The organism is Streptomyces sp. NPDC088194, assembly GCF_040702025.1.
Classification (GTDB): domain Bacteria; phylum Actinomycetota; class Actinomycetes; order Streptomycetales; family Streptomycetaceae; genus Actinacidiphila.
On sequence record NZ_JBFBIV010000001.1, the window covers coordinates 173,015 to 230,685 of the forward strand.

At 72.4% G+C, this 57,671-nt stretch carries 41 protein-coding genes and 4 pseudogenes (2 of these 45 running past the window's edge); 32 read left to right on the forward strand and 13 right to left on the reverse strand.

The annotated features are described in order from the left end of the window. Nucleotides 1–2,061: the 3' portion of a hypothetical protein gene (locus AB0399_RS00700; protein ID WP_366409786.1), read on the forward strand. The gene continues 9 nt to the left of window position 1, outside the view; only the last 2,061 of its 2,070 coding nucleotides appear in the window; its start codon lies beyond the left edge, outside the window; it ends in the stop codon at nt 2,059–2,061. A gap of 6 nt (nt 2,062–2,067) precedes the next feature. Here AB0399_RS00700 and AB0399_RS00705 read toward each other — a convergent pair whose 3' ends face one another. Then, on the reverse strand, nt 2,068–2,358 hold the full coding sequence (locus AB0399_RS00705) for a hypothetical protein (protein ID WP_329366386.1): 291 nt from the start codon (nt 2,356–2,358) through the stop codon (nt 2,068–2,070). A 428-nt stretch (nt 2,359–2,786) separates the two neighbouring features. On the opposite strand from AB0399_RS00705, the gene AB0399_RS00710 reads away from it, so the two are divergent. The 9 genes and pseudogenes from AB0399_RS00710 (at nt 2,787) to AB0399_RS00750 (ending at nt 11,059) form a co-directional block, all read left to right on the forward strand. Then, nucleotides 2,787–3,674, forward strand: a complete 888-nt coding sequence (locus tag AB0399_RS00710) for a carbon monoxide dehydrogenase subunit G (protein WP_366409787.1) — start codon at nt 2,787–2,789, stop codon at nt 3,672–3,674. 75 nt (nt 3,675–3,749) lie between these two features. Beyond that, nucleotides 3,750–4,547, forward strand: coding sequence for an aldose 1-epimerase (locus AB0399_RS00715; RefSeq protein WP_329366382.1), 798 nt, complete (start codon nt 3,750–3,752; stop codon nt 4,545–4,547). Nucleotides 4,548–4,679: 132 nt separating this feature from the next. After that, nucleotides 4,680–5,219 (forward strand): orotate phosphoribosyltransferase, encoded by a 540-nt coding sequence (pyrE, locus tag AB0399_RS00720; RefSeq protein WP_329366380.1) that lies wholly within the window; start codon nt 4,680–4,682, stop codon nt 5,217–5,219. A 272-nt stretch (nt 5,220–5,491) separates the two neighbouring features. Next, nucleotides 5,492–6,514: a class II fructose-bisphosphate aldolase gene (gene fbaA / locus AB0399_RS00725; protein ID WP_329366379.1), complete on the forward strand. Its 1,023-nt coding sequence runs from the start codon at nt 5,492–5,494 to the stop codon at nt 6,512–6,514. Nucleotides 6,515–6,626: 112 nt separating this feature from the next. Further along, nucleotides 6,627–7,040 carry a DUF3151 domain-containing protein gene (locus tag AB0399_RS00730; RefSeq protein ID WP_329366377.1) on the forward strand — a complete coding sequence of 138 codons (414 nt, stop codon included), beginning with the start codon at nt 6,627–6,629 and terminating at the stop codon, nt 7,038–7,040. A gap of 440 nt (nt 7,041–7,480) precedes the next feature. Further along, nucleotides 7,481–7,738: pseudogene (locus AB0399_RS00735) on the forward strand (DUF3152 domain-containing protein); the annotation flags it as partial. A 137-nt stretch (nt 7,739–7,875) separates the two neighbouring features. Then, a complete protein-coding gene (locus AB0399_RS00740; protein WP_328467357.1) occupies nt 7,876–8,712 on the forward strand; it encodes a tryptophan 2,3-dioxygenase family protein in 837 nt (278 codons plus the stop codon). Continuing rightward, nucleotides 8,705–10,042, forward strand: a complete 1,338-nt coding sequence (gene kynU / locus AB0399_RS00745; protein WP_366409788.1) for a kynureninase — start codon at nt 8,705–8,707, stop codon at nt 10,040–10,042. The genes AB0399_RS00740 and kynU overlap by 8 nt, the downstream gene beginning before the upstream one ends. 3 nt (nt 10,043–10,045) lie before the next feature. After that, on the forward strand, nt 10,046–11,059 hold the full coding sequence (locus tag AB0399_RS00750) for an alpha/beta hydrolase (RefSeq protein ID WP_329366369.1): 1,014 nt from the start codon (nt 10,046–10,048) through the stop codon (nt 11,057–11,059). 172 nt (nt 11,060–11,231) lie between these two features. Here the strand turns inward: AB0399_RS00750 and AB0399_RS00755 are convergent, their stop codons facing one another. After that, a complete protein-coding gene (locus tag AB0399_RS00755) occupies nt 11,232–11,906 on the reverse strand; it encodes a Crp/Fnr family transcriptional regulator (protein WP_103890795.1) in 675 nt (224 codons plus the stop codon). 293 nt (nt 11,907–12,199) lie between these two features. On the opposite strand from AB0399_RS00755, the gene nth reads away from it, so the two are divergent. From nth to AB0399_RS00770, 3 genes are all read left to right on the forward strand, one after another. After that, nucleotides 12,200–12,997, forward strand: a complete 798-nt coding sequence (gene nth / locus AB0399_RS00760) for an endonuclease III (RefSeq protein WP_328467364.1) — start codon at nt 12,200–12,202, stop codon at nt 12,995–12,997. Beyond that, nucleotides 12,994–13,677, forward strand: coding sequence for a CoA pyrophosphatase (locus tag AB0399_RS00765; protein WP_329366366.1), 684 nt, complete (start codon nt 12,994–12,996; stop codon nt 13,675–13,677). Before nth ends, AB0399_RS00765 begins: the two co-directional genes overlap by 4 nt. Before the next feature lie 111 nt (nt 13,678–13,788). Continuing rightward, nucleotides 13,789–14,988, forward strand: a complete 1,200-nt coding sequence (locus AB0399_RS00770) for a MarP family serine protease (RefSeq protein ID WP_328467368.1) — start codon at nt 13,789–13,791, stop codon at nt 14,986–14,988. A 318-nt stretch (nt 14,989–15,306) separates the two neighbouring features. On the opposite strand, the gene AB0399_RS00775 is transcribed toward AB0399_RS00770, so the two are convergent. The 6 genes from AB0399_RS00775 to AB0399_RS00800 all read right to left on the reverse strand — a co-directional run bounded on the left by AB0399_RS00775 (nt 15,307) and on the right by AB0399_RS00800 (nt 24,072). Next, on the reverse strand, nt 15,307–16,314 hold the full coding sequence (locus AB0399_RS00775; protein WP_329366364.1) for an alpha/beta hydrolase: 1,008 nt from the start codon (nt 16,312–16,314) through the stop codon (nt 15,307–15,309). Nucleotides 16,315–16,327: 13 nt separating this feature from the next. Further along, nucleotides 16,328–16,804: a phage holin family protein gene (locus AB0399_RS00780; protein ID WP_329366362.1), complete on the reverse strand. Its 477-nt coding sequence runs from the start codon at nt 16,802–16,804 to the stop codon at nt 16,328–16,330. Between the two features lie 80 nt (nt 16,805–16,884). Further along, the gene (nhaA, locus tag AB0399_RS00785; protein ID WP_366409789.1) at nt 16,885–18,282 is read right to left on the reverse strand and encodes a Na+/H+ antiporter NhaA; all 1,398 of its coding nucleotides are present in this window, start codon (nt 18,280–18,282) and stop codon (nt 16,885–16,887) included. A gap of 255 nt (nt 18,283–18,537) precedes the next feature. Beyond that, nucleotides 18,538–20,496, reverse strand: coding sequence for an acetate--CoA ligase (acs, locus tag AB0399_RS00790; RefSeq protein ID WP_366409790.1), 1,959 nt, complete (start codon nt 20,494–20,496; stop codon nt 18,538–18,540). 87 nt (nt 20,497–20,583) lie between these two features. Continuing rightward, the gene (locus AB0399_RS00795; RefSeq protein WP_366409791.1) at nt 20,584–22,863 is read right to left on the reverse strand and encodes a SulP family inorganic anion transporter; all 2,280 of its coding nucleotides are present in this window, start codon (nt 22,861–22,863) and stop codon (nt 20,584–20,586) included. A 207-nt stretch (nt 22,864–23,070) separates the two neighbouring features. Further along, entirely contained in the window at nt 23,071–24,072 is a 1,002-nt protein-coding gene (locus tag AB0399_RS00800) for an ATP-binding protein (protein WP_329366355.1), read from the reverse strand. Between the two features lie 105 nt (nt 24,073–24,177). On the opposite strand from AB0399_RS00800, the gene AB0399_RS00805 reads away from it, so the two are divergent. Next, complete coding sequence (locus tag AB0399_RS00805) at nt 24,178–25,035, forward strand: oxidoreductase (protein ID WP_329366353.1); 858 nt, start codon at nt 24,178–24,180, stop codon at nt 25,033–25,035. Between the two features lie 362 nt (nt 25,036–25,397). Here the strand turns inward: AB0399_RS00805 and AB0399_RS00810 are convergent, their stop codons facing one another. Further along, the gene (locus tag AB0399_RS00810) at nt 25,398–26,243 is read right to left on the reverse strand and encodes an HAD family hydrolase (RefSeq protein ID WP_329366351.1); all 846 of its coding nucleotides are present in this window, start codon (nt 26,241–26,243) and stop codon (nt 25,398–25,400) included. 449 nt (nt 26,244–26,692) lie between these two features. Between AB0399_RS00810 and ssd the strand changes: the two genes are divergently transcribed. The 7 genes and pseudogenes from ssd to AB0399_RS00845 all read left to right on the forward strand — a co-directional run. After that, on the forward strand, nt 26,693–27,811 hold the full coding sequence (gene ssd / locus AB0399_RS00815; protein WP_366409792.1) for a septum site-determining protein Ssd: 1,119 nt from the start codon (nt 26,693–26,695) through the stop codon (nt 27,809–27,811). Further along, nucleotides 27,808–28,962, forward strand: a complete 1,155-nt coding sequence (locus tag AB0399_RS00820; protein ID WP_366409793.1) for a TadA family conjugal transfer-associated ATPase — start codon at nt 27,808–27,810, stop codon at nt 28,960–28,962. Before ssd ends, AB0399_RS00820 begins: the two co-directional genes overlap by 4 nt. Before the next feature lie 194 nt (nt 28,963–29,156). Continuing rightward, a pseudogene (locus AB0399_RS00825) lies at nt 29,157–30,017 on the forward strand (type II secretion system F family protein); the annotation flags it as partial. 236 nt (nt 30,018–30,253) lie between these two features. Beyond that, nucleotides 30,254–30,928 (forward strand): type II secretion system F family protein, encoded by a 675-nt coding sequence (locus AB0399_RS00830; protein ID WP_366409794.1) that lies wholly within the window; start codon nt 30,254–30,256, stop codon nt 30,926–30,928. A 229-nt stretch (nt 30,929–31,157) separates the two neighbouring features. Then, nucleotides 31,158–31,379, forward strand: coding sequence for a DUF4244 domain-containing protein (locus tag AB0399_RS00835; RefSeq protein WP_366409795.1), 222 nt, complete (start codon nt 31,158–31,160; stop codon nt 31,377–31,379). 82 nt (nt 31,380–31,461) lie between these two features. After that, nucleotides 31,462–31,767: a TadE family type IV pilus minor pilin gene (locus AB0399_RS00840; RefSeq protein ID WP_366409796.1), complete on the forward strand. Its 306-nt coding sequence runs from the start codon at nt 31,462–31,464 to the stop codon at nt 31,765–31,767. Between the two features lie 23 nt (nt 31,768–31,790). Continuing rightward, nucleotides 31,791–32,030: pseudogene (locus tag AB0399_RS00845) on the forward strand (Rv3654c family TadE-like protein); the annotation flags it as partial. Between the two features lie 104 nt (nt 32,031–32,134). Here AB0399_RS00845 and AB0399_RS00850 read toward each other — a convergent pair. After that, nucleotides 32,135–34,666, reverse strand: a complete 2,532-nt coding sequence (locus AB0399_RS00850; RefSeq protein ID WP_366409797.1) for a DEAD/DEAH box helicase — start codon at nt 34,664–34,666, stop codon at nt 32,135–32,137. A gap of 191 nt (nt 34,667–34,857) precedes the next feature. On the opposite strand from AB0399_RS00850, the gene bldG reads away from it, so the two are divergent. The 5 genes from bldG to AB0399_RS00875 all read left to right on the forward strand — a co-directional run bounded on the left by bldG (nt 34,858) and on the right by AB0399_RS00875 (nt 41,035). Further along, nucleotides 34,858–35,199 (forward strand): anti-sigma factor antagonist BldG, encoded by a 342-nt coding sequence (bldG, locus tag AB0399_RS00855; RefSeq protein ID WP_031520166.1) that lies wholly within the window; start codon nt 34,858–34,860, stop codon nt 35,197–35,199. Between the two features lie 80 nt (nt 35,200–35,279). Next, nucleotides 35,280–35,699 carry an ATP-binding protein gene (locus AB0399_RS00860; protein WP_328467399.1) on the forward strand — a complete coding sequence of 140 codons (420 nt, stop codon included), beginning with the start codon at nt 35,280–35,282 and terminating at the stop codon, nt 35,697–35,699. 268 nt (nt 35,700–35,967) lie between these two features. Next, on the forward strand, nt 35,968–38,448 hold the full coding sequence (locus AB0399_RS00865) for a sodium-translocating pyrophosphatase (protein ID WP_366409798.1): 2,481 nt from the start codon (nt 35,968–35,970) through the stop codon (nt 38,446–38,448). 212 nt (nt 38,449–38,660) lie between these two features. Continuing rightward, a complete protein-coding gene (locus AB0399_RS00870; protein ID WP_329366336.1) occupies nt 38,661–39,245 on the forward strand; it encodes a small secreted protein in 585 nt (194 codons plus the stop codon). A gap of 176 nt (nt 39,246–39,421) precedes the next feature. Next, nucleotides 39,422–41,035 carry a methyltransferase gene (locus AB0399_RS00875; RefSeq protein WP_329366334.1) on the forward strand — a complete coding sequence of 538 codons (1,614 nt, stop codon included), beginning with the start codon at nt 39,422–39,424 and terminating at the stop codon, nt 41,033–41,035. Nucleotides 41,036–41,045: 10 nt separating this feature from the next. Here the strand turns inward: AB0399_RS00875 and AB0399_RS00880 are convergent, their stop codons facing one another. After that, nucleotides 41,046–41,561, reverse strand: coding sequence for a DUF2752 domain-containing protein (locus AB0399_RS00880; RefSeq protein WP_366409799.1), 516 nt, complete (start codon nt 41,559–41,561; stop codon nt 41,046–41,048). A gap of 544 nt (nt 41,562–42,105) precedes the next feature. Between AB0399_RS00880 and topA the strand changes: the two genes are divergently transcribed. The 4 genes from topA to AB0399_RS00900 all read left to right on the forward strand — a co-directional run bounded on the left by topA (nt 42,106) and on the right by AB0399_RS00900 (nt 52,750). Continuing rightward, nucleotides 42,106–44,928, forward strand: a complete 2,823-nt coding sequence (topA, locus tag AB0399_RS00885; protein ID WP_366409800.1) for a type I DNA topoisomerase — start codon at nt 42,106–42,108, stop codon at nt 44,926–44,928. Between the two features lie 91 nt (nt 44,929–45,019). After that, nucleotides 45,020–48,310: a dTMP kinase gene (gene tmk, locus AB0399_RS00890; protein WP_366409802.1), complete on the forward strand. Its 3,291-nt coding sequence runs from the start codon at nt 45,020–45,022 to the stop codon at nt 48,308–48,310. A 138-nt stretch (nt 48,311–48,448) separates the two neighbouring features. After that, nucleotides 48,449–51,937, forward strand: coding sequence for a BTAD domain-containing putative transcriptional regulator (locus AB0399_RS00895; RefSeq protein ID WP_366409803.1), 3,489 nt, complete (start codon nt 48,449–48,451; stop codon nt 51,935–51,937). An 84-nt stretch (nt 51,938–52,021) separates the two neighbouring features. After that, nucleotides 52,022–52,750: a DsbA family oxidoreductase gene (locus AB0399_RS00900; RefSeq protein ID WP_329366325.1), complete on the forward strand. Its 729-nt coding sequence runs from the start codon at nt 52,022–52,024 to the stop codon at nt 52,748–52,750. 24 nt (nt 52,751–52,774) lie between these two features. On the opposite strand, the gene AB0399_RS00905 is transcribed toward AB0399_RS00900, so the two are convergent. Continuing rightward, nucleotides 52,775–54,646 carry a sigma-70 family RNA polymerase sigma factor gene (locus tag AB0399_RS00905; protein ID WP_366409810.1) on the reverse strand — a complete coding sequence of 624 codons (1,872 nt, stop codon included), beginning with the start codon at nt 54,644–54,646 and terminating at the stop codon, nt 52,775–52,777. Between the two features lie 433 nt (nt 54,647–55,079). Next, a pseudogene (locus AB0399_RS00910) lies at nt 55,080–55,877 on the reverse strand (helix-turn-helix domain-containing protein); the annotation flags it as partial. A gap of 320 nt (nt 55,878–56,197) precedes the next feature. On the opposite strand from AB0399_RS00910, the gene AB0399_RS00915 reads away from it, so the two are divergent. Both AB0399_RS00915 and AB0399_RS00920 read left to right on the forward strand, forming a co-directional pair. Then, complete coding sequence (locus AB0399_RS00915; RefSeq protein WP_329366323.1) at nt 56,198–57,547, forward strand: NAD(P)/FAD-dependent oxidoreductase; 1,350 nt, start codon at nt 56,198–56,200, stop codon at nt 57,545–57,547. 113 nt (nt 57,548–57,660) lie between these two features. Continuing rightward, nucleotides 57,661–57,671, forward strand: the start of a protein-coding gene (locus tag AB0399_RS00920; protein ID WP_366409804.1) for a SpoIIE family protein phosphatase. It continues 1,726 nt past the right edge of the window; only the first 11 of its 1,737 coding nucleotides appear in the window; its start codon is at nt 57,661–57,663; its stop codon lies off the right edge, out of view.

The following is a 57,671-nucleotide window of genomic DNA, read 5'->3' on the forward strand; positions in this document are numbered from 1 at the left end:
CCCGAGCACCAGCCGACCTTCTCCGGCATCGACCCGGACAAGCTGCCCGGCACCATCAACTCCCTTGAGCGCGACAAGAACCGGCTGCACGACAGCGCCACGCGCTTCCGTACCCGCTTCACCCGCTACGGCCTCGACACCCGGCCGCTGGACCGGCTGATCGCCATCTCCCGCTGGGCCGACGGCGAACTCCCCCTGCTCCGCCGCCGGCAGCGCCTCGCGGTGGCCATCGGCGAACACGGCTCCCAGCGCACGCTGACCTATCTCCCCGACAGTGCGGTCACGCCGGGCGCCGCCGCCCGCGCCACCGCCCAGGGGCGCGCCCTCGCCCAGCGCTTCGACCGGCAGATGGCCGACCACGACGGCGCCGTACCCGAAGCCCTCTTCACCGCACTCGCCGCGGGCGGCGACGACGGCGACTTCCTCTGCGGCTTCTACTCCTCCCTCGGCCCCCGCCGCCTCTCCCAACTCTCCAACTCCATGTCCGGCAACCCCTACGACCGTCGCTACCCCGACCACCCCGACCAACTCGCCCACGACCGCGACGTCCTGGCCCGCACCTTCGGCGGCTTCACCCGCATCGCCGCCGACACCCGCCCCCGGCCCGGCCAACGCGCCTTCTGGTCCACCTGGTTCGACCGCTTCGACGACCCCGGCCAGGGGTTCCGCCCCGACCTCCTCCTCCCGCTCGTCGACAGCGGCACCTACGACCCCGACTTCCTCGTGGCCCTCGCCGACCGTGCCTTCACCACCGACCCGAACCGCAGCGTCACCCCGCGCATGCCCGGTTCCCCCGGCGCCGACGACCCCTGGCACGCCGACCACTACGTCCAGCTCTTCAACGCCCTCACCAAGAACCCACTCGCCGCAGGCCAGTTCATCGCCCTCCGGCCCGATATCGCCGTCAACGCCCTCTACCCGGGTGGCGGCAGCACCACCCCCGACCGCATCGCCGCCTTCACCGCCACCCTCAAAGCCGCGACGATCACCCTCCGCGCCTCCCACCCCACCCTCTCCGACCGCAACACCGCGTGGCTCCTCACCACCAACCTCGCCCACACCCAGGACCCCGCCCTCCAGACCACCCACCCCTACCCCGCGGTCTCCCTCCTCTTCTCCGAGATCCTCGCCCAGCACTGGGACGACCTCCAATACGCGATCACCTCCCCGGCCCAGGACGCCTTCTGGCCCGCCCCCACCTGGAACCCCACCGCCTTCACGAATTCCCAGGACCCCACCCGCGACGGCCTCGAACTCCACCCCACCGTATGGAAAGCCTTCATGGAAGAGGCCATCCGCGACCCCCACGCAGCAGCAAGCATGAGCGCACTCTTCGAGACTTACAGCAACAAACTTGCCGCGCTTACGTCCACTGCTATCCGTAGTACCGATGAGTCGATCGACTTCATCAGCTTCAAGATGGGCCTGAGCGAGAACTTCTACAGCAGCGCGTTCGGTGAGACCGAGAAGAACTTGGGAGATGAGGCGCAAGCGTGGGCTGACGACATGTCCAAGATCCGAAAGGACCTTGTTCTCACAGTGGTGGGGCTTGCGGCTGGCGGTGAGGAGGGTGCCGTGGAGTTCGCCAAGGAGCAGGGCAAAGGCTATGCGACCAGTCTGCTGGAGGGCTGGGTCGGTCGGCAGGTACAGGTTCCGCCGGAGCGGGCTCCGACAGACCTCATCGAGGGGATCAAGGGCCTCAAGAACACCCGTCTGGAGTCGACTTGGAGGTCCGCGTTTGCCACAAGTGTGGGTGCGCTGGTTGGCGCGAATTTCACGAATATTCCTAAGGTGAAATTCGTCGTCCCAGGAGAAGTCGACAAGTGCCACTCCTTTTCGGGAAAACCATATTCTGCTGGCGCGCCTGATGATGGGCCGCGCTACATCACCGGACCGGCGGACGACTTCGTCGCGGCGATCAGAAGAAACCACGGGCAAGTGGACACAAGCAAGATGACGCCACAACAGCAGGGTGCGTACTCAAGTTGGCTGGAGGACCCCGCCGTGGTCGCCAAACTCGGCGATGACCGGGTCTACTTGCACATCATGGGGCAAGGCTGAACCGAGTCACTCTGCGACCGAGATAACCTGCCAGGCGAGGACTGCTGAGGCGGGCATGTACGTCTGGAAGGCGAAGGAGATGAGATCGCCTCCGGTGAAGGCGTATCGCAGCACATGGCGATTGCAGGTCACTGTTGGGTTGCCGCTGTGCGGGACTGCGGTGACCCGGGAGAAGCCCAGGCTCCCCACCCCAGCGCACGCCGCCTCCACGACGTAGGACCCACCGTCTTCGAGATCGACCGCCGTCCGCGGAAGGGCGGTCGGACCCTTCACCGGGCCGACCCAGTGCAGCTTCACCTGTGAGGACCGGGTGAGACTTGCCTCGGCTTCGTGCCGCAGGTCGTCTTCACTGCGGGCCGGGTTCCTGCTGTGGACGGGTGACGTGGTCGGTGTCGGTTGGACCGGGTGTCCTTGGGGCGAGCTGCATCCCGTGAGAGATAGGCCCGTCAGGACGAAAGTGACGGCGAAGGCGGGGGCGAGAGGCACAGCTCTTCCGGCTGCTGACCCCAGCCACATATTTCCCATACTGCTCTTTATATAGTTAATCGGGCAGAACCGAAGATAGTGCACCCCCGTTCGTGGGGGTGGGCCGGCGCGGTTGACGGGGACCGTGGGGGAGGGGAAAGCAGCCGGGCGGAGTAGCGGCGGGTGGGGAGGGGCGGGCGGGCGGAGGAAAACCGCACAGGGAGCCGTCATCACGGCCGCACGTGGGTAGGCTCCGCCGCATGGAGCACGAGTCTTTCGTCCCGACCCCGTCCGCCCGGGTGGCGGAAACGTTCCGTACCCCGGGCGCAGTGGCGTCCGCGCTGCCGGGATGGCAGCCGGACCCGGACGCGACGGAGGGCGAGCGCGTGGCGCGGGGGAGGCTGCGACTGCGCATCGCCGGCTCCACCATCACGTACCGCGGATTCGTCACCGTCAAGGGTGACGCCCCGCCGTTCACGCTGGAGGCCCGCGGCACGGAGGTGCGCGGCGACGGCGTGGTCGAGGTCAGCGCGCGGATCACGCTGACGGACACGGAACTGCCCCAACCGGGCACGACCGTGGAGTACCGAGGCGAGGCGACCGCGAACGGCCGGCTCGCGTCCTACGACCCGGCGGTGGCCGACGCCGCGGTCCGGCGTCTGCTTGACCGCTTCTCCGCGGGCATCGCCGAACTGGCCGCGGCGGCCGACCCCACCGAGACCGCCGACTCCGGGAGCCCCGCGCCCGCCGCCGCGGACCGTACCGCCGAAGACCCCACCGCCGACCCCGCACCGGCCGACCCCGACCCCGATGAGCCGGCCTCCGAGGAGCCCGACGTCGTGGACGACCTCGGTGACCCGAGCCCCGAACTGGAGGAGTTCGAACTCGTCGAGGTCGAGGTGGACGTCCCGGAGAGCGCCGCCGCGTTGGACGACCTGGTGCCGCCCGCCGAGGCCGCGCACGCCCGGCGGACGATGATCGGGCGCAGCGCGGAGGAGGTCGACCACGCGCCGCCGCGCGGCCGGTACGCGCCGGTGCCCGCGCCGGACGCCACCTCGGCGGCGACGCTGCGGTGGGCGGCGCCGGCGGCCGCGGCACTGCTGGCGTCGGCGGTCGTGGTGGGCAGGGTGCTGCGCCGCCGCAGGTGATACGGGGTCGCTCCGACGGCGAACCCGGGCGAGCGCGCGTGAGTCGACGGCATCACGGCCGCTACGCTCGCTTCCGTGGAGACTGAAACGAAACTGACGGCGGGCGACGCCGAACTGACCTTGCAGCCCGAGCACGGTTGCCGGATCGCCTCGCTGAAGGTCGGCGGGACCGAACTCCTGCGCCAGGGCGAGAAATTCGGCGCCTTCCTGATGGTGCCGTGGTGCGGCCGCACCGAGAACGGCGTGTTCCGCAACGGCGGGGTGACCCACCAGCTCCCGATCGACGCGCCGCCGCACGCGATCCACGGCACCGGACGGCACTCCGCCTGGCACGAGGCGTCCCCGGCGACGCAGACCACCGCGGCCTACTACTACGACCTCGCCGACCCGTGGCCGTATCCCGGCCGCGTCACGCACACCATCGAGCTCGCCCCGCACTCCGTGAAGCTGTCGCTGAGCGTGGAGGCACGCGGCGACTCCTTCCCGGCGCAGGCCGGCTGGCACCCGTGGTGGCTGCGCAACCTCGGTCAGGGCGGCCAGGACGTCGAGTTGGCGTTCAGCGCCGCATGGCAGGAGGAGCGCGGCGACAACCACCTGCCCAACGGCAACCGCATCGACCCCAAGCCCGGCCCGTGGGACGACTGCTTCGGGATGCCGGACGGTGTGGACGTCACCCTGAACTGGCCCGGGGAGATGACGGTGCGGGTCAGCAGCCCGAGCGAGTGGGTCGTCGTCTACACCGAGCAGCCCGAAGCGGTGTGCGTGGAGCCGCAGTCAGGCCCGCCCAACGGCCTGAACACGCGACCCCGCCTGGTCACCCCGATCGACCCGCTGGAGATCAGCACGGTGTGGAGCTGGCAGAAGGTCGGCTGACGGGACCGGGGTAATGGCCGGTCGGAGCGTCGGCCCGGCGACTGGACCGGCGGTTCGCCCGGCTCCCGGGACCCGCTTCCGCCCTTCTGCTCGGAACATACCCATGCCTGTCGCTCGGCTAATCTCATCCGTATGAGCGACGTACGCACCGCCCTCCTGCGGCAGATCAAGGACAAGGCCGTCGTGCACGGCAAGGTGACCCTCTCCTCGGGCCTCGAAGCCGACTTCTACATCGACCTGCGCCGGATCACCCTGGACGGACAGGCCGCCCCGCTCGCCGGCCAGGTGATGCTCGACCTGACCGCGGACCTGGAGTTCGACGCGGTGGGCGGACTCACCCTGGGCGCCGACCCGGTGGCCACGTCGATGCTGCACGCGGCCGCCGCCCGCGGGCAGCGGCTGGACGCGTTCGTGGTGCGCAAGGCCACCAAGACCCACGGGCTCCAGCGCCGCATCGAGGGCACCGACGTCAAGGGCCGCCGGGTGCTGGTGGTGGAGGACACCTCCACCACCGGTGGTTCACCGCTCACCGCGGTCGAGGCGGTCCGCGAGGCCGGCGGCGAGGTCGTGGCCGTCGCGGTGATCGTCGACCGGGGCGCCGCCGCGAAGGTCGCCGAGGCGGGCCTGCCCTACCTGGCGGCGTACTCGCTCGCGGACCTCGAGCTGTCCTGACCGCCCGAGACCTGAGCGTGCGAGACGCGAGCGCCCGCTGAGGCCGGAGCACCCGCTGAGACCGGAGCACCCGTCCTGACCTGGGATTTCATGGCTCCTGGGATGTTTCACGTGAAACATCCCAGGAGCCTTCGCGTGTGCGTGGCCCGCCCACCGCGGGCCCCGGGTACGGCGAGGTGGTGTATTCGTTCGAGTCTGGGAAGATAAGGGCGACGATGACGTCGCCACGCATGCCAGCAGTACCACCCGCACAGTCATGAGGAGCGGAAACGATGCCCATCGCAACCCCCGAGGTCTACGGCGAGATGCTCGACCGGGCGAAGGCCGGCAACTTCGCCTACCCGGCCATCAACGTCACGTCGTCGCAGACCCTGCACGCGGCCCTGCGCGGCCTCGCCGAGGCGGAGAGCGACGGCATCATCCAGATCTCCACGGGCGGCGCGGAGTTCCTCGGTGGCCAGTACAGCAAGGACATGGTGACCGGCGCGGTCGCGCTCGCCGAGTTCGCGCACATCGTCGCGGAGAAGTACCCGGTCACGGTCGCGCTGCACACCGACCACTGTCCCAAGGACAAGCTCGACGGGTACGTCCGCCCGCTGCTGAAGATCTCCCAGGAGCGGGTGGCCGCCGGCCGCAACCCGCTCTTCCAGTCGCACATGTGGGACGGCTCCGCCGAGACCCTGGACGACAACCTCGCCATCGCCAAGGAGCTGCTGGCCGAGGCGGTCAAGGCGAAGATCATCCTGGAGATGGAGATCACCCCGACCGGCGGTGAAGAGGACGGCATCTCCCACGAGATCAACGACTCCCTCTACACCACCGTCGACGACGCCTTCCGCACCGTGGAGGCCGTCGGCCTCGGCGAGAACGGCCGCTACCTGCTGGCCGCTTCCTTCGGCAACGTGCACGGCGTCTACAAGCCGGGCAACGTGGTGCTGCGCCCGGGCATCCTCCGGGAACTCCAGGACGCCGTGGCGCAGAAGTACGGCAAGGCCAACGCGTTCGACTTCGTCTTCCACGGCGGCTCCGGCTCGACGACCGACGAGATCAACGAGGCGCTGGAGAACGGCGTGGTCAAGATGAACATCGACACCGACCTCCAGTACGCGTTCACCCGTCCCGTCGCCGGCCACATGTTCAGCAACTACGACGGTGTGCTGAAGGTCGACGGCGAGGTCGGCAACAAGAAGGCGTACGACCCGCGGGTGTGGGGCAAGGCCGCCGAGGCCGGGATGGCCGCGCGCGTCGTCGTCGCCGCCCAGGACCTGCGTTCGGCGGGCAACCGCCGCAAGTAACAGTCGGGCGCGCCTGGTTCGGCGCTCGCGACGCGGCGGGAGCCGTGCGGAATCGAGGCCCCCGGCAGCTGCCGGGGGCCTTCTGCCTGCCCACTCGGGCAGACTGGAACCCATGGCCAATCACGAGAACCTGCTCGGGGGTCCCGCCCCCACCCACCTGCCCGACGACCCGGAGCCGCGTGAACTGCTCGCCTCCGGTGCCGCGCCCGCCGAGGTGGCGGCGAAGTACCCGTCCTCCTCGCTCGCCTGGGCGCAGCTCGCCGACGACGCGTTCGAAGGCGGCCGGGTGGTGGAGTCCTACGCCTACGCGCGGACCGGCTACCACCGCGGTCTGGACGCGTTGCGCAGGGCCGGATGGCGTGGCCACGGCCCCGTACCGTTCGAGCACGAGCCGAACCGCGGCTTCCTGCGCGCCCTGCACGCGCTGGCCCGGGCCGCTCAGGGCATCGGCGAGCAGGAGGAGTACGACCGCTGCACCACCTTCCTGCGGGACAGCTCGCCGACCGCCGCGGACACGCTGGGCTGACCCACCGGTCCGCCCCTCACACCGGTATGCCCGGTGCCAGGGCGGTGTTGGGAGGTGCCGGGAGGGTGCCGGGGTGGCTCACCCCGGCACCGCCCGGAGCGGCCCCAGCAGGGCGGTCCAGCGCCCCCCGTTTTCTCCCCTCGTCTCCCGACGCCCCTCCCCTCCCGTCACGATTACCGCCGCTGACCTGCCCAAATGTCGCGGTTCGGCAACAGTCGGTTGACTCGTGGCATATTCACGTATCCATGTGCGATCGTGTCCATGCCGTCCTCACCGCAGGGCGGCATCACTACGTCCGGGACAGCCCGAGCGTAGGCATGACGCCGACACGCAGCTCGGAAGCGCCACGGGGGGCCGGGGCCGCGGTTCCGGCTGCCGACGCCTTCAGGGGGAGCCTTGGCAGCAAAGGGCCGCCACGGCCGACATCAGCACAGCCGCCCGGCGCGACCGTCGTGGTCAACCTCAAGCGCTGGATGCTCGGCTCGCCGGAGTTCAGCGGCCCGATCCACGACTACCGCGCCCTGATCATCAACCACGAGGTCGGCCACCGCATCGGCCACGGCCACGAGGGCTGCCCCGGCCCCGGCAAACTCGCCCCCGTGATGATGCAGCAGATCAAGGGCCTGCACGGCTGCAAGGCCAACGCCTGGCCGTACGACACGGACGGCCACTACATCCAGGGCCCGCCCACCACCTGAACGGTCCGCCGCATCGGCCACCCCGCCGCGCGGCGCCACACCTCCGCCCATCGCCGTCGGCTCTTGCCGGATCTGTCCGCACCGCAGATGATCGCGGCACAGGCCCGGTGACCCCGGGACACGATGGAGGTAGAACCATGTCCGACGCACCGACCGACGAGGCGGCGACCCCGAACCTGTCGTTCGAAGGCAGCACGCCCTACGAGGACTACGTGCAGGCGTCCGTCCTCACCCACCTGCAGCACCCGCTCTCCGACGAACCCGGAGAGATGGCCTTCCTGGTCACCACCCAGGTGATGGAGTTGTGGTTCACCCTCCTGGTACACGAGTGGACCACCGCGGCCGCGGCTCTGCGTCAGGACGACCTGCCGACGGCCAGGGCCGCGCTGCTCCGCAGCCTGCCGGAGCTGGAGTCGCTCAACGCCTCCTGGAAACCGATCGCCCACCTCACCCCCGCCCAGTTCAACGCCTACCGGTCCGCCCTCGGCGAGGGCTCCGGCTTCCAGTCCGCGATGTACCGCCGCCTGGAGTTCCTGCTCGGCGACAAGTCCGCGTCCATGATCGTCCCGCACCGCGGTACCCCCAGCGCGCACGCCGAACTGGAGAAGGCCCTCACCGAGCCGAGCCTCTACGACGAGGTGCTGCGGCTGCTGGCCCGCCGCGGCTACGACCTGCCCGCCGCGGTGCTCGACCGCGATCCGGCGCTGCGCTACGAGCCGCACCCGGAGGTCGAGGCCGCCTGGCAGGCCGTCTATGCGGACGACGACCAGGACTCCGACCTGATCCGACTCGGTGAACTCCTCACCGACGTCGCCGAACTCGTCTGGCGCTGGCGCAACGACCACCTCGTGGCGACCCGGCGCGCGATGGGCGCCAAGGCCGGCACCGGCGGCTCGGCGGGGGTGGCCTGGCTGGAGAAACGCGCCACGAAGAACGTCTTCCCCGAGCTGTGGACGGCGCGCAGCCATGTCTGACGTCCCTGCCGTCCCCGCCGCCCTCGCCCTGGACGCGCTCGCCGACCGCGCCGCCGCCCTTGACGCCGCCGACCCGCTCGCGCCTGTCAGGGACCGCTTCTTCCTCGGCTCCCCTGCCGAAGGCCGTGGGGGAGGCACCGTCTACCTCGACGGCAACTCGCTGGGCGCGCTGCCCACCACGGTGCTGCCGCGGCTGACCGAGGTGATCGGCCGTGAGTGGGGCGAACTGCGCATCCGCTCCTGGGAGGAGAGCGGCTGGTGGACGGCGCCCGAGCGGATCGGCGACCGGATCGCTCCGCTGATCGGCGCCGCGCCGGGGCAGGTCGTGGTCGGCGACTCCACCAGCGTCAACGTCTTCAAGGCGCTGGTCGCCGCCGTCCGCATGGCCCCCCAGGACCGCGATGAGATCCTGGTCGACGCCGCCACCTTCCCCACCGACGGCTACATCGCGCAGTCCGCGGCCCGTCTCACCGGCCGGACCGTGCGGGCCGTGCCCGCGGGCGGGATCGCCGAGGCGGCCGGCGCCCGCACCGCCGTCGCTCTCGTCAACCACGTGGACTACCGCACCGGCCGGCTGCACGACCTGCCCGCCGTCACCGCCGCCCTGCACGCGGCCGGGGCACTGGCCGTATGGGACCTGTGCCACAGCGCCGGGGCCCTGCCGGTCGCTCTGGACACCGACGGAGTGGACCTCGCGGTCGGCTGCACCTACAAGTACCTCAACGGCGGCCCGGGCGCGCCGGCCTACCTCTACGTGCGAGCCGAGCACCAGCCCCGCTTCGACTCCCCGCTGCCCGGCTGGAACTCGCATGCCGACCCCTTCGGCATGGCCCGCGAGTACGTGGCCGCCGAGGGCGCGCCGCGCGGACGCGTGGGCACGCCGGAGATCCTGTCGCTGCTCGCGCTGGACGCGGCCCTCGACGTCTGGGAAGGCGTCGCGCTCGCCGATGTGCGCGCCAAGAGCCTCGCCCTGACCGACTTCTTCCTCGACTGCGTGGCCGCGGCCGCCCCCGCCGGACAGCTGCGGGCCATGACGCCCGGGGAACACACGGAACGGGGCAGCCAGGTGTCGCTGCGCTGCGCGGACGCCGGCGAGGTGATGCGCGAGCTGATCGCACGCGGCGTCGTGGGCGACTTCCGGCCGCCCGATGTGCTGCGCTTCGGCTTCACCCCGCTCTACACCCGCTACGTGGACGCCTGGCGCGCCGCCCGTGTGCTGGCCGACATCCTTGAGGAACGCGACTCCACCCACGCTGGTGCCCGCCCGGGCGCCGGCACCGATATCCGACCCGACGGCCACCCCGACGGCGACCGCGAAGGGAACCCGTAACCGATGACCGCTGCCGCGCCCCGCCCACCCTCGCCCCAGCCCGCCGACCGGGCGGCGGCCGAGGAGGCATCGGCGTTCGGCCACGACCCCGTGCCCCCGGACGCCACCGCGTCCTACGGCGCCCACCCCGACCAGGTGGTCGACTTCTACCGGCCCGCCGGGGCCGGTACCGCCCGCCCGGCACCCCTGGTGGCGCTGCTGCACGGCGGCGCCTGGCGGGAGGCCCACGACCGCACCCACGTCTCCCCGCTCGCCGCGCATCTCGCGGCGCGCGGGCTGGCGGTGGCGTCGGTCGAATACCGCCGCGGCGGTACGGGCGGCGCGGCGGGCGGCGCACCAGGTGGTGCAACGGGTGGTCCGGAGGCACCCGGCGTCCCGCCGGGCAACGGCAGGCAACTGCCCCGGCAGGCGGAGGTCCAGGCGGAGACCGCCGAGCCTGCGCTTCCGCCCGCCGGCCGCTGGCCCGACACCTTCGACGACGTCGCCGCCGCGATGGACGCCCTGCCCGCGCTCGCCCGCGACGCCCTCGGCGAGGACACCGTCGACCCCCGCCGCATCGTGCTCACCGGGCACAGCGCGGGCGGCCACCTCGCGCTGTGGGCCGCCGCCCGTCACCTGCTGCCCGCCGACTCCCCTTGGCACCGCCCCGCACCTCCAGCCCTCCGCGGTGTCGTGGCCCTCGCCCCGATCGCCGACTTCACCTCGGCGATCCGGCTGCGCGTCTGCTCCGGTGCGGTGCTGGACCTCCTCGGCGGACCGGACCACGCCACCGACCGCCTGCCCCACGCCGACCCGGCCGCGCTGCTTCCCACCGGCATCGCCACCACCATCGTGCACGGCACCACTGACAATGAGGTTCCGCCGCAGGTCAGCGCGGCTTTCGCCCGTGCCGCCGGAGCGGCGGGGGAGGAGCCCACCGTGGCGTGGCTGCCGGCCACCGGCCACTTCCCGCTGATCGACCCGTCGAGCGACGCGTGTACGGCCGTGGCGGACGAGATCGGCCAACTCGCCTGGTGACTCCGCCCGAGGGCAAACCAAAGCGCCGGTGCCCATCCATCGATGGGCACCGGCGCGAACGGTAAGGGCGACCTCACCGGGGACGGCCGCGGGCCGCGTTCCGGCTCGGATACGACGGCCCCACCGGGGGCCTGCTGCTGCCGCAGACCGGCTACCGGAAGCCAGCCACCGGCTACCGGCTGCGCTTCGCGAGCCGCTCCACGTCGAGGAGGATGACCGCGCGAGCCTCCAGCCGCAGCCAGCCGCGGCCGGCGAAGTCGGCGAGCGCCTTGTTCACGGTCTCGCGGGAGGCGCCGACGAGCTGCGCCAACTCCTCCTGGGTGAGGTCGTGCACGACGTGGATGCCCTCTTCGGACTGCACGCCGAAGCGGCGGGACAGGTCCAGCAGGGCCTTGGCGACACGGCCGGGCACGTCGGAGAAGACCAGGTCGGACATGACGTCGTTGGTGCGGCGCAGGCGCCGGGCGACCGCGCGCAGCAGCGCGGTGGAGACCTCGGGCCGTACGTTCAGCCAGGGCTGGAGGTCGCCGTGGCCCAGGCCGAGCAGCTTCACCTCGGTGAGCGCGGTGCCCGTGGCGGTGCGCGGACCGGGGTCGAAGAGCGACAGCTCGCCGATCAACTCGCCGGGGCCCACCACGGCCAGCATGTTCTCCCGGCCGTCGGGCGAGGTGCGGTGCAGTTTCACCTTGCCCTCGGTCACGACGTACAGCCGGTCCCCGGGGTCACCCTCGTGGAACAGCGCGTCGCCACGCGCCAGCGTGACCTCGGTCATGGAGGCACGCAGTTCAGCGGCCTGCTCGTCGTCGAGCGCCGCGAAAAGCGGGGCACGGCGCAGAACGTCGTCCACGAGCTCTCTCCTTGTCGACTGTCGACATCACCGGGTTGTCCGCCGGGCTGTCCCCATGATGCATGACACGAGAAACAGTGCGATCAATCACAAGTTTGTCTTATGTGTGCGCGGCGCCGTGCCGCGGGGGTCCGATTGGCGGTCGGAATTCCGTGGTTAGGGGCGGCGCTGCCGCCGAACGAGTGGCCACCACGGGGTGTTCCGCTGTCAGCGAACACGCTACCGGAGCCGACCTCGGAAGGCACCGGTGTGACCGGTCCCACGCTGTCGGACCTTCGGCGTAGCCTTCGTACATGGCAGAGAGCAAGGTCGGCAAGGCCCCCAAGACGGAGTCCCAGGTAGCGAAGGTCCGCAGGGCCCGCCGGATCAACCGCGAACTCGCCGAGGTGTATCCGTACGCACATCCGGAGCTGGACTTCGAGAACCCGTTCCAGCTCCTGATCGCCACGGTGCTGTCCGCGCAGACCACCGACCTGCGGGTCAATCAGACGACGCCCGCGCTGTTCGCGAAGTACCCGACGGCGGCGGACATGGCGGCGGCCGACCCGGCGGACCTGGAGCAGATCCTGCGGCCGACCGGCTTCTTCCGGGCCAAGACGAGGTCCGTGCTGGGCCTGTCCGCCGCGCTGCGGGACGAGTTCGGCGGCGAGGTGCCCGGCCGCCTGGCCGACCTGGTGAAGCTGCCCGGCGTCGGCCGCAAGACCGCGAACGTGGTGCTGGGCAACGCGTTCGGGGTGCCCGGCATCACCGTGGACACCCACTTCGGCCGGCTCTCGCGCCGCTTCGGCTGGACCACCTCGCAGGACCCCGAGGAGGTCGAGCGGGATGTGGCCGCGCTCTTCCCCAAGTCGGACTGGACGATGCTGTCGCACCGCGTCGTCTTCCACGGCCGCCGGATGTGCCACGCCCGCAAGCCCGCCTGCGGGGTGTGCCCGATCGCCGCGCTCTGCCCGTCGTACGGCGAGGGCGAGATGGACCCGGAGAAGGCGAAGAAGCTGCTGAAGTACGAGAAGGGCGGCTTCCCCGGGCAGCGGCTGAACCCGCCGCCGGACTACCCGGGGCAGCCCGCGCCCCCGCTGGGCGCCTCATGACGCGGTCCTGGGAGGCCGGCGCGTCGAAGGTGGACGTCAGCGCCGGCGGGCTGCCGCAGTGGCTGGAGCCGGTGGTCGAGGCCGTCGACACCGTGCGGCCCGAGCAGCTCAGCAGTTTCCTGCCGCCCGACGGAGGGGGGCGGCAGTCGGCCGTGCTCGTGCTGTTCGGCGAGGGCGATCAGGGGCCTGACCTGCTGCTCATCGAGCGTTCCGCGGCGCTTCGTTCGCACGCGGGTCAGCCGTCCTTCCCGGGCGGCGCGCTCGACCCCGAGGACGGCGACCCGGACGGCGAGGGCCCGCTGCGGGCGGCGCTGCGCGAGGCCGAGGAGGAGACCGGCCTCGACCCGGCGGGCGTGCAGCTCTTCGGCGTCCTGCCGCGGCTCTACATCCCGGTGAGCGGTTTCGTGGTCACTCCGGTGCTGGGCTGGTGGCGCGAGCCGAGCCCGATCCGCGCGGTCGACCCCGCGGAGACCGCTCGCGCCTTCCGGGTTCCCGTGACGGATCTCACCGATCCGGCCAACCGTGCGACTCTCGTGCACCCCAGCGGTTTCCGCGGCCCGGCCTTCCTCGTCCAGGGCGCCCTGGTGTGGGGCTTCACCGCCGGCCTGATCGACAAGTTGCTGCACTACGCGGGCTGGGAGCGGCCCTGGGACCGGGAGCGCACCGTGCCGCTGGCCTAGCGGCGGACCGTATCCGCACCGCATGGCCGCCGGGCCCGTCCGTGTGCGCGGACCGGACCGGCGGGGCCGTACCGCCCCACGCGCTCAGGCCGACGTGAGACCGTGTTCCCCGTGAACGTGCTGGACATCCTGCTCATCCTCGCCGCTGTGTGGTTCGCCGTGATCGGCTACCGGCAGGGCTTCGTCGTCGGCGTCATGTCGGTGATCGGCTTCCTCGGCGGCGGCCTGGCCGCCGTCTACCTGCTGCCGCTGCTGTGGGACAAGGCGACGGACCATGCGACCCCGGGCTCGGCCGCGGTGATGTCCGCGGTCGTGATCGTGATCGTGTGCGCGTCGGTGGGGCAGGCGTTCACCACGCACCTGGGCAACAAGGCGCGCACCCGCATCACCTGGTCCCCGGCCAGAACCCTGGACGCGGGCGGCGGCGCCCTGGTCAACGTGCTGGCGATGCTGCTGGTGGCGTGGCTGATCGGCAGCGCGCTGGCGACCACGACGCTGCCGACGATAGGGCGCGAGGTGCGGTCGTCGAAGGTGCTGATCGGGGTGTCCCGGGTGATGCCGCCGTCGGCCGACACCTGGTTCACCGACTTCAGCGACACCCTGGCGCAGAACGGCCTGCCGCAGGTCTTCGGCACGTTCGGCTCCGAGCCGATCACCTCGGTGCCCGCCCCCGACCCCGCGCTGGTCGGCAGCCCCGCGGTGGCCGATGCCCGCCCCAGCATCGTCAAGGTCGTCGGCACCGCCCCGAGCTGCGGGAAGGTGCTGGAGGGCTCGGGCTTCGTCTTCGCCAAGGACCGGGTGATGACCAACGCGCACGTCGTCGGCGGCGTCTCCGAGCCCACCGTGCAGGTCGGCGGCAAGGGCCGGCTGCACGACGCCCGCGTGGTCCTCTACGACTGGCAGCGCGACATCGCCGTCCTCGACGTGCCCGGGCTGGACGCGCCCGCGCTCCACTTCGCCACCACGAGCGAGCAGAGCCGCGACGACGCCATCGTGGCGGGCTTCCCCGAGAACGGCCCCTTCGACGTGCGCGCCGCCCGGATTCGGGACCGCATCAAGGCCAGCGGGCCGGACATCTACCACCGCGGCACCGTGCACCGCGACGTGTACTCGCTGTACGCGACGGTCCGGGCGGGGAACTCCGGCGGTCCGCTGCTGACCACCGACGGCGAGGTCGCCGGGGTGGTCTTCGCGAAGTCCCTGGACGACTCGCACACCGGTTACGCGCTGACCGCCGCCGAGGTGGCCCCGGACGTCACGGCCGGGCGTACCGCGAACCGGCAGGTGGACACCGAGGGGTGCGCGCTGTGACGCGGACCCGCGGTCTCATTCCTTCACATGGCGCAGCCGAGCGCTGACCCAGCGGGCCCGGCGGCCGAGTATGCGGGGGATACCGAGACGGCCGGCCCCCGAGGGGATCAGCGTCATCGGGACCCGGTCGGCGGCTGCGAAGCTGCGGTGAGTGCGTGATACGTCACGGTAGTCGTGCGTCGAACCCATACGGAGCTACGTGCCCGCGCCGATAGGTCGGTAATCGCCCTCGGGTCGTCCGATTGGCTTATGCGCCCGGCATTTTGGCGATCATCGTACTGTCGCAATGTGGCCGTAGTGCGGCCGTATCACGCCGGTTCAGCGGTCCGGTTCCGGGTCCTTGAGCCAGTTGACCAGCTCGGTCGAGAAGGCCACCGGGTCCTCCTCGTGCGGGAAGTGCCCGAGGCCGTCGAAGAGCCGCCAGCGGTAGGGCGCCTCGACGTACTCCCCGCTGCCTGCCACGCTCCTGGTGCCGACCGCCCGGTCGAGCGAGCCGTGCATCTGCAGGGTGGGCACGCGCACCGGGCGCTTCATCCGGCGGTTGAACTGGAGGCCGTCCGGCCGTGCCATCGACCGCACCATCCAGCGGTAGGGCTCGACCGCGCAGTGCGCCGTGGACGGGATCTGCATGGCCTCGCGGTAGACGTCGATCGACTCCTCGTCCAGTGGCCGCGGTCCCGACCAGTCCCGGATCATCTGGCCGACCAGTGCCGCGTCGTCGGCGACGAGTTGCCGTTCGGGCACCCAGGGCCGCTGGAAGCCCCAGATGTAGCCGCCCGACCTGCTCTGCCGCAGGTCGGTGAGCATCGCGGCCCGCCAGCGTCGTGGGTGCGGCATCGAGCAGACGGCCAGCCGACGTACGAGCTTCGGCCGCATCGCGGCGGCGGTCCAGGCCAGGTATCCGCCCAGGTCGTGGCCGACCAGCGCGGCGTCGGGCTCGCCGAGCGAGCGGATCACCCCGGTCACGTCGAGTGCCAGGTTGCCGGGGTCGTAGCCGCGGGGCGTACGGTCGCTGCCGCCGACCCCGCGCAGGTCCATCGCGACCGCGCGGAAGCCCGCGTCGGCGAGCGCGGTGAGCTGGTGCCGCCAGGCCCACCAGAACTGCGGGAAGCCGTGCAGCAGGAGCACCAGCGGGCCGTCGCCGGCCTCGGCGATGTGGAAGCGGGCGCCGTTCGCGGCCACCTCGCGGTGGGTCCAGGGTCCGTCGAGGCGGGGTACCTGGCCGCCGCGGCCGAGCTCCGCGCCGCCCGGCCCGCTCCGGTCCGTCGCGTCCGGCACCGGGACGGGCCGGTTGGGCTGGCTGGGCGAGCCGGCGGGGAGGTTCATGGTGTCGAGCGTGTCACATCTTCGATTCGAGCGCGGGAGCCGCGACGGTGGCGCCCAGCGGCTCGGCGTCCTGCGGACCGAGCTCGCGCGGGCGCGGCTTGGCCTTCTGCAGCACCGCGGCGGTCTCCTTGGCCGAGGCGATGGAACGCTCCGGCTTCTTCACCTTCTTGAACCGGCCGTACGCCAGTGCGGCGAGCAGCACGCCGAGGACCACGAAGGCACCGCACACGATGCCGAACGACGCGTCGAGCGGCAGTCCGGTGCGGTGGATGACGTACGCCAGTGCCATGCAGCCCATGGGTACCGCGAACAGGCAGAGCGCCAGCGCCACGATGAGCGCGCCGCTGCCGATCGTGGCGCGCTTCACGTCCTGCCGGATCTCGGTCTTGGCCAGCGCGATCTCGTCGTGCACCAGGGCGGACAGCTCCGTCGTGGCGGCGGAGAACAGCTCGCCGAGGCTGCGCTCGTCACCGTTCGAGGCTGGGCTCATCGAGTCCTCCGTGGTCGTCGCACCGCTTCGCTCGCGGGTGGTGTGGTCCGGACAAGGGAATGTCTGCCCCCGATCATGCCTTACGTGCCGTCAGGGCCGCCCGCCCGCCGCCGCCGGGCGAGCGCGGCGAGCCTGCGGTGCTCGGCGGCCTGGCGCTCCAGGATCTCGGCCATCCGCATGTGGTACGCGGGTTGGTCCTGCTCGTAGATGTCGGGGATGCCGTCCCCGTCGTCGTCCCGCTCCTCCTCCGTGGTCAGCTTCCGGTATCTGTCGTTGCGCAGTTTGAGCAGGACCGCGGCCAGCACGGCCGCGATCACCGAGCCGACCAGCACGGCGGCCTTGGCCTCGTCGGCGAGCTTCGGGTGGGCGGCGAAGGCGAGTTCGCCGATCAGCAGGGAGACGGTGAAGCCGATGCCGGACAGCGTCGCGAGCGCCAGGACGTCCGGCCAGCGCAGGTCCGGGTTCAGCTCCGCGCGGGTGAAGCGGACCGCCAGCCAGGTGCCGCCGAACACCCCGATGGTCTTGCCGCAGACCAGGCCGAGGACGACGCCGAGGGTCTCCGGGCGGTGGAACACGTCGGCGAGCGCACCGCCGGAGATCGACACGCCCGCTGCGAACAGCGCGAACAGGGGTACGGCCAGGCCCGCCGACAGCGGCCGCACCAGGTGCTCGACGCGCTCGGCCGGCGGGTGCTGCTCGTCGCCCTGGCGGGTACAGCGCAGCATCAGGCCCATGGCGACGCCCGAAATCGTGGCGTGGACGCCGCTGTTGTACATCAAGGCCCAGGTGACGAGCGCGAGCGGGACATACACGTACCAGCCGTGCACGCCGGCGCGTTGCAGCAGCCAGAACAGCACCAGGCACGCTGCCGCGCCGGCCAGGGCCGCGTAGTTGAGGCCGGAAGTGAAGAAGATCGCGATGATCAGGATCGCGAAGAGGTCGTCGACGACGGCGAGGGTGAGCAGGAACGCGCGCAGTGCCGAGGGCAGTGCGGTGCCGAGCACGGCGAGGACGGCGAGCGCGAAGGCGATGTCAGTGGCGGTGGGCACCGCCCAGCCCTTGAGCGCGCCGCCGCCCGCGGCGGCCACCACGGTGTACACGAGCGCGGGCGCGGCCATGCCGCACAGGGCGGCGATGACGGGAAGCGCGGCCTTGGCCGGTTCGCGCAGTTCGCCCGCGACGAGTTCGCGTTTGAGTTCGATGCCGGCGACGAAGAAGAAGATGGCGAGCAGGCCGTCCGCCGACCAGTGCGCGACGGACAGGCGCAGGCCGAGCGCGGACGGGCCGAAGTGGAAGTGCGCGGTGGACTCGTAGCTGTGGTGGAGGGTGTTCGCCCAGATGAGGGCGATGACGGCGGCGAGCAGCAGCAGGATGCCGCCGACGGTCTCGGTGCGCAGGGCGTCGGCGACGAAGTTCCGTTCGGGCAGCGGGAGACGGCCGAAGAGGACTGAGGAGCGGCGGCGCGGCTGCTCGGTCACGGGGGGTGGCCTCCTGGGCGTCGTAGCCGGCTGTGGACACAGTTGTCCTGTGTGCCGACCAGACTTCCCGGCGCGCCCATAAGTCTCGTCGCCATGGTGCGGCGACGCGGGGTCAGCTTAACCCGGACGGGTGAAGGGGCGAGGGGGACCACGACGAGGGGCGCCCGCACTGCTGGAGTGCGGGCGCCCCTTGGGCCGTGACGGGCTCTTACGTTGTGACGGTTCCTACGCTCTGACGGCTCTTAACCGGCCTGGTCAGTCCTCGCTGGGGGCGGAGGGCAACTTGGTCTGGATCAGGTCCATGACGGAGGAGTCGGTGAGGGTGGTGACGTCGCCCAGCGCGCGGTTCTCCGCGACGTCGCGCAGCAGGCGGCGCATGATCTTGCCGGAGCGGGTCTTGGGCAGCTCGGAGACGATCAGGACGCGCTTGGGCTTGGCGATCGGGCCGAGTGTCCTGCCGACGTGGTCGCGCAGCTCGCCGACGAGTTCGGCGCTGTCCTCGGCGGTGCCGCGCAGGATCACGAACGCGACGATGGCCTGCCCGGTGGTCGCGTCGGCGGCGCCGACCACGGCGGACTCGGCGACCTTGGGGTGCGAGACGAGCGCGGACTCGACCTCGGTGGTGGAGATGTTGTGGCCGGAGACCAGCATCACGTCGTCGACCCGGCCGAGCAGCCAGATGTCGCCGTCCTCGTCCTTCTTCGCGCCGTCGCCCGCGAAGTAGCGGCCGGGGAAGCGGGACCAGTAGGTGTCGATGTAGCGCTGGTCGTCGCCCCAGATGGTGCGGAGCATCGACGGCCAGGGCTCGGTGAGGACCAGGTAGCCGCCGGAGCCGTTGGGCACTTCGTTCGCCTCGTCGTCCACGACGGTGGCCGCGATGCCGGGCAACGGGGTCTGCGCGGAGCCGGGCTTGGTCTCGGTGACGCCCGGCAGCGGGCTGATCATCATGGCGCCGGTCTCGGTCTGCCACCAGGTGTCCACGATCGGCGTCTTGCCGGCGCCGATGTGCTCGCGGTACCAGATCCACGCCTCGGGGTTGATCGGTTCGCCGACGCTGCCCAGGACGCGCAGGCTGCTCAGGTCGAAGTTCGCGGGGATGTCGTCGCCCCACTTCATGAACGTGCGGATCGCCGTCGGCGCGGTGTAGAGGATGCTGACGCCGTACTTCTGCACGATCTCCCAGAACCGGCCCTGGTGCGGGGTGTCGGGCGTGCCCTCGTAGATCACCTGGGTGGCGCCGTTGGCGAGCGGGCCGTAGACGATGTACGAGTGGCCGGTGACCCAGCCGATGTCCGCGGTGCACCAGTAGACGTCGGTCTCCGGCTTGAGGTCGAAGACGGCGTGGTGGGTGTAGCTGGCCTGGGTGAGGTAGCCGCCGGAGGTGTGCAGGATGCCCTTCGGCTTACCGGTGGTGCCCGAGGTGTAGAGGATGAACAGCGGCTGCTCGGCCTCGAACGCCTCGGGGGTGTGCTCGGTGGACTGGCGACCGGTGATCTCGTGCCACCACACGTCGCGGTCCGAAGTCCACTCCACGTCCTGGCCGGTGCGGCGGACCACCAGGACGTGCTCGACCTGCGGGGTGCGGGACACCGCGTCGTCGATGGCGGGCTTGAGCGCGGACGGCTTGCCCCGGCGGTAGCCGCCGTCGGCGGTGATGACCAGCTTCGCGTCGGCGTCGTCGATGCGGGAGGCGACGGCGTCGGCCGAGAAGCCGCCGAAGACCACCGAGTGCGCTGCGCCGATCCGGGCGCAGGCGAGCATCGCGACCACGGCCTCGGGGATCATCGGCAGGTAGACCGCGACGCGGTCGCCCTTGCGCACGCCGAGTTCCGTCAGGGCGTTGGCGGCGCGGGACACCTCGTCCTTCAGCTCCGCGTACGTGATCGCGCGGCTGTCGCCCGGCTCGCCCTCGAAGTGGATGGCGACGCGGTCGCCGTGGCCGGCCTCGACGTGGCGGTCCACGCAGTTGTAGGCGACGTTCAGCCGTCCGTCGGCGAACCACTTCGCGAACGGCGGGTTCGACCAGTCAAGTGTCTGGGTGGGCTCGGTCTCCCAGGTCAGACGGCGGGCCTGCTCGGCCCAGAAGCCCAGCCGGTCGGCCTTGGCCTGTTCGTACGCGGCCGCGGTGACATTGGCCGCAGCGGCCAGTTCTTTCGGGGGAGCAAACCGCCGCTCCTCCTTCAGCAGGTTGGCCAGGCTCTCGTTGCTGCTCACGCCAGCTCCTTGTCAGGGTGTCCCAGATGTCCCGCCACTACCTCATCAGTCCTGGAGCACCCTGACAAGAGCCTCCGGTGAACTGGTTTAGACCTTTGTGATGAGAGTGACTGCTGATGTGCCTGCGTCCTCGTCCTGCTGCCGAGGCGTGCCGGCCTCCGGCCGGATCGGTGCGAACACCCCGGTGGGGTGGTCGAGGATGTACGCCTGCGCCTCGGCGACGTGGAAGTACATGCCGTGCAGTTGGAGGGTGCCGTCGGCGATCCGGCGGGCCACGCACGGATGGGCCGTCAGGTGCTCCAGCTGGGTGATGACGTTGACCAGTGCGAGGCGCTCCTGGTCGTCGGCCGCCGGGCGGCCTTCGAAGGTGGGGACGGCGGCGTGGCCGGCTGTGGAGCCGTTGTCGTGGTCCACGGCGGCAACGGCGTTGAGCCGGGCCAGACTCGGTCGGCCGTGCCGCAGCCATCTGGCCAACGGGGTCCGGGCGCCTGGTTCGTGGTCGGAGCCGAGGAGTGCCTGCATCGCGCCGCATCCGGAGTGCCCGCACACGGTGATGCTGGAGACCCGCAGGACGTCGACCGCGTACTCCACGGCGGCGGCCACCGAGTCGCAGGACGCGTCGGAACCGGGCGGCGGCACCATGTTGCCCACGTTGCGGACGGTGAACAGGTCGCCCGGGCCGCTTGAGGTGATCATGCTGGTGACCAGCCGGGAATCGGCGCAGGTCAGGAAGAGCTGACCAGGGCGCTGGCCTTCGCGGGCGAGCCGGGCGAGTTCGTCGCGCACCAGCGGGGCGGTGTGGCGCTGGAAGTTGCTGACCCCGCCGAGCAGTTGGCCGCCGCTGGTGGCCGGGATGGCCGCGGGGCGGGTGCAGTGGTGGTTGTGCCAGGGCGTCCAGGGGCGGCAGATGTGCGCGCTGACCGGTTCGCTGACGGTCCGTCCGGAGCCGTCGCCCAGGACGACCCGGCCACCGCGTGAGCGGTGCCGCGCGCACCACGCGCTCAGCGCCTCGTAGGCGGCGTGGTCCATGAACGAGCCGTCCAGTTCCACCACGACGCTCGCCCGCTCCGGCACCTCGGCGAACGCCTTGGTCAGCCGGGGCACCGCCAGGAATGTCAGTTGGCCGCGGGCGCGGACCCGGTGGCACGCCGTCTCTTCGGTGACGGTGACCCGGGTGTGGGTGAGGCTGCGCAGTGCGAGGACGGCGGCGACCGCGATGCCCGCGGCCACTCCCTGGAGCACCCCGAAGACCACCACGGTGCCGAGGGTCACCGCGTACACCGGGAACTCGCGGTGCCTTTGGATGTGCCGGATGTGGGCGAAGCTGACCATGCGTACGCCGACCAGCATCACCAGTGCGGCGAGCGCCGCGAGCGGGATCTGCTCCAGGACGCCGGCCGCGAGCCCCGCGCACAGCAGCACCCAAACACCGTGCAGCACCGTGGCCCGGCGGGTGCGGGCCCCCGCCTCGACGTTGGCGGAGCCACGCATCGCGCCGCCCGCCACCGGCAGTCCGCCGAGCAGCCCGGACACGACATTGGCCGCACCCTGGCCGAGCAGTTCGCGGTCGAGGCGGGCCGGGGGAGCGTGCGGTCCCGGGCGCCGTGCCTGCAGGGCGTCCACCGCGACGGCCGACAGCAGCGCCTCCATGCTCGCCACCAGGGTGACGGTCAGGACGGCCGCGACGAGCGCGGAGACCGGGCCGCCGGGCATGACCGGCAGGCCAGGCGCGGTCAGGCGCGGCAGATCGACCCGCGGCACCGACCATGCGGCGCTCACCGCGGTGGCCAGGGCGACCGCCGCGAGTGGTGCCGGGACGGCGCGCAACGCCCGGGCCCGGCCGCGCAGCCGCGGCCAGCCGAGCAGCACGCCCACGGTGACCGCGCCGATGACCGGGGTGATGGGGTGACTGTGCATCAGTTGATCCGGCAGCGCCGCGATGTTGGCGAGCGCGGAGATCTGCGGGCTGCCGCCGAGCACGACATGCAGTTGCCCGACGGCGATGACCGTGCCGATGCCGGCGAGCATGCCGTGCACGATGGCCGGGCTGACCGCGAGCGCGGCTCTGGCCACCCGCAGCCCGCCGAGCAGCAGTTGCGCCAGCCCGGCCAGCACGGTGATCGCGCAGGTGGCCCGCCAGCCGTAGCGCTCGACGAGGCCCGCGGTGATGACGACCAGGCTGGTGGCGCCGCCGCTGACCTGCAGCGGCGCCCCGCCCAGCAGTCCGGCGACGATGCCGCCGACCGCCGCGGCGACCAGGCCGGACTGCAACGGGGCGCCGGTCGCCAGCGCGATGCCGAGCGACAGGGGCACGGCGATCAGGAAGACGGTGATCGACGCGGACAGATCGGACCGATGGCATCTCATGGGCTCCCCACTCCTTCATTCCCTTGACACTCTCAAGCATCTGTAAATGGAGAGTAATGGAATGACTGCGGAGAGTGAAGCCCAGAATCCGAATCCGTGTGCTATTTCCGTCTTTCGAGTGAACTGGTGCTGGTGGTGGTCGCGCTTGATCGAGGTGACGGGCCGTCGCGCCGCGGGGGCGAGGTGGACCCGAGCGGACCCCGTGGGTCAGTGCGCGAGCGCGGCGGGCGCTTCGATCAGGTCCTCGCTGAGCGTGAAGTCCGGGTCGATCTGGGCAGCGAGGTCGGCGCCGGTCCTGGCGTTGCCCCAACTCTCCGCGTTCTTCCGGTGGAAGTGCGCCATCTGCTGGGTGTAGCGGTCCCAGTCGCGGGCCTGGTACGAGCGGTCGGCGCGCTCGTGCATGACGCGCAGGGCCTGGCGGTTCGGCTCTTCCAGCTGTTCGAATCGGGGCGGGCCGCCCTTCTCCATCGCCCGTACCCAGTCCGAGTGCCCGACGGTGACCAGCAGGTCGTCTCCGACCTCGGCCCGCAGGAAGGCGAGGTCGTCCTCGCCGTGCACCTTGTTGCCGATCACGACCAGGCCCACGCCGAAGTCGCGGGCGTACTCCTTGTACTGCCGGTAGACCGCGACGCCCTTGCGGGTCGGCTCCGCCACCAGGAAGGTCAGGTCGAACCGGGTGAACAGGCCCGAGGCGAAGGAGTCGCTGCCCGCGGTCATGTCGACCACCAGGTACTCGTCGCGGCCGTCCACCAGGTGGTTCAGGCACAGCTCGACCGCCCCGACCTTCGAGTGGTAGCAGGCCACGCCGAGGTCCGACTCGGTGAAGGGACCGGTGACCATCAGCCGTGCGCTGCCGGCGTCGGGGCCGAACGCGAGCGGGCGGGCGCACGCCGTGTAGACCGGGTTGTCCCCGCGCAACCGCAGCAGGCGGGAGCCGCGCCCGGGCGGGGTGGTCTTGATCATGCTGTCGGCCGAGGCGATGAGCGGGTTGGAGCCGCGCAGGTGCTCCTTGATCTCCGGCAGGTGCGCGCCGAGCGAGGGAAGCGCCGCCGCGTCGTCCTCGTCGAGCCCGAGCGCGGGGCCGAGGTGCTGGTTGATGTCCGCGTCGATCGCGACGACGGGGACGCGGGCGGCGGCGAGATGGCGAATGAACAGGGAGGACAGCGTCGTCTTGCCGCTGCCGCCCTTCCCAACGAAAGCGATCTTCATGTTCACTGAGCGTAGGGGTGTCTCCGGGGAAGAACTGACGGGGAGTGGGCAAGGCCACTCGATCGTGGTCTTTCCGGGCTGCGAGCGGTGCGTAGGGTCGGGGACATGGCTACGAACGCTGCTCCTTCTCCCGCTCCCGGGCAGGCGGACCCGCTGGTCGTACTCGCCGCGCTGCCGGGCGTGCCCGACGCGGTGGAGTCCGTGCGGCAGGCCGTGGATCGGGTCTACGGTCACCGGGTCATGCGCCGACGGGCCGGCGAGGTCGCGTCGGAGGCCGCCCTGCGCGGCGCCCGGGCTTCCGCGGCGCTCGCCGGCGCCGACTGGCCGCTGGAAGAGGTGCGCCGCCGCAGCGACTTCTCGGCCGACGACCAGTCACGAGCGGTCGGTGCCGCGCTGCGGGTGACCGCCGAGGCAGGACAACTCCTCAGCGTGTGGCGGCAGTCGCCGGTCCAGGCACTGGCCCGGCTGCACCTGGTCGCGGCCGGCGGGGCCGCCGAGGAGCCCACGGTCGGGCGGCCGCGGCTGAGCGGCGAGCCGGTGGTCGACGAGACGGCCGGGTTCGAACAGATCCCGCTGCCCGAGCCGTCCGAGGTCGCGGCGCGGCTCGACGGACTGGTCGGACTGCTGCGGTCGGGCTCTGCGGCGCCCGCGCTGGTGGTGAGCGCGGTCGTGCACGGCGAGCTGCTCTGCCTGCGCCCCTTCGGCTCGTTCAACGGCTCGGTGGCCCGCGCCGCCGAACGGATCGTCCTGGTCGGCAGCGGGCTGGACCCCAAATCCATCTGCCCCGCCGAGGTCGGCCACGCGGAGCTGGGCCTGGCCGGATACCTCAAGGCCCTGGAGGGATACGCCTCCGGTACGCCGGAGGGGATGTCCGAGTGGATCGCCCACTGCGGGCGGGCGCTCGAACTCGGGGTACGCGAGAGCGTCGCGGTCTGCGAGGCGCTTCAGCGCGGCGCGGCCTGAAGGAGAATGCGGCGACACCCGCGGGTGCCGCCGCTCGCCACGTCCGCCGAGTTACCAGTGCGTGCTCGAATGGTGCCGATCAGGGCGGGGACTTTGCCCGCTTCCTGGTGCGGCTGGCCCGGTTGGCGGGTCGGCTACGCGTGGGTGCCCGGTTTTCGTGCTCGGTCCGTGGGGCCAACTGCTGAACTGCGGTCTTCCTCTCGGAAGTCCGTGGTCTCGCGGGCCGCTAACTCTTTTGTACTCCCGACCGGCAGGTAGTGGAACCCCTGGCTGTACTTTTTACTTTTGCCGCCAATCGGGACATTTCGCTTGACTTTCTGCCACCTCGGGTCGCTGTGGCCCCAGTGGCCTCATCGGTGCGGTCAGGACGCCGCCAGTGGACGGCGCCGGCGCGCCGCGAGCCACACCAGCCCGGCGGTGGCGGCGGCGGCGCCGATCGCGGCCGCGGCCAGAACCGGGCGAGGCGGCATCGAGAGCGACTGGATGCGCTGCTTCAGGCGCACCGGGCGGCTGAAGGTGAGGATCGGCCAGTCCCGTGCGGAAGCCTCCTTGCGTAGCGCCCGGTCGGGGTTGACCGCGTACGGGTGGCCGACCGATTCCAGCATGGGGATGTCCGTAGCCGAATCGCTGTAGGCGAAGGACCGTTGCAAGTCGTAGCCTTCGGACTCCGCCAGCCGGGTGATGGCTTCGGCTTTCGCCGGACCGTAGACGTAGTGCTCGATCTCCCCGTTGTAGGCGCCGTCGGCTACCACCATCCGGGTGGCCACGACGTGGTCGGCGCCCAGCATCTCCCCGATCGGCTCGACGACTTCGGACCCCGAGGCGCTGACGATCACCACATCGCGGCCTGCCGCGTGGTGCTCCTCGATCAGTGAGGCGGCCTCGTCGTAGATGATCGGGTCGATCAGGTCGTGCAGGGTCTCGGCGACGATCTCCCGGACCTGCTGCACATTCCAGCCGCGGCACAGATCAGAGAGGTATTTGCGCATACCTTCCATCTGGTCGTGATCTGCGCCGCCGACGAGGTACACGAACTGGGCATATGCGGTACGCAATACCGCTCGCCTGTTGATGAGCCCGCCGTGGTAGAAGGACCGTCCGAAGGCGAGCGTGCTGGACTTGGCGATCACGGTCTTGTCGAGATCGAAGAACGCCGCAGTGCGCGGGTGCAGGTGGTTTTCCACGAGACGAGCATAGGCAACCACCATTCGGCCTAAGGTCCGGCGCGTGGGTTTGCCTGAGAGTGCCTTCGGGTACACCATGGAAGTCACGGATCGTTCGCGACCGTGCTAACCCGGTCTGGCTCCTCCCCCCCCGAGTCGGACCGTGGGGACGACCCCCGCTCTCCCCCCCGGCGGGGGTCGTCGCATGTCCGGATGCGTTTGGGCGGTCGGCCCCGGGGGCTGCGGCACCAGTCGGCATGTTCATGTTGCTCCCACTCCTTCGCGCATGTGTGCGTTTCTATGTGTACGACACGTGACGTTCGGTAATCGTTCGCGGATCTCGTGGAACTCACCCGTCCGGGTGGCGAAGTTATCCACAATCGCCGAGTTATCCACAGATTCCGACCAAGATCATCTCAATTCCACTTCCTGTCCCAAGCTGATCGCAGGCGAAGCACGCCGTGCTCGCACGACTAGCGACAGGGGACAGGGAAATGGCCCGGACCAACGCATCCGATCGACCGAGCGGCGCTACCGAAGCGGCCCGCGGACCGCTCATTGTGACCGAGGACGAAAGCCTCCTCGACGATCTGCTCAGACTGTGCGCCGCGGCCGGCACGGAACCGGAAGTCGTCTTCACCGCGCCCCCGCGCGCGGTGAGTTGGGACAACGCACCACTTGTCCTGGTCGGAGTGGAAGCATCCGGAAGGGCCCGCGGCTGCGGGCGGCGCAAGGGCGTTCTGCTGGTCGGACGCGGCGGCACCGACTCGGCCGACTCCGAAGCGTGGCGCCGGGCCGTCGCGGTCGGGGCCGACCATGTCCTGTTCCTGCCGGCCGCCGAGACATGGCTGGTGGACCGCCTCGCAGATGTCGCCGAGGGCAGCGGCGGCCCGGCCCTGACCATCGGCGTGGTCGGCGGGCGCGGCGGCGCCGGTGCCAGCACCCTGGCCTGCGGCCTCGCGGTCACCGCCGCCCGCACCGGCCTGCGCGCCATGCTCGTCGACGGAGACCCGCTCGGCGGCGGCCTGGACATCCTGCTCGGCGCGGAGCGCACGGGAGGGCTGCGCTGGCCCGACCTCGCCGACTCCCGCGGCCGGGTCAACAGCGGAGTGCTGGAGGAATCGCTGCCCCGGCTCGGCTCGCTCAGCGTGCTGAGCTGGGACCGCGGGCAGCCCGTGCTCATTCCGCCCCAGGCGATGCGGTCGGTGCTGGGCGCCGCCAGGCGGCGGGGCGGGGTGGTCGTCGTCGACCTGCCGCGCAAGGTGGATGACACCGTCGCCGAGACGCTCGGCCAAGTGGACGTGGGACTGCTGGTGGTGCCCGCCGAACTCCGCGCGGTGGCCGCGGGATGCAGGGTGGCCGCTGCCTTCGCCCAGGAAATCGACGACCTGCGGGTGGTCGCCCGCGGGCCGTTCGGTTCCGGCCTGGACGGCGCCGAGATCGCCCGGCTGGTCGGCCTGCCGCTCGCCGGGGAACTGGCGCCGGAACCCGCGCTGGCCGACCCGATGTCCGGCGGCGCACCACCGGGTTCCGCCACCCGCGGCCCCCTCGCACGCTTCAGTGGCGCCTTCCTCGGGCAGGCGCTTGCGGCGACCGGGTGCGTGGCGGCATGAGCGCCGCACTGCTGGACGCGGTCCGGCTGCACCTCGCCGAACACGGCGGCGAACCCACCCCGGCCCGTGTCGCGGCCGCGCTGCGCGCGCAAGGACGCCTGATCGGGGACTCCGAAGTGCTCGACGTGGTCGCCGCGTTGCGTTCCGAACTGGTCGGCGCGGGCCCGCTGGAGCCCCTGCTGGCCGACCCCGACGTCACCGACATCCTCGTCAACGCACCCGACCAGGTCTGGATCGACCGGGGCCGCGGTCTTGAACGCAGCCCGATCCGGTTCTCCGACACAGCCGCGGTGCGCCGCCTCGCGCAGCGGCTGGCCACGACCGCCGGCCGCCGCCTCGATGACGCGAGGCCCTGGGTCGACGCCCGACTGCCGGACGGCACAAGGCTGCACGCGGTGCTGCCGCCCGTCGTGGTCGGCTCGCCCTGCCTGTCCCTGCGTGTCGTGAGAGCCCGCGCCTTCACCCTCACCGAACTCGTCGCGGCCGGCACGCTCGACGAGGAGACCGCCGCGCTGCTGCGCGCGATGCTCGACGCGCGGTTGTCGTTCATGATCAGCGGCGGCACGGGCTCGGGGAAGACCACCCTGCTCAGCTGCCTGCTCGGCCTGGTCGACCCAGCGGCCCGAATCGTCCTCGCCGAGGACTCGGCCGAACTGCGCCCGGACCACCCGCATGTCGTCCGGTTGGAGACCCGGCCCGCCAACCAGGAGGGCGCCGGGCAGGTCACGCTGCGGGACCTGGTGCGGCAGGCACTGAGGATGCGGCCCGACCGGCTCGTGGTCGGCGAGGTCCGCGGCGCCGAGGTGCTCGACCTCCTGGGTGCCCTCAACACCGGCCACGAGGGCGGCTGCGGCACCGTTCACGCGAACGCTGCGGCGGATGTGCCCGCACGTTTGGAGGCGCTCGGTTCGACCGCCGGCCTGGACCGGGCCGCGCTGCACAGCCAGTTGGCCGCCGCGCTGTCGGCCGTCGTCCACCTGGTGCGGGACGGTGAGGGCCGCCGCAGGGTGGCCGAGATCCATGTCCTGAGCCGACGCCCGGACGGGCTGGTCGGCACCGTTCCCGCGCTGGTCCGGCACACCGGGGGCGGTGCCGAACGCGGCCCGGGCTGGCAGCGCCTGACGGATCTGTGCTCGGTGGGTGCGTCATGAGCGCGGCGACCTCTCCGGCGGTGACTCCCGCCGTCGCGCTGTGGGCCGCGCTGCTGGTGGCCTGCCTGCCCGCCTGGACGGCTCTGCAGCGGCACGGACGCAAGCGCCGGGCGTGCGGCCTTCTGAAGGGCCCACAAGCCCGTCCTGCGCCCGCTCCAGGCGGTGTTGGGCGAGGGCGGGCGTGGTGGAGCCGCGTGGTCGCCGGCAGCCGGGTGTGGATCGGCGGCCGAGGCCCGGGCAGGCGTCGGCGGTCGGGCCGAGCGCTCCTTGGCGGGTGGCGTGACAGGCGTCCGGGCGGGCGTGGAGATCCGGGCAGCGATGCCGGGCGCCGAGCGGCGGGGACCGTCGGGGCGCGGCAGAGCGGTGGCGGCCCCGAGTGGCTGTGTCTGCCCGCCGGCGCGGTGCTCGCGGCGATCACCTGGTCGGTGGTGCCGATGGTCGCGGGAATGGTCGCGATGCCGTTGGTGCGGGGCGCTTTGCGAGGCCGCGCCGAGCGGGCGGCGGCCGAACGGACCGCGGCTGCCGTGAGCGCGCTGTGCGGCACCCTGGCGGGTGATCTGCGGGCAGGACGGCCACCGCACGCAGCGCTCGCAGACGCGGTGCAGTCGGCTGGATGGCCCGGCTCGCCCGAACTGGGCCGGATCTCGGGCCTGCTGCTGTCCGCCGCCCGGTTCGGCGGGGACGTGCCACGAGCGCTGCGCACGGCTGCGCGCGTCGAGCCGGGCGCACAGGGGCTCGCTGCGGTGGCCGCGTGCTGGCAGGTCGCGGTGGACGGCGGTGCGGGGCTGGCCGCGGCGCTGGACCGGGTCGCCGCCGCGCTGCGCGCCGAAGCGGACCAACGCGAAGAACTCCGTGCCCAGTTGGCGGGCCCGCGCTCCACGGCGGTGCTGTTGGCGCTGCTCCCCGTCTTCGGGCTGGTGCTGGGCACGGCGCTGGGCGCAGACCCGGCGGGGGTGCTGCTGCACACACCCGCCGGGCTGGCCTGCCTGGTCGCGGGCGCGTTCCTGGAGTGGGCCGGTCTGGCCTGGACGGCGCACATCATCCGGGCGGCCGAGGGCGGGCCGCCCCGTGGCGCGGAGAGTGATCCGCGCGGCCCTGAGCCGGGCGGGGCGGGAACGCGGTCCGCCCGGGTGGCGCGGGGGTCGGCTGCGGAAGGGGGCCGGCCATGAGCGGCGGGTCTGTCCACAGCCTGGGGACGGCGGCGGCCGTCGTGGCGGCAGTGTGCGCCGGGGCGGCGGGAGGGATGGCGACGAGGGAGCGCAGGCATGGCGGTGTGCGCAGGCTGCGCCGCGTGCTGCAGGGAGCGCGGCCGGCCAGGGCGCGCCGGGCGTGGCGGGGAAGGGCTCGCCGTGCCGGGCGGACCTGGCTGCCGGTGGTCGCGCCGGCGCTGGGGGCGGTGGTGCTTGTGGGCGGCGTCGCGGGCGTTCTGGCCGGGATCGTGATCGGGGCCGGAACGAGGGTGGCGCTCGCCCGGCGTCGGCCTCCCGCCGTCGAGCGGGCGGCCGGCGCGGAAGCCGATCCGGCCGAACTGCCGCTGTGCGCTGACCTGATGGCGGCCTGCCTGGCAGCGGGCGCCACGCCCGGGGAGACGGCCGGGGCGGTGGGGCGGTGCCTGGACGGGCCGTTGGGGGCCGCGCTGCTGCGGGCCGAGGCGGAGTTGCGGCTCGGCGGGGAGCCGTCGGAGTGCTGGGGCAGGTTCGGGCGGCTGCCCGCGGCGAGGGCGATGGGCCGTTGCCTGGCGAGGGCGTCGACGACGGGCAGCGCACCGGTGGCCGAAATGGCGCGGCTGGCCGCGGACTACCGCGCCGAGCAGGGGCGTTCGGCCCTCGCCCGGGCCCGCAAGGCGGCGGTGCTGGCGACCGCGCCGCTGGGCGTGTGCTTCCTCCCGGCCTTCCTGCTGGTGGGTGTCGCCCCGGTGGTGATGGGGCTGGCCGGGGCGGTGCTCGGCGGCCCGATGAGCGGATGAGGAGGTGGCGATCGACGGCCTGCCGTGCCCCGCCCGGCCGGCCGCGCCGATGGGAACAGCAGGGAAACGCGGGAGCCCGGCACGGCCCGAGGCCGCGAGCCGCCGCACACGCGAGCACGTGACGCGGCCGGACCGGCGAGTCGACGGACGGCAGCGGCACCGGTGACGCGGGCAGTGGCATCGGATGCGGGGCCGGCAGAAAACACAGGAAACCAGGAGGAGAACGGAAATGGCGATGCGGAAGAAGACGGAGCGGGTGGCGTGCTGGTGGGCCGGACGGGTCCGGCGGTGCCGGTCCGCGGCCGACGCGGGGATGAGCACCGCGGAGTACGCGGTGGGCACGATCGCGGCCTGCGGGTTCGCGGCGGTGCTCTACAAGATCGTGACGAGCGGGCCGGTGCGGACGGCGATGACCTCGGTGATCGAGAAGGCACTCCATGCGCCGTTCTGAGCCGTTGAGGAGGGCCGTTCGGCCCGAGCGGGCCGGACCGGTGCGCCGCCGGGACGGGGGCTACGTCACGGCGGAGGCGGCCGTGGTGATCCCGACGCTGGTGGCGCTGGCCGGGTTGCTGGTGTGGGGGCTGATGGCGGCGGCCGCACAGATCCGCTGCGTGGATGCCGCCAGGGCCGGGGCGCGCGCTGCTGCGCGGGGGGAAGGCGGGGGGGATGTGGTGCGGGTGAGCCGCGCGGCAGCGCCGAAGGGAGCGGAGGTGAGGGTGCGCCGGGGCGGGGGGTTGGTGCGGGTGCGGGTGACGGTGGGTCGGCCGCGGTTTCCGGTCACGTTGACGGCGGAGGCGGCCGCGTTGGACGAGGAGACGGTGGGGGGTGGTGGGCCGTGAGACGGGACCGGGGGTCGGCAACGGTGTGGTCGCTGGGGCTGATGGCGGTGTTGATGGCGATCTTCGCGGGTGTGGCGCTGATGGGGCGGGCGGTGGTCGCCAGGCATCGGGCGGGCGGGGCCGCGGATCTGGCCGCTCTGGCCGCGGCGGACCATGCGCTCGACGGTGAGGCGGTGGCGTGCGGGCTGGCCGAGCGGGTGGCGGCCGCCCAGGGAGCGGTGCTGCGCGGGTGTGCGGTTGCGGGGGAGGTGTCAGAGGTCGTCGCCGAGGTCGGGGGAGCGCGGGTGAGGTCGCGGGCGGGGCCGGCGTCGGGGTCGGGGCGGGTCCCGGAGGACGGCCCGGCTCGACCGGCGGGCTGGGCTGCGGGCTACGGCTGCGGTCGCGGGTCCTGGCCGGAAGCGAGCAGGCAGTCCAGGAGACGGACGGCGGCGGCTTTGTCGAGCGGGTCGTTGCCGTTGCCGCACTTGGGCGACTGCACGCAGGAGGGGCAGCCGTGGTCGCACTCGCAGGAGGAGATGGCCTCGCGTGTGGCGGCGAGCCAGCTGCGGGCGGTGCGGAAGGCGCGTTCGGCGAAGCCCGCACCGCCCGGGTGGCCGTCGTAGACGAAGACGGTGGGCAGGCCCGTGTCGGCGTGCAGCGGTATGGACACGCCGCCGATGTCCCAGCGGTCGCAGGTGGCGAAGAGCGGGAGGAGGCCGATGGAGGCGTGCTCGGCGGCGTGCAGAGCGCCGGGCAGTTCCTCGGGATGGATGCCGGCGGCGTCGAGTTGGGCATCGGTGACGGTCCACCAGACGGCGCGGGTGCGCAGGGTACGAGGAGGGAGGTCGAGTTTGGCCTCGCCGAGGATCTCGCCCGTCAGCAGCCGGCGGCGCAGGTAGGAGACCACTTGGTGGGTGACCTCGACGGAGCCGAAGTGGATGCGGGCATCGCCCCAGGGCTCCTCGACGTCGGTCGACAGCACACGGACGTCGGTGGTGTCGCGGGCCATGGTGGAGAAGGGCGGGTCGGCGCGCTCGACCAGGGCGACGGAGTCGTCGAGGTCCAGGTGCCGCACGAGGTAGGTGCGGCCCTGGTGGAGGTGGACGGCGCCCTCGTGGACGGTGGTGTGGGCCGAGGACGCGTCCACGGTGCCCAGCAAACGCCCGGTGCCCGCCTCGACGACCTGGATCGGGGCGCCGCCCTCCCCGCGGATGTCGGTGAGGTCCGCGGCCCGCTCCCGCCGGGTCCAGTACCAGCCGTTGGCCCGGCGGCGCAGCAGCCCGCGCTTCTCCAACTGCGGTACCAGATCGGCGGCTTCGGGCCCGAACAGCGCCAGGTCGTCGTCGGTCAGCGGCAGTTCGGCGGCGGCCGCACACAGGTGGGGCGCGAGGACGTACGGGTTGTCCGGGTCGAGGACGGTGGATTCGACGGGCCGTTCGAAGATCGCCTCGGGGTGGTGGACGAGATACGTGTCCAGCGGGTCGTCGCGGCCGACCATGACCGCGAGCGCGCCTTGGGCGGTGCGCCCGGCCCGCCCGGCCTGCTGCCACAGCGAGGCGCGGGTGCCCGGGTAGCCGGCCAGCAGGACGGCGTCGAGGCCGGAGACGTCCACGCCGAGTTCGAGGGCGGAGGTGGACGCCAGGCCGAGCAGCCGTCCGGAGTGCAGGTCGCGCTCCAGGGCGCGGCGCTCCTCGGGCAGGTAGCCGCCGCGGTAGGCGGCGACGCGCTGCGGGAGGGAGGCGTCGATCTCGGCGAGCCGCTCCTGGGCGATGAGGGCGACGAGTTCCGCGCTGCGCCGGGAGCGGACGAAGGCGACGGTCCGTACGCCTTGGAGGACGAGGTCGGTCAGGAGTTCGGCGCACTCGGCGGTGGCGGTGCGGCGGACCGGGGCGCCGTGCTCGCCCGACAGTTCGGTCAGCGGCGGCTCCCACAGCGCGAAGGCGAGTTCGCCGCGCGGCGAGGTGTCCTCGGTGACCTCGACGACGGGCACGCCGGTCAGGCGGGTGGCCGCCTGGGCCGGGTCGGCCGCGGTGGCGGAGGCGAGCAGGAAGACCGGCTCGGCGCCGTAGCGGGCGCAGATCCGCCGCAGGCGGCGCAGCACCTGGGCGACATGGGAGCCGAAGACGCCGCGGTAGGTGTGGCACTCGTCGATGACGACGTAGCGCAGTCCGCGCAGGAAGGAGGACCAGCGGGCATGCCCGGGCAGGATGCCGCGGTGCAGCATGTCGGGGTTGGTCAGCACGTAGGTGCCGTGCCGGCGGACCCATTCGCGTTCCTCGAACGGGGTGTCGCCGTCGTAGACGGCGGGGCGGACCGCGGTGCCCAGTGGTGCCGCGAGCGCACTGACCGCGCGGCGCTGGTCGGCGGCGAGCGCCTTGGTGGGCGCGAGGTAGAGCGCGGTGGGCCCGCGCGCCCCCGCCGCGCCCGCCCCGGCCCGCCGCGCCGCGGCCGTACCGCCACGTCCGGCCCTCACGGCCTGTCCGGCCTGTCCGGGCCCTCCGCCGTCCGCCCCGGGCACCTGCGCGCCGGGGGCCCCTGCCGGCCCGTCCGGAGCCCCTGGCGCCCCCGCGTCGTCCGACCCGCGCTGCTCCGGCAGCAGCGCGCTGAGCACCGGCGCCAGATACGCCAGCGACTTGCCGGAGGCGGTGCCGGTCGCCACGACCACCGACTCGCCGCGCAGCGCGTGCCCGGCGGCGAGTGCCTGGTGCTCCCACGGACGGTCGATCCCGGCCGCGCGGATCGCGTCGACGACCTCCGGACGGATGCCCTCCGGCCAAGATGCATGACGGCCGACCCGCGGGGGCAGGTGCTCCGTATGGGTGATGCGTATGGCGCGGTCAGCCCCCGCGGAGAGCCGCTCCAAAGCGGTCCGTGGGGACGGGCGGCCGTGCGCCGACTGCGGAAGTTGATCCTGGGCCATCGGCACTCAGTGTGTCACCGGCATGACGGACAATCGCAGTAAGGCGTCGTGCGGGCCCACCGCGAAGTGATTGAATGCCATCGCGGCCCAACTCCTTCCCCCACCTGTCGGTGGAGGAGTCGCCACTACCGTTAACGTTTCGGTGGAGGCCCCAGGGGGGCGCCGCGTCGATGCAAGGTGCTGGAGGATCAGTGGACCTGTCCCTGTCGACCCGAACCGTCGGCGATCGCACGATCGTCGAGGTCGGCGGCGAGATTGATGTGTACACCGCGCCCAAGCTGCGTGAGCAGCTCGTGGAGCTCGTGAACGACGGGAGTTACCACCTCGTCGTGGACATGGAGGGAGTCGACTTCCTCGACTCGACCGGCCTGGGTGTGCTCGTCGGTGGGCTCAAGCGGGTACGTGCGCACGAAGGATCGTTGCGTCTGGTGTGCAACCAGGAGCGGATTCTGAAGATTTTCCGAATCACCGGTCTGACCAAGGTGTTCCCCATTCACACCTCGGTCGACGAGGCTGTCGCGGCGACCGACTGACGTTCGTCCGAGAGGGGCACCGGGCGGATCGCCGTCCGGGCCCCTGTGATGCCCAACCACAGGACCGGAGGGGGAGCCCCATGCCCACCGTAGAACTGCTCTTCAGCGCCCAGCCCGAGCATGTGCGTACCGCACGGCTCGTGGCTGCTCAGGTGGCGCGCCGAGCGGGGGTGGACGAGGCGTCCCTGGACGAGGTCCGGCTGGCGGTCGGCGAGGCGTGCAGCCGCGCCGTCGGCCTGCACCGCAACAACGGCGTCGAAGAGCCGGTGCGGGTGCTGCTCAACGAGGACGAGAAGAAGTTCTCCATCGAGGTCGTCGACGAGGTTCCCGGCAACGCGACCGGTGGCGGCCACACCGACGGCCCGCCCACCGACGACGCCGCCGAGGACGAGGGCGAGATGGGCCTGGCCGTCATCAGCGGCCTGGTCGACGACGTCGAGGTGATCGACGGCGAGCGCGGCGGAGTGATCCGGATGACCTGGCCGACGGTCTCCGTCTAGCGCTGTCCCCCATATGGATCAGCGGCCGCGCCCTCTCCCGTAGATCGAAAACACGGCTCTCGTAGATCGAAGACGAGTCCCCGATCGGTCTTTTTCGCGCCGCGCGGAATGATGCTGCCTCCTTTACCGTGGGAATTCCCTGCGAGCACCCTTTTTTGATCTTCTGCGGCTCCCTACAATCCGTCCATCTTGCTCAGCTCGCCTGAGCGTCGCGGCTTGATCAGCCGTAGGAGCCGCACGCCCATGCGCCAAACGTCAAGGAGGACGAATGGCGGGGCCACTCACCCCTTACCCGGGGTCGCTCAACTCTCCTCACGCACTGGCCGCAGCGCCGGTGCTGACCAGCGGGAACCGTACCCTGGTCTGGATCATCGCGGTCGTCGCGCTCGCCGCCCTCGCGCTCGCCTGGGTGCTGGTGCGCCAAGTGCTCAGGTCGGACGAGGGGTCCGACGCCATGAAAAAGATCGCCGCTGCCGTGCAGGAAGGCGCAAACGCCTATCTCGCACGGCAGTTCCGCACGTTGGGGATCTTCGCGGTGGTGGCGTTCTTCCTGCTCATGCTGCTGCCCGCCGACAATATGTCGCAGCGAATCGGCAGGTCGATCTTCTTCCTGGTCGGTGCGGTGTTCTCCGCGATCACCGGCTATATCGGAATGTGGCTCGCGGTCCGCAGCAATGTGCGGGTCGCAGCCGCGGCCAGGTCGGCGACCCCCGCGCCGGGTGAGCCGCCCGCGGACCTGACCTCCGTCTCGCACCGGGCGATGCGGATCGCGTTCAGGACCGGCGGCGTGGTCGGCATGTGCACCGTGGGCCTCGGCCTGCTCGGCGCGTGCGCGGTGGTGCTGATCTACAAGGCCGACGCGCCCAAGGTGCTGGAGGGCTTCGGTTTCGGCGCGGCGCTGCTGGCGATGTTCATGCGGGTCGGCGGCGGCATCTTCACCAAGGCCGCCGACGTCGGCGCGGACCTGGTCGGCAAGGTCGAGCAGGGCATCCCCGAGGACGACCCGCGCAACGCCGCCACCATCGCGGACAACGTGGGCGACAACGTCGGGGACTGCGCCGGCATGGCCGCGGACCTGTTCGAGTCCTACGCCGTCACCCTGGTGGCCGCTCTCATCCTCGGGAAGGTCGCCTTCGGCGACTCCGGGCTGGCGTTTCCGCTGCTCATCCCGGCGATCGGCGTCCTCACCGCCATGGTCGGCATCTTCGCGGTCTCCCCTCGCCGCGGCGACCGCAGCGGCATGACCGCCATCACCCGCGGCTTCTTCGTCTCCGCGGTGATCTCGCTGGCCGGTGTGGCGATCGCCAGCTACGCCTACCTGCCCTCCTCCTACGCCGACCTCAAGGGAGTCGGCTCCGACATCACCGGCCACAGCGGCGACCCGCGGGTGCTCGCCCTGGTCGCGGTGGCCATCGGCATCGTGCTGGCCGCGCTGATCCAGCAGCTCACCGGGTACTTCACCGAGACCTCCCGGCGCCCGGTCAGCGATGTCGGCAAGACCTCGCTGACCGGCCCGGCCACGGTGATCCTCTCCGGCATCTCGCTCGGTCTGGAGTCCGCGGTGTACTCGGCGGTGCTGATCGCGCTCGCCGTCTACGGCGCGTTCCTGCTCGGTGGCACCTCGGTGTGGCTGGCGCTGTTCGCGGTGGCGCTGGCCGGCACCGGGCTGCTGACCACGGTCGGCGTGATCGTCGCCATGGACACCTTCGGTCCGGTCTCGGACAACGCGCAGGGCATCGCCGAGATGTCCGGTGACGTGCACGGCGAGGGCGCCCAGGTGCTCACCGACCTCGACGCGGTCGGCAACACCACCAAGGCGATCACCAAGGGCATCGCCATCGCCACCGCGGTACTGGCCGCGACCGCGCTGTTCGGGTCGTTCAAGGAGGCGGTCGACACCGCCGTGGGCAAGGCGCACCCGCCCGCCTCCGACGCGCGCTGGCTGAGTTTGGACATCTCGCAGCCGAACAACCTGGTCGGGCTGCTGCTCGGCGCGGCCGTGGTGTTCCTCTTCTCCGGTCTGGCGATCAACGCGGTGTCCCGGTCGGCCGGTTCCGTGGTCTTCGAGGTGCGCCGGCAGTTCCGCGAGCACCCCGGGATCATGAGCGGCGACGAACTGCCCGAGTACGGCCGGGTGGTGGACATCTGCACCAAGGACGCGCTGCGCGAGCTGGCCACCCCGGGCCTGCTCGCGGTCCTCGCCCCGATCGCGGTCGGCTTCTCGCTCGGCATCGGCTCGCTCGCCTCCTACCTGGCGGGCGCGATCGGCGCGGGCACCTTGATGGCCGTCTTCCTCGCCAACTCCGGCGGCGCGTGGGACAACGCCAAGAAGCTGGTGGAGGACGGCCACCACGGCGGCAAGGGCAGCGCGGCCCACGCCGCCACGGTGATCGGCGACACCGTCGGCGACCCGTTCAAGGACACCGCGGGCCCGGCGATCAACCCGCTGCTGAAGGTGATGAACCTGGTGGCGCTGCTGATCGCGCCCGCCGTGGTGAAGTTCAGCTACGGCGTGGACGCCAACCTCGCGGTACGGGTGCCGGTCGCGATCGCGGCCGTCGCGGTCATCGTGATCGCGGTGTACGTGTCCAAGCGGCGCGGCATCGCGGTCGGCGACGACAGCGCGGACGGTGGCAGCGGCGGCGGAAGCGGAAGCAGTAGTGACGGTGGCAGCGGAACGGGAAGGGGAAGCGGCATCGGAAGCGACCGTGACAGCGGCAGCGACGACGGAGCCGCCGCGGCGGCCTGACGCCGTGTGAATTGTCACACCGCCAGGTGGGCGGCGGAGGCGCGGGCAGAACCGTACGAGGCCCGCGCATCCGCCGCCCACCTGCGGTTCAGCACATGCGACGAATGGCTTGAATATCAGATAAAAGGGGTCAACGGAGGTCAGGTCTGCGGGAGCGGTACCGCCCGGCCGTGTATGTTCCGGGGCCGTAAGGCCACGGAAGGGATCACCCGGTGAAGGTGAAGAAGAAGTTCCTGGCCGCGCTGTCCGGCGGCGCGGCCGTACTGCTCGCGGTGTCCGCGTGCGGCGGGGACGACACCGGCAAGAAGCAGGACGACTGGGCGAAGGGCGTCTGTGACCAGGCCCAGGTCCAGCTCAACAAGATCAACACCGCGAACACGTCGTTCGGCAAGGTGGACAGCGGCGGCAAGCCGCAGGACGTGAAGAGCGCCGACTCCGCCGCCTTCCAGTCGATCTCCGACGCGTACAAGTCGCTGGCCGGGATCTTCGGCAAGGCGGGTGCCGCGCCCGGTGACGACGGCGCGAAGTTCCAGCAGAACGCGGTGAACGTGTTCAACCAGCAGTCCGCGCAGTACGCCGCGCTGAAGAAGCAGGTCGACGGCCTGGACACCAGCGACCAGGCGAAGTTCGCGGCCGGCCTCGGCGACGTCTCCACCTCGCTCAAGCAGACCGCCGCCAACGGCCAGAAATCGCTCGACACCCTCCGCCAGGGCGACATGGGCAAGGCCCTCGCCCAGCAGCCCGGCTGCCAGGGCGTCTCCGGCGGTTCGACGAGCGCGAGCCCGACGGCGTCGTAACCGGACGGCGTCGTCATCGGACGGCGCCGGCATCGAACGGCGTCGGCGCCCGGCGCCGTCGTCGCCGGCCCGCGACATCGCCGGACCGTGCGGTCACCGGACGGTGTGGGGCACCGGACGGCCCACCCGGACCGCACCGGACCGCGGTACGGCACCCCTCCCCGGATTCCGGGACAATGAGCGGCGTGAGCGATCCGAGCAAACCGACCCAGCCGACCGGCGGTCCGCACTCCCCGCACCACCCGGGCGGTTCCGGCCGACCACTGCCCGATCCCGGCGCCGCGCCCGCCCTCCGCGCCGACCTGCTCGCCGCCGACTTCACCGCCGACGGCTGCCTGGAACTGCTCGGGGCCGTCGCATACACGGCCCTGTCCCGCGCCGAGACCGTCCCCGCGCTGCGCGCCACCCGCGGCGGCAGCCCCCTGGAGACCCTGGTCCGGCTCTTCCTGCTCCAGCAGGCGGTCCCGCTCACCCGCGCCCGCGCAGCCCTGGGCAGCAATGCCACGGGCACCGGCAACACGGGCCTGGACCGTTACGAGGCCGCCGGCTGGCTGCTCCGCGACGGCGACGACATCCGCGCCACCGTCGACGTACGCCCCTACGCCGGGGATGCCGGCGCCGACTGGTGGATCGTCTCCGACCTCGGCTGCGCGGTCGGCGGCGCGGCCGGCGTGGGCAGCGCGCCCGGCGTGGATCGGGCCGACCTGGTGCTGGGCGTCGGCGGCGCGTCCACCACGCTCGCCGGGCTGACCGTACGCGAGCCGGTCGGCAGCGCACTCGACCTCGGTACGGGCTCGGGCGTGCAGGCGCTGCACGCGTCCCGGCACGCCACGCAGGTGACCGCCACCGACGTCAACCCGCGCGCCCTGCACTTCGCCCGGCTCACCCTCGCGCTGTCCGGCGCGCCGGAGCCGGAACTGCGGCAGGGTGGCCTCTTCGAGCCGGTCGGGGACGCGCGGTACGACCTGATCGTGTCGAACCCGCCGTTCGTGATCTCGCCGGCCGGGCGGTTCACCTACCGCGACGGCGGCATGGCGGGGGACGACCTGTGCCGCGAACTGGTCCAGCGGTCCGCCGACCACCTCACCGAGGGCGGCTACTGCCAGCTCCTCGCCAACTGGCAGCACACCGAGGGCCAGGACTGGCGCGAACGCGTCACGTCCTGGCTGCCCGCCGGATGCGACGCGTGGATCGTGCAGCGCGAGGTGCAGGACGTGGCGCAGTACGCCGAGTTGTGGCTGCGCGACGGCGGCGACCACCACGCCGACCCGACCGCGTACGCGCGGCACTACGACGCCTGGCTGGACGACTTCGAGCGGCGCAAGGTCAACGGCGTCGGCTTCGGCTGGATCACGCTGCGCAGGTCAGGCGCCGAGCAGCCCTCGGTCACCGCGGAGGAGTGGCCGCATCCGGTGGAGCAGCCGCTCGGGCCGTACATCGCGGACTGGTTCGGCCGGCAGGACTTCCTGCGCGGGCACGACGACGCGGCGCTGCTCGCGGCCCGCTTCACCCTCGCGCCCGACGTGGTGCAGGAGCAGGTCGGGCTGCCCGGCGCGGAGGACCCCGAGCACGTGGTGCTGCGCTCCGCGCGGGGCATGCGGCGGGCCACGAAGGTCGACACCGTCGGAGCCGGGTTCGCCGGGGTCTGCGACGGCTCGCTGCCGGCCGGCCGCATCATCGACGCCATCGCCCAGCTCCTCAACGAGGACCCGGTGGTGCTGCGCGACCGCACCCCCGCGTCGATCCGCCTCCTGGTCGAGCAGGGCTTCCTCGCCCCGGTCCCGGAGTAGCCGGAGCGGCTCAGTTCAGGTTGCGGAACAGCGTCCACACCACGGCCACGACCAGCAGGGCGTACTGGGACCGGGGGCGGAGGATCGGCTGCCAGCGCCGGCCGCGCAGGCCCTCGACCACCCAGCGGCCGAACATCCAGACCAGCGCGGGGGACAGCACCAGGACCAGGGCGTTGTCGTGGAAGGCCCGCACGGGGTCGCCGTGCAGGAGGTCGTACGCGAGGCGGGTGGCGCCGCAGGCGGGACAGAGCAGTCCGGTGAGCCAGTTGAAGGGGCAGCGCGGCAGGAAGTGCCCGCTTTGGTGCGGGTCGGTGCGGTAGAGGTAGGCGGACGCGGCCACTCCCACGGCGAGGGTGGCCAGCGGCACGACCGCCGGGTGCGGGCGCCGCGGCCCGGAGCGGGGCGGCTCGGAGCGGTGCGGCGCGGTGGTGGGGTAGCTCACGGGGGACAGGTCCCCGCGCTCCGGCCGGCTCTCGTACGGGTTGTCTCCGTACGGCTCGCCGGCGGACGGATTCCGGTCGGACATGACGCGTCCCCCTGCCCCTGCGTTCCCGCCGTCGTGCGGATCGGTCGTCGTGCGGATCGGTCCTCCGCCTGCCCGCGGCCATTTTTGCAGCACCCGGCGCGCCGCGTCCCGTACCGCCGTTGATACGAACATTGATGCGAACCGGCCCGTGGGCCGGCCCGTGAACTGGCCCGCGAACCGGCCGGTGAACCCGCCCGTGAACCGGCCGCGGACAAGCCGCGGACGCGTCGCGCCGACCGCCGCCGCGGGCCCGGCCCGACCGGCCCGCGGACCCCGCCTCCGCCGTACCGCCCGTGTGGCCGTCCGCCGGAGCGGACGTAGAGTCGGCAGTGGAGCGGCATTGAGCCGCGGGGGTCGGAAAGCGCGATTTCGGGCAGGATCAAGCCCGTGGACGTAGCCTGCTGGAGGACCCCGCCGGTGTGGATAGAACGTACATCGGGTTACCGTTCGAGTGGCGTTGCGGACTTTTCCCGTTTGACACGGGCCCAGGAGGTACGGTCACACTCCGCAGCGACACCCCTTCGAACCGGAGAGAAGAGCGAAGTTGTCCCCGACCCGCGAGACCGCACAGGGCGGCCGCCGACTCGTCATCGTCGAGTCGCCTGCCAAGGCGAAGACGATCAAGGGCTATCTCGGCCCTGGATACGTCGTCGAGGCCAGCGTCGGGCACATCCGCGACCTCCCCAACGGGGCCGCCGAAGTGCCGGCGGAGTACAAGGGCCAGCCGTGGGCACGGCTGGGCGTCAATGTGGACAGCGATTTCCAGCCCATCTATGTCGTGAACGCCGACAAGAAGGCACAGGTCAAGAAGCTCAAGGATCTCCTCAAGGACTCCGACGAACTATTCCTGGCCACTGACGAGGACCGCGAGGGCGAGGCCATCGCCTGGCATTTGCAGGAAATCCTCAAGCCCAAGGTGCCGGTGCACCGGATGGTGTTCCACGAGATCACCAAGGACGCCATCCAGGAGGCCGTGCGGAATCCGCGCGAGCTGAACCAGCGCTTGGTCGACGCCCAGGAGACCCGCCGTATCCTCGACCGGCTCTACGGCTACGAGGTCTCCCCGGTGCTGTGGAAGAAGGTCATGCCGCGGCTGTCGGCGGGCCGGGTCCAGTCCGTGGCGACCCGCCTGGTGGTCGAGCGCGAGCGCGAGCGGATCGCCTTCCGCACCTCCGCGTACTGGGACCTGACCGGTGTCTTCAACACCGGCCGGGCCGGTGACGCCTCCGACCCCGCCAGGCTCAACGCCAGGCTCGTCGCGGTCGACGGCCGCCGTGTCGCCCAGGGCCGCGACTTCGACGCCTCCACCGGCGCGCTCAAGCAGAGCGCCGCGGTGCTGCACCTCGACGAGGAGAACGCCCGGGCGCTGGCCGCCGCGCTCGCCGACTCGCAGTTCTCGGTGCGCAGCGTCGAGTCCAAGCCGTACCGCCGCTCGCCGTACGCGCCGTTCCGCACCACCACCCTCCAGCAGGAGGCGTCGCGCAAGCTCGGCTTCGGCGCGAAGGCCACCATGCAGGTCGCCCAGAAGCTGTACGAGAACGGCTTCATCACCTACATGCGTACGGACTCCACCACGCTGTCGGAGACCGCGGTGGGCGCCGCCCGCGCGCAGGTCGCCCAGCTCTACGGCTCCGACTACCTGCCGGACAAGCCGCGGGTCTACGCGGGCAAGGTGAAGAACGCCCAGGAGGCGCACGAGGCGATCCGCCCCTCCGGCGACCGCTTCCGCACCCCCGCCGAGACCGGCCTGACCGGCGACCAGTTCCGGCTCTACGAACTGATCTGGATGCGCACGGTCGCCTCCCAGATGAAGGACGCGGTCGGCCAGTCCGTCACCGTCAAGGTCGGCGGCGCCGCCTCCGACGGCCGGGACGCCGAGTTCTCCGCCTCCGGCAAGATCATCACCTTCCACGGCTTCCTCAAGGCCTACGTCGAGGGCGCCGACGACCCCAACGCGGAGCTCGACGACCGCGAGCGCCGGCTGCCGCAGGTCACCGAGGGCGACCCGCTGACCGCCGACGAGATCACCGCCGACGGCCACTCCACCAAGCCGCCCGCCCGCTACACCGAGGCGAGCCTGGTCAAGGAGCTGGAGGAGAAGGAGATCGGCCGCCCGTCGACCTACGCCACGATCCTCGGCACCATCCTCGACCGCGGCTACGTCTTCAAGAAGGGCACCGCGCTCGTCCCGTCCTTCCTCTCCTTCGCCGTGGTCAACCTGCTGGAGAAGCACTTCGGCTGGCTGGTGGACTACGACTTCACCGCCTCCATGGAGGACGACCTCGACCGGATCGCCCGCGGTGAGGCGCAGGCGGTGCCGTGGCTGCGCCGGTTCTACTTCGGCTCGGAGGGCGACGGCGACACGGCCCCGGCCGCCTCCGCCAACGGCGGCGACGGCGATCACCTCGGCGGCCTCAAGGAACTCGTGGAGGACCTGGGCGCGATCGACGCCCGCGAGATCTCCTCGTTCCCGGTCGGCGAGGGCATCATGCTGCGGGTCGGCCGCTACGGGCCGTACGTCGAGAAGGGCGAGCGCGGCGAGGACAACCACCAGCGCGCCGACGTCCCCGAGGACCTGCCGCCGGACGAGATGACCATCGAGCTGGCCGAGGAGCTGTTCGCCAAGCCCAGCGGCGAGTTCGCGCTCGGCGACGACCCCGAGACCGGCCGCCCGATCGTCGCCAAGGACGGCCGCTACGGGCCGTACGTCACCGAGGTGCTGCCCGAGGACACCCCGAAGACCGGCAAGAACGCGGTGAAGCCGCGCACCGCCTCCCTCTTCAAGTCCATGACCCTGGACACCGTCACGCTCGCCGACGCCCTCAAGCTGATGTCCCTGCCCCGGGTGGTCGGCACCGACGCCGAGGGTGTCGAGATCACCGCGCAGAACGGGCGCTACGGCCCCTACCTGAAGAAGGGCACCGACTCGCGCTCCCTGGAGAGCGAGGACCAGCTCTTCAGCATCACCCTCGAACAGGCGCTGGCGATCTACGCGCAGCCCAAGGTGCGCGGCCGCGCCGCCGCCAAGCCCCCGCTGAAGGAACTGGGCACCGACCCCGTCAGCGAGCGCCCGGTCGTGGTCAAGGACGGCCGGTTCGGTCCCTACGTCACCGACGGCGAGACCAACGCGACGCTGCGCCGCGACGACGACGTCGAGACGATCACCCCCGAGCGCGGCTACGAACTCCTCGCGGAGAAGCGGGCGAAGGGCCCGGTGAAGAAGAAGACGGCCGCCAAGAAGGCTCCCGCCAAGAAGACGGCCGCGAAGAAGACCGGTTCGGCCACGGCGGCGAAGAAGGCGCCCGCCAAGAAGGCCGCGGCCACGAAGAAGACCGCAGCGAAGAAGGCGAGCTCCGCCAAGGAGTGAGGACGGCGCGGACCCGTTGACGTGGCGACCGGCACTGTCCGTTTGTTCGGGCGGACACGTTTGGTTCGGGTGGGACGGATAGGCTGTCAGAATGACGCGATCCGAGCAGCCAGCGCAGCCCGCGACGGACGTCACCGAGGCGTTCGCGACCGACCTCTCGGCCGACTCCCGTGAGCGTGCCGTGGGCGCGTTGCTGAAGATTCCCACGCTGCGCAAGCTGTGGAGCGCGCAACTGACCGGTGCGGTCGCCGACCGCCTCGGCCTGCTGGTGCTGCTCGTGCTCACCGTGCAGGCGACCGTCACCGCGCACTCCTTCGGCGGCGGCTACCGGGGTGTCGCGTACGCCGTCGCCGCGGTGTTCGCCGCCCGCCTGGTGGCCACCCTCCTCTTCGGCGCGGTGCTGCTCGGACCGCTGACCGGGCTCACCGCGGAGAGCGGCCCGCTGGACCGGCGCTGGACGATGATCGGCGCGGACGGCGTACGGCTCGCGCTGTTCATCGTCGCCCCGCTGTGGGTCACGTGGGTCCCGCACTCGGCGCACCTGTGGCTGCTGGCCACCGCGTTCGCCGCCGGACTCGCCGAGCGGCTGTGGACGGTCGCGAAGGACGGCGCCGCCCCGGGGCTGCTGCCCCCGGCCGGCGACACGTCGGTCCGGCCCGCGCCCGACCACCTCGCCACGCTGCACCGCCTCGACCTGCGCACGAGCTTCGTCGCGCTGCCGCTGGCCGCCGCCTCCCTGGTCGTCGTCACCCTCGTCAACACGCTCATCGCGGTGGGCGTCGACTGGTTCCACCTGCACCAGGTCGCGCTGTCGTCGTACGTGGCCGCCGGGCTCTTCTCGTCCTCGATGGCCGTGCTGTACCTGCTGGAGCTGCCCGCCGGCAGCGCCGCGAAGCCGCACTCCCCGCTCCAGGGCCTGCGGCTGCCGAAGGGCCCGGCGGGTGCCGAGCGGGGCCGGACCGGCGCGCTGCCGCTGCTGGTGCTCGCCACCGCCGCGGTGGCCGGGGCGATCGGCGTCGCCGTTTCGGTCGCCGTCCTGCACGCGCTCGCCCTCGGCTTCGGGCCGACCGGCTTCGGCCTGCTGGTCCTGACGCTGACCGCCGGCACCGTGATCGGCATCCGGATCGCCCCGCACACCCTGCCCGCGCTCTCCCGCCGCCGCCTGCTGGCCGTGGGCACCGGCGTCACCGGCGTCGCGCTGCTGCTGACCGGCATCGTCCCCGACCAGGCCACGGTGCTGCTGCTGTCGCTGCTGGCCGGCACCGCCGCGGGCGTCACCGCGAACGCCGGGCACACCCTGATCGAGCAGGAGGCCGAGGAGTCCCGCCGGGTACGGAGCGTCGAGCACCTGCACGCGGTCGTGCGCGCCGTGCTCGCCGTGGCCGCGATCGGCGGGCCGCTGGTGGCCGCCGCGATCGGCCCGCACCGCATCCAGAACGGCCACTTCACCTTCGACCACAGCGGTGCCGCGTACACCCTGATCCTGGTCGGCGCGCTGCTGCTGCCGGTCGCCGCGCTGGTCCTCGGCAAGACCGACGACCGTACCGGGGTGCCGTTGCGCCGCGACCTGCGCGAGGCGCTGCGCGGTGCGGAACCGGCCACCGGACCCGCCGCCACCGGCTTCTTCATCGCGATCGAGGGCGGCGACGGCGCCGGCAAGTCCACCCAGGTCGAAGCGATCGCCGAGTGGATCAGGGCCAAGGGCCACGAGGTCGTGGTCACCCGCGAGCCCGGCGCCACGGCCGTCGGCAAGCGGCTGCGCTCCATACTCCTGGACGTCTCCTCCGCCGGGGTCTCGCACCGCGCCGAGGCCCTGCTCTATGCCGCGGACCGTGCGGAGCACGTCGACACCGTGGTGAAGCCCGCTCTCGACCGCGGCGCCGTCGTCATCTCCGACCGCTACATCGACTCCTCCGTCGCCTACCAGGGCGCCGGACGCGACCTCGCGCCCACCGAGATCGCCCGGATCTCGCGCTGGGCCACCGACGGGCTCGTCCCGCACCTCACGGTGCTCCTCGACGTCCCGCCGGAGACCGCCCGGGAGCGCTTCACCGAGGCCCCGGACCGGCTGGAGTCCGAGCCGGCCGAGTTCCACCAGCGGGTGCGCTCGGGATTCCTGACGCTCGCCGCCGCCGACCCCGCGCGCTACCTGGTGGTCGACGCGGCCCAGGAGCCCGAGGCGATCACCACCGTCGTACGGCACCGGCTCGACCGCATGCTGCCGCTCTCCGCCCAGGAGATCGAGGCCCGCGCCGAGGCCGAGCGCAAGGCGGCCGAGGAAGCCGCCCGGCTCGCCGCGGAGGAGGCCGCCCGCAAGGCCGAGGAGGAGCGGCAGGCCCGAGAGCGCCAGGAGCAGCTCGAACGGCTGCGCCGCGAGGAGGAGGAGCGCCGGCTCGCCGCGGAGGAGGCCGCGCGCCGCGAGATCGCCGAGCGCAAGGCCGCGCAGGAGGCCGAGGCGGCCCGGCTCGCCGCCGAGGAGGCCGCTCAGCGGCAGGCCGAGGAGGACGCGCGGATCGCCGCCGAGGAGGCGGCGCGTGCGGCCGAGCAGGAGCGGCTGCGGCGGCTCGCGGAGGAACAGGCGCGGCTGCGCGCCGAAGCGGCCGAGAAGCGGCAGGAGAAACAGCGCAAGGCCGAGGAGGCGCTGTTGCGCGCGGAGGCGGCGCGAGCCGCTGCCGCTGCCGCGTCCGACTCGGAGGAGACCGCGGTGCTGCCCGCGGTGTCGGACGCGCCCCCGGCGGATTCCGACCCCGGCTCCGACTCCGGCTCAGGGTCCGGGTCCGGCACGGACTCCGGGTCCGGCTCCAGCTCTGATTCCGGGTCCGGCTCGGGCTCCGGGGCTCGGTCCGGGTCCGGCTCCGGGTCCGACGCGGGACCCGACTCGACGTCCGGTGCTCCGTCCGACGCCGACGAGACCACGGTGCTGCCCGCGCTGCGGGACGAGCCCCACGCGGGGCCCGACGACGTCTCGGACTCCGATCGGACCGCGGTGCTGCCTGCCGTCGCGCCGCCCGCGTCGTCCTCCTCGGAGACGACGACGGTCATGACCCCGATCACGCCTGAGCCTGAGCCCGCGCCTACGCCCAGGCCGCAGTCGCAGTCGGAGCCGGCGCCGGAGACCTCGGGCAGCAATGACGAGACCACCGAGCTGCCGCCCCCCACGCCCGGCACCGCGCGTTCCGACGACCCCACCGACCGCGTGCCGCCGTGGCTCTTCCGCCCCGACCAGCCCACCGGCGACGAGCGCACCCATGAGATCCCCGCCGCCCAGGCCGCTCGCCGCCCCCGCCCCGAGTGGGCGGAGGAGACCCCTCTCGACGACCTTCCCACCCTCGCGGACGAGCTCCTCGGCCCCCACGACCGGGAAGACCCCCCGCGCGGCTGACCCCCGGGACCGCTGACCCCCGGGACCCCGGGGATCTTCGGGACGGCTTGCCCTCGGAACCGCTCGTGCCGGGCGAAGTCCGGGTTTCGAGGGCGGGGGCGGGGGAGCGGACCCCTCACCCGGCCGCAGGCAGGGACAATGGACGGCGTGCGCTACTTCGTGCTCGGGGTGACCGAGGCCAGGTCGGAGGACGGCACCGTCCTGCCCCTGGGCGGCGCGAAGGTCCGTACCGTCCTGACCGTCCTCGCCGCGCACGCGAACCGCCCGGTCCCGCCCGAGTCGCTGATCGCCGAGGTGTGGACGGAAGACCCTCCCGCTGACGCGGCGGGTGCCCTCCAGGCCCTCGTCGCGCGCCTGCGCAAAGCCCTCGGCCGGGACGCGGTGGCGTCGGAGCCGGGCGGATACCGGCTGAACACACCGCGCGAGAGCGTCGACCTGTTCGCGTTCGAGGCACTGCTGCGCGCGGGCGAGGCGGAGCTGCGAGACGGCCGCCCGGACAGCGCGGCCCGCACCCTGGACCGGGCACTCGGTCTGTGGCGCGGCCCGGCGCTCGCGGACCTGCCGGACCGCGACGCGGCGGCGGCCCGCACGGACGCGCTGCGGCTGGCCGCGCTCCGCTCGAAGTTCGAGGCGGAACTGGCCCGCGGGCAGACCGCCGCCGTACTGCCCGCGCTGCGGGAGGCGGTGGCCGCGCACCCGCTGGACGAGCCGTTCCACGCGCAGCTCATCCGCGCGCTGCGGGCGACCGGCCGCAGCGCCGACGCCCTGATGGCGTACGAGGAGGCCAGGACCGTACTCGCCGACACACTCGGGGCCGACCCGGGACCGGAGCTGCGGGCCCTGCACGCGGAACTGCTGGAGTCGCCGGAGCCGGCCGGGCGGGTCGGGACCGCCGGGCGGGTCGGGACCGCCGGCCCGCCCGGGACCGCATCCGGTGCGCAGGGGCCCGTACCCGATGCGCACGGGACCGCCGCCGCCCGGCCGGACCGTCCGCAGCGCGGCAACCTACGGGCCCGGCTGACGAGTTTCGTCGGCCGGGAGACGGACCTCGCCGCGATCCGGGCCGACATACGGGCCGCGCGGCTGGTGACCCTCACCGGGCCCGGCGGCTCCGGGAAGACCCGGCTGGCCCAGGAGGCGGCCGAGGCCGCGCAGGACGGCTACCCGGACGGCGTGTGGCTGGCCGAACTCGCCCCGCTGGACGATCCGCACGCCATCCCGCACGCGGTGCTGAGCGCGCTCGGCCGCCGCGACACCTTCGTCCTCGGCCCGGCCCGGGACGCGCTGAGTGGTGAGCCGCACACCGAGAACCCGATCGAGCGGCTGGTCGAGTACTGCACCGGCCGCCGGCTGCTGCTGGTGCTGGACAACTGCGAGCACCTGATCGAGGCCGCCGCGTACCTGGCCGCGGAACTGCTCGCCCGCTGCCCGGACCTGACCGTCCTCGCCACCAGCCGCGAACCGCTGGGCGTGCCGGGGGAGCTGGTCCGCCCGGTGGAGCCGCTGCCGCCGCGGACCGCGTTCCGGCTGTTCGCCGAGCGCGCCAGGACCGCCCGCCCGCACGCGGCGCCGTACCCGAACCCGCCCGAGGATCTGGCCGAGGACCCGTCCGGGCGCCCCCACACCGACACGACCGACACCAAGGACACGAAGGACACCACCGGCACCGATGTCGCGGCGGTCCAGGAGATCTGCCGTCGGCTGGACGGCTTGCCCCTGGCGATCGAACTCGCCGCGGCCCGGCTGCGCGCGCTGTCCCCCCGGCAGATCGCCGACCGGCTGGACGACCGGTTCCGGCTGCTGACCGGCGGCAGCCGCACCCTCCTGCCGCGCCAGCAGACCCTGCGCGCGGTGGTGGACTGGAGTTGGGACCTGCTGGACGAGCGGGAGCGTACGACGCTGCGCTCGCTGAGCGTCTTCGCCGGCGGCTGCACGCTCGCGGCGGCCGAGGCGGTGTGCGGCCCGGACGCGCTGGACACGGTGGCCCAACTCGTCGACAAGTCCCTGGTGGTGGCCGAGCACGACCGCGCCGCCGGCACCCGCTACCGGCTGCTGGAGACGATCCACGAGTACGCCCTGGAGCGGGCTCGCGAGCATCCCGCCGAGCTGGCCGCGGCCGGCGAGCGGCACACCGCGTACTTCCGCGAGCTGGCCGCGACCGTCGATCCGCGGCTGCGCGGCGGCGACCAACTGCTCTGGTTCGAGGTGCTGGAGACCGAACTGGACAACGTCAGGGCCGCGTTGCACCGCGCGCTGGAGCACCGGTCGGAGGCCGACGCGGTGGCGATCGCGCGGGCGATGGGCTGGTTCTGGTGGCTGCGCAACTACCGTGACGAGGCGGTCGGTTGGCTCACGCGGGTGGCCGCGCTCGGCGTCGACCACCTGGACGACGCGGACGACCCGATGTACTGGCCGCGCCTCGACGTGCAGTTGCTGCTGCTGTTCGTCCAGGGCGACCGCGCCACCGAGGACCAGTGGGCGTCGTCGGAGGTGAAGGCGATGGTGAGCCGGCTCTCCACCGCGTACCGGGGAGCCGGCCGGCCCGCCGCGCGCTTCCCGGGCATGCTCTGGCCGTTCACGCTCTACGTGTCCGACGGCGGCCTGCTGGTGCTCGCCGAGACGGACCGGGTGGTGGCGAACTGCCGTGCCCACGGCGGCGAATGGGAGCTGGCCGCCGCGCTGATGTTCCGGCTGCACGTGACCGTCGACTCTCCCGGCGGCGCGGCGCGGGCCGACCAGGACTGGGAGGAACTGAGCGTTCTCAACGGGCGGTTGGGCGACCGCTGGATCAGGGCCCAGGTGCACAGCGCCCGGGCCGAGATCGAGACGCTCCGCGGTGACTACACCGCGGCCCGGGCCGGTTTCGACGCGGCGTACCGGCTCGGCCGCGAGCTGGGCGCCTTCAGCGAGGGCTCGTTCCTGCTCGGACGGATGGCCGAGCTGGCGCACCGCTGCGGCGACGACGAGGACGCCAGTGTGCTCCTGGACGAGGCCGAGGAGGAGGCCGAGCGGTACGCGGTGATGGACGCCCGCACCTACGTGCGCTACCTGCGGTCGCTGTTCCTGCTGCGCCGGGGCGCCGTGCGCGAGGCCAGGGAGCTGTACGAGACGGCGGTGGGGCGGATCGCCGACGGCACCCCGCCGCCGATGTTCCACGTGCTGCTGCGCGGCCTGTCCGCCGGGCTCACCGCCGCCGAGGGCGACCCGCGGGCCGCGCTGCGCGAAGCGGCCGAGGCGGTACGGCTGGCGACCGAGGTGGGCTGCACCGAGGCGGTGGTCGGTGCCCAGTTCGACACGGCCGCGCAGATCCTGGCGGAGCTGGGCGACGCGCGCTCGGCGGTGCGGATGTCGGGCGCCGCGGACACGGTCCGCGGCGGCCTGCCCCGGACGGTGCCCGAGCAAGCGCAGGACGACGAGGTACGGGCGCGGGTGGCGGCCGTACTCACCGCGGAGGAGTCGGCCCGGCAGCGTGCGTGCGGGGCGGGACTGAGCCGGCCGGAGGCGGTGGCGGAACTGGCGGAACTGGCGGAACTGGCCGGACCGGCGGGTGAGCGGGCGGCGGAACCGGCCGAACCGGCCGCACCGGCGCGTGAGCGGGCGGCGGAACCGGAAGAGGGCCGGGAATAGCCGGGCCGGGTCGGGCGGTTTTCCGTTGAAGAGTTATTGATGTTTCAATCGGATTTTCGTTGACGGGTTCTGGGAGTGAGTGCCGTGAAGGTCGAGATCTATTCGGACATCGCCTGTCCGTGGTGCTACGTGGGCAAGTCCCGCTTCGAACGGGCGCTGGCGGCATTTCCGCAGGGCAACACGGTCGAGGTGGTCTATCGGCCGTTCCAGCTCGACCCGGACGCCCCGCACGAGCCCCGTCCGCACCGCGAGGTGCTGGCCGCGAAATACGGTCCCCAGGCCGTCGCCATGGACGACCGGCTGACCCAGCTCGGTGCCGCCGAGGGCCTCACGTTCGACTTCGACTCCGTGCTGGAGAACAACTCGCTGCTCGCGCACCGGCTGCTGCGCTTCGCCCTCGACGAGTACGGCGCCCCCGCCCAGAACCGGCTCAAGGGAAACCTGATGGCCGGGCACTTCGCCGAGGGCCTGGACATCGGTGACCCCGACCGGCTGGCGGACGCCGCCGTCGCCGCCGGTCTCGACCGCGCGGCGGTGACCGCCTTCCTCGCGAGCGACGCCCTCACGGACGAGGTCGTCGCCGACATCGCGCAGGCCCGCGCGGTCGGTATCACCGCCGTGCCGACCTTCGTGTTCGAGGGGCAGTGGGCGGTCCAGGGCGGCCAGGAGACCTCCACGTTCCTGCGCGCGCTGGAGCAGGTGGCGCAGGAGACGGCCGCGGACCAACCGACCGCCGAAGGCTCCCACGGCACCGACAGCTCCGACGGCTCCGACGGTGACGGGTGCGTCGACGGGGTCTGCGCGGTCAAGTGACGCCTGGCGGTGGGCCGCTGGGCGTCACTGGCAGGTGATCACCGAGTCGGCCCAGTCCGCCAGGTTGCCGAAGGACAGACCGCCCGAGGCCGGCGTGACGACGAGTTGAAGCGTCTTGCGGCCGGTGAGGTCGACGTGCACCGGCACGGCGGGGTCGCCCGGGTGGACGGGGCCGGAGGACCACAGCCGGCTCCCGTCGGCGTACACCGCGAAGGTGACCGACGTGCGCAGCAGCGGGCTGACCAGGTCGTCGATGCCCGCGCGGGCGTCGTAGGAGACGCAGGCGCGGTTGAGGGCGACGTTCACCGTGGAGGGCGCGTGCACGGTGATGCCGTGGTCGTAGGTGGTGCCGCCGATGCTGGGACTGGTCCGGTCCCACCACCAGTTGCCCAGGCCCTGGGGGACGATCGCCGGCTCGTCGGAGTTCGCGCCGAGTCCCTGGACCGGCAGTGAGTTGACCTTGTACGCGGTCGGGGCCGGCGGCGGTGGGGTCGGTGTCGGCGTCGGCTTGGGGGTGGGCTTGGCCGGCGGTGGTGTCGGCTTCGGCGTGGGTTTGGGCGTCGGCTTGGGCTTGGGCGGCGGTGTGGTCGCCACGGGTGCCGCCGACGGGGCGGGTGGCGGCGGCACCACGGGCTTCGGGGTCGGCTTGGGCGCCGGGCTCGGCGGTGGCGCGGCCGTGACCGGTACGGTGACCGGCGGCTTGGCCTGCGGCTTCGCCGGGGCCTTCTCGTGGCCGCCGGTGAGCGCGAAGGCGAAGGCGACCCCGGCGGCGGCGACCACCACGGCCGCGGCGATCCCCGCCTTCGCGGGCGCCCCCAGTCCCTCGCCCGCCGCGGCGCCTCCTGCCGCGCCCGCCGTGCCTGCCGTGCCTCCGGAACCGGTGGCCGCGGCCGCCGCGCCTCCCGCCGCCGCGGTGGCGGCCGCTCCGCCCGCCACCACGATCCCGGCGGTCTTGGCGGCGTAGGCCGCGGCGAACCAGCCGATGTACGCGACCGGCAGCAGCCCCTTGAGCGCGGAGTTGAGGTCGGCGAGTTCGGCCGACGCGGCGGTGCAGCGCGCGCACTCCTTGAGGTGGCGGTTCAACTCCCGGTCCGCGCGCATCCGCAGGCCGCCGCGGGCGTGCGCGCCGAGCCGGTCGGCGTAGCGGGCGCACTCGCCCTCGGTGGTGAGCGTGCTGCTGACGTGGGCCTGCAGATATGCCTGGCGCAGCCCCTCCCGGGCGCGATGGGCGAGGACCGCCGCCGCGTTGGGGGTCAGGCCGAGCAGCGGGGCGACCTCGCTGGGCGACTCGTCCTCCACCGCGGTGTGCCACAGCACGGTCTGCCAGCGCTCGGGCAGGGTACGGAACGCCCGGATGGCCAGGGAGCGTTCGGCCTCGTGCATGGCGCGCACGTCGGCGCCGAGGTCGGCGCTGCGGTCGGTGACGGTGGAGCCCGCCGCGGTGACCGCGAACACCGCGAAGTCCTCGACCAGTTGCTCCCGGCGGGCGGTGTTGCCCCAGGTGGCGGCGACCCGGCGCACCGTGGTCAACAGGTAGGCGCGTACGGCGGATTCGGGTCCGCTGCCGCCGCGGATGGCCTGGAGGGTACGGGCGAAGACCTCGCCGGTGAGGTCCTCGGCGGTGTGGGCGTCGCGGCAGCACGAACGGGCGTAGCGGCGTACGGACTCGGCGTGCCGGCGGTAGAGCTCTTCGTACGCGCTGTCCTGCCCGGCCCTGACCTGGTCGACCAACTCGGCGTCCGAGTAGCCGGATGGGGTGGACAGGGCGCCGGGCCCGGTCGGCTGCGCGGGTACGGTCCCGGTCGGCTGGGTGTCGTCGAGGTCGGCGTCCGTGCGGCCGGTGCCCGGGTCGGTGCCGGCACCGGTGTCCGCAGCGGAGTCGGCGCCGGACTCCATACCGGGGTGTGCCGCCGCGTGCAGGTCGGCGTCGGCCGGCAGTTGGGTGTCGGTCGGCCCGACGGGCCCTGCCACAGGGCCTGTTGCGGGCGCTGCGGCAGGGGCCGGGATCGTCGCCGGAGCCGGAGCGGACTCCGGGGCAGCGGGCTCCGCGGCGGCGGGCTCGGGTCGTGCGAACGGGTCGCGCTGTCCCGGCACCCTGCGCGGCGGTGCCGCGTCGCCGGTCACCGGGTCCGCGGGTGCGGAGCCGGACTCGCCGTTAGCCTCATCCACGGGGCAAGCGTGACACAGGACCCGAGCGCGGTGTCATGTCTTCCGGTGGAACCACTCATCCGTGGTCGCACCGTTCACACATCCTCCACTGTCACTCGATCGGGTCGCTGCCGGAGTGGTGGTTGAGCTCCGTGACGTGTTCCGTGAGGGGGTCGCCGGACCGCGGGCGCAGTCCTTCCAGCAGGATGTCCAGCAACCGTGCAGAAGCGGCTTCCTGCTGGTGGGCGTCGGGCAGCGCGGGCGGTGAGGTGGCGATGACCAGCAGTACGTCGGCCACCGACACGTCGGTGCGCAACTCGCCCGCCTGCCTTGCTCGTTCGACGAGCTGCCCGACGACGTCGAGCAGGGTGCCGATGCCGTCGTCGTCCGCCCGCGGTTCGGTGCGGGCCCGACCGCCGTGCAGACCGGTGTGGACGCCGGTGTGGTCGGCGGTGTGGTCGGCGCCGACCGGGACGCCCTGGTCGGACGGTCCGGCTGCGGCCACCGCAATCGGGGTGCGCTGCGACGGCACCCGGACCGGCTCGTCACCGCCGGGGCGGTAGTCCTTGCCGCCCGCTCCGCCTTCCACCCGCAGGACCTGCGGCGGCAGCAGCCGCCCGGCGCCCGACGCGGCCGAGGTGCGCAGGAAGCGGGCGAGCGCGGACCACGCCTCGTCCTCCTGCCCGAGCGCGGTACGGGCCTGCTCGGTCAGGCGCGCGGTCTCCTCCTTCGCGATCCGTCTGACCAGGACGTCCTTGCTGGGGAAACGGCGGTAGACCGTGCCGACGCCGACCCGGGCCCGCCGGGCCACGTCTTCCATGGGTGCGCCGTATCCCAGTTCGCCGAACACTTCACGTGCGGCGCGGAGTACGTGCTCGAGGTTGCGCTGGGCATCGACGCGGAGTGGCGCTGGGCGCGCAACGCCTCCGCGATGGTCCGAACCGGCAGCCGAAGTGCGTTGAGAGTCCTGAATGTGCATTTGTCCCATCCCCCGGTGAATCAATGTCTCCCCCCGGAGACTCCTCACCCATTGTGAAGATCGCCGCGCCAGTGGCGCGGTACTACGAGATACGAACATAGTTGAGGGCGCGGCCAGAAAGAAGGGGGGCTGCTGGCGGTCCGCCACATGGCGGCATGCGCCGCCCGGAACGGGTGTCATCCGTTACCGCCGCCAAACCGGTTCGTTTCGCCCCCGCTGACCTGGCTCCTTGCCGATTCCCCGGAATCGTCGTGTCCGTACTGTGGACAAACGACTCTGATCCATTGCGTCATGGAGCAATGACGACGGAGTCGGCAGTCATGGCCAGGACAAGCACACCGCGCATTCTCGTCATCGGCGGTGGCTATGTCGGGATGTATGCCGCCCTGCGGCTCCAGCGCAAGCTGAAGCGCCATGAGGCCGACATCGTGGTCGTCGAACCGCAGCCGTACATGACCTACCAGCCCTTTCTGCCCGAGGCGGCGGCCGGCTCGATCTCGCCGCGGCATGTGGTGGTGCCGCTGCGCCGGGTGCTCGACAAGTGCCGGATCGTCGTCGGCGAGGCGCGCGGCATCGACCCCGACAAGCGCACCGCCACCGTCGACACGCTGGTCACCGTGGAGGAGGGCGGCAATGCGCTGGAGATCCAGTACGACCATCTGGTCATCGCCCCCGGCTCGGTCTCCCGCACCCTGCCGGTGCCGGGCCTGGCCGAACACGGCATCGGGTTCAAGACCGTCGAGGAGGCCATCGGGCTGCGCAACCACGTGCTGGAGCAACTCGACATCGCCTCCTCCACCCGTGACGCCGAGGTGCGCGAGGCCGCGCTGACCTTCGTCTTCGTCGGCGGCGGCTACGCGGGCGTGGAGGCGCTCGCCGAACTGGAGAACATGGCCCGCTACGCCGTGCGGTACTACCACAACATCACCGCCGACGACCTGAAATGGGTGCTGGTCGAGGCGTCCGACCGCATTCTGTCCGAGGTCGGCGAGACCATGGGCCGCTACGCACTGCGCGAGCTGCGCGGCCGCAACATCGACATCCGGCTGGAGACCCGGCTCGACTCCTGCGAGCACCGGATCGCGGTGCTCTCCGACGGCGACCGGCTGCCGACCCGGACCCTGGTGTGGACCACGGGCGTCAAACCGGCGCCGCTGCTCGCCGCCACCGGGCTGCCGCTGACCGCACGCGGCCGGCTGCGCGCGGACGCCGCCCTGCGGGTGGAGGGCGCCGAGCGGGTGTGGGCGGCCGGAGACGCGGCCGCCGTGCCCGACCTGAGCGCCGAGCAGCCCGGCGCCGAATGCCCCCCGAACGCCCAACACGCCGTGCGCCAGGCCCGCGTTCTCGCCGACAACCTCATCGCCGAACTGCGCGGCCTCCCGCTCACCGACTACCGGCACGTCTCGGCCGGCTCGGTGGCGTCGCTCGGCCTGCACGAAGGTGTCGCGGTCGTGCACGGCCGCGCCTTCAAGGGCTATCCCGCCTGGCTGATCCACCGGATCTACCACCTCAGCCGGATGCCCACCTACAACCGCAAGGCTCGCGTCCTCGCCGAATGGGTACTGGCCGGCCTCTTCAAACGGGAGGTCGTCTCGCTCGGCTCGCTGGAACACCCGCGCGCCGAGTTCGAACTGGCGGCCGGTTCCGAGCGCAAACCCGACGCACCCTGACCCCGCCCAGCCGCTCCGCGATTCCCGCCCGCGCCGCGGTTCGGCCACACTGGGGCTGTGACCACGCGTGCAGCAGCACTGGCAAAGAGTGACAAAAACGAGGAATCGGACGTTTGAACCTTAC

Coding starts and splice junctions, on each gene's coding strand:
- AB0399_RS00710 (WP_366409787.1), top strand. CDS start 2,787: ATGGAGCACGAGTCTTTCGTCCCGACCCCGTCCGCCCGGGTGGCGGAA.
- pyrE (WP_329366380.1), top strand. CDS start 4,680: ATGAGCGACGTACGCACCGCCCTCCTGCGGCAGATCAAGGACAAGGCC.
- fbaA (WP_329366379.1), top strand. CDS start 5,492: ATGCCCATCGCAACCCCCGAGGTCTACGGCGAGATGCTCGACCGGGCG.
- AB0399_RS00730 (WP_329366377.1), top strand. CDS start 6,627: ATGGCCAATCACGAGAACCTGCTCGGGGGTCCCGCCCCCACCCACCTG.
- AB0399_RS00740 (WP_328467357.1), top strand. CDS start 7,876: ATGTCCGACGCACCGACCGACGAGGCGGCGACCCCGAACCTGTCGTTC.
- kynU (WP_366409788.1), top strand. CDS start 8,705: ATGTCTGACGTCCCTGCCGTCCCCGCCGCCCTCGCCCTGGACGCGCTC.
- AB0399_RS00750 (WP_329366369.1), top strand. CDS start 10,046: ATGACCGCTGCCGCGCCCCGCCCACCCTCGCCCCAGCCCGCCGACCGG.
- nth (WP_328467364.1), top strand. CDS start 12,200: ATGGCAGAGAGCAAGGTCGGCAAGGCCCCCAAGACGGAGTCCCAGGTA.
- AB0399_RS00765 (WP_329366366.1), top strand. CDS start 12,994: ATGACGCGGTCCTGGGAGGCCGGCGCGTCGAAGGTGGACGTCAGCGCC.
- AB0399_RS00775 (WP_329366364.1), bottom strand. CDS start 16,314: ATGAACCTCCCCGCCGGCTCGCCCAGCCAGCCCAACCGGCCCGTCCCG.
- AB0399_RS00780 (WP_329366362.1), bottom strand. CDS start 16,804: ATGAGCCCAGCCTCGAACGGTGACGAGCGCAGCCTCGGCGAGCTGTTC.
- AB0399_RS00795 (WP_366409791.1), bottom strand. CDS start 22,863: ATGAGATGCCATCGGTCCGATCTGTCCGCGTCGATCACCGTCTTCCTG.
- AB0399_RS00800 (WP_329366355.1), bottom strand. CDS start 24,072: ATGAAGATCGCTTTCGTTGGGAAGGGCGGCAGCGGCAAGACGACGCTG.
- AB0399_RS00805 (WP_329366353.1), top strand. CDS start 24,178: ATGGCTACGAACGCTGCTCCTTCTCCCGCTCCCGGGCAGGCGGACCCG.
- AB0399_RS00810 (WP_329366351.1), bottom strand. CDS start 26,243: ATGGTGGTTGCCTATGCTCGTCTCGTGGAAAACCACCTGCACCCGCGC.
- ssd (WP_366409792.1), top strand. CDS start 26,693: ATGGCCCGGACCAACGCATCCGATCGACCGAGCGGCGCTACCGAAGCG.
- AB0399_RS00820 (WP_366409793.1), top strand. CDS start 27,808: ATGAGCGCCGCACTGCTGGACGCGGTCCGGCTGCACCTCGCCGAACAC.
- AB0399_RS00835 (WP_366409795.1), top strand. CDS start 31,158: ATGGCGATGCGGAAGAAGACGGAGCGGGTGGCGTGCTGGTGGGCCGGA.
- AB0399_RS00850 (WP_366409797.1), bottom strand. CDS start 34,666: ATGGCCCAGGATCAACTTCCGCAGTCGGCGCACGGCCGCCCGTCCCCA.
- AB0399_RS00860 (WP_328467399.1), top strand. CDS start 35,280: ATGCCCACCGTAGAACTGCTCTTCAGCGCCCAGCCCGAGCATGTGCGT.
- AB0399_RS00865 (WP_366409798.1), top strand. CDS start 35,968: ATGGCGGGGCCACTCACCCCTTACCCGGGGTCGCTCAACTCTCCTCAC.
- AB0399_RS00875 (WP_329366334.1), top strand. CDS start 39,422: ATGAGCGGCGTGAGCGATCCGAGCAAACCGACCCAGCCGACCGGCGGT.
- AB0399_RS00880 (WP_366409799.1), bottom strand. CDS start 41,561: ATGTCCGACCGGAATCCGTCCGCCGGCGAGCCGTACGGAGACAACCCG.
- tmk (WP_366409802.1), top strand. CDS start 45,020: ATGACGCGATCCGAGCAGCCAGCGCAGCCCGCGACGGACGTCACCGAG.
- AB0399_RS00895 (WP_366409803.1), top strand. CDS start 48,449: ATGGACGGCGTGCGCTACTTCGTGCTCGGGGTGACCGAGGCCAGGTCG.
- AB0399_RS00905 (WP_366409810.1), bottom strand. CDS start 54,646: ATGGAGTCCGGCGCCGACTCCGCTGCGGACACCGGTGCCGGCACCGAC.
- AB0399_RS00915 (WP_329366323.1), top strand. CDS start 56,198: ATGGCCAGGACAAGCACACCGCGCATTCTCGTCATCGGCGGTGGCTAT.